We start from the raw sequence: 55,932 nt of genomic DNA, 5'->3' as shown, positions 1-55,932 counted from the left end.
GCCCTATAGGTAGGAAGGCCCGCCGCATGCGTGCAGGGCCGGAAAAGTCGCAACGGATCGTCACCTTGGACCGAACTGAAGCAGCCAAAATCATCGTCGCGGGAACCGGTCCGGCCGGCCTGCTTGCAGCGCTTTCCCTGGCCCAGCATGGTTTTGAGATCAGCTTGGCGGGTCCGGCCGCCAACCAGGACGACCGACGCACGACCGCCCTGATGGCACCGGCATTGAAATTCCTCCACGGTCTTGGCCTGTTGGCTGAACTCGAACCGCACTGTGCGCCGCTTCGCGCCATGCGCATCATCGACGCGACTAAGCGCCTCATCCGAAGCCCAACCGTGACCTTCCATGCATCCGAAATCGGCGAAGCGCATTTCGGTCTCAACATTCCCAACCGCCTGCTGAACGGAACGCTTGAACGGGCCGTCCTGGAGCATCCGGGCATCACCTGGCATCACGCACTGGTGGAGCGTTGGCAGATAGACACGAGCAATGTAACCGCCGTCTTGCCGGAGGGACTGGAAATTCCCGCCCGCCTGGCGGTTGCGGCGGATGGGAGGATGTCGCCGGCGCGGGCGGCAGCGGGCGTGTCCATCTCAACGCGCTCCTTCCCGCAGGCGGCGCTGATCCTGAGTTTCGGCCACAGCCGACCGCACGGCTTCATCTCGACGGAGTTCCACACCGAGACAGGTCCCTTTACCCAGGTTCCCCTGCCCGGCAGTCGGTCGAGCCTGGTCTGGGTCGTTGCACCGGATACCGCCGAAAAGCTGGCCGCGCTCGATGACGAAGCGCTGTCGCTGCGTGTCGAAGAACGTATGCAGTCGATGTTGGGGCGCGTTTCGGTCGAACCTGGTCGGCAAATCTACCCGCTTTCCGCCTCGCTCCCGACACGCTTCGCGCAAAACCGGATCGCGCTGGTCGGCGAGGCCGCCCACGTATTTCCACCGATTGGCGCGCAAGGCCTGAATCTCGGCATCAGGGATGTTCAGCAACTGATTGAAATTGCTACGCTTAACCGCGATGATCCGGGCTCGCGGCCGGCTCTTTCGGCCTATGATCTCAGGCGCCGCCCGGATATCCTCGCCCGCGCCGAGTCCGTCAGCCTGCTCAACCGTTCGCTATTGTCGAACCTGCTGCCGGCACAGATGCTGCGCAGCGCGGGGCTGGGCGCCCTGGGAAGCTTTGCACCCTTGCGAGCCTTTTTCATGCGCGAAGGCTTGCGGCCGGGCAGCGGCTTTTCTTCGCTGGCTTCTTCGTTACGGGAACAGATCCGGCGGTAATATTCCCGTCTTGATCATGTAGAGCAATCCCGACACCGTTGCGACGGAAATGCAGGTCGTCAAAAGCACGCTTGCCGAGGCGCGCTCCGTCCAGACGCCATATTGCTGCGCGATGACGAAAACGTTGGTGGCCGTCGGCAACGAGGCGAGCAACACCGCCGAAAAGAGCCAGATTTCGGAAAAGTTGCCGATCCAACTCAGCACGACATAACAGAGCAGCGGATGCAGCACCAGTTTGAGTACGGCAATCGGCGCAAGTTCCACCGGAACCCGCTTGAGCGGTCTCAGCGCCAGCGTCACGCCCATCGCAAATAGCGCGCATGGTGCGGCCGCACTCGAAAGATATTCCAGCAGCCTCTCTACCGGCAGCGGCGGCCGAAATTCGACATAGGCGGCGGCCACGCCCACCGCCGTGGCGATGATGAAGGGATGAAGCAGGATTTTCTCGGCAACCCTGAGCGCCAGTTGCGCCGGCGGCGTCTTCTCGCTGCCCGAAATTGCCATCATCATGGGCGCCACGGTGAAATGCAGGATGTTCTCGAAACAGAAGATCAGCGCTACCGGCACCGCCGCCTCCTGGCCGAACGCCAGCAAGGCGATGCCCGGCCCCATATAGCCGGTATTGCCATAGGCGGCAGCCAGTCCCTTGATCGTCGATTGCGCAATCTCGCCCCGCGACAGGGCGACGGAGCCGACAAACATCAGCGAGAAAATGACATAAGTCGCAAGCGCTGATCCAACGATGTAACGCCATTCCGTCAGTTTCTCGATCGGTGTCCTCGCCAGCAGTTGGAAGAACAGCGCTGGCAGCGCGACATAAATGATGAACGTGTTCATCCAGCCGAGTGCTTCGAGTGGCTGGCGCGTTATGCGAGCGACAAAAAACCCCAGAAAAATCAGTCCAAAGAAGGGGAGGACCAAACCGACGATTTCTGACATGATGTATGGGTATCCGGGGGTGTGGCTGCGATGACGCTAAGCGAGGTGAGACGTCGATAGGCTTGGGATTGAATTCTTCGCGTTGCTGCGTCAGATAGCGCCTCATGTTGAAGAGCGTGATTGAAATGAAAACAGCAAAATTCGCGATTGGCCAGGTCGTCCGCCATCGTCTGTTCCCGTTCCGGGGCGTCATTTTCGACGTCGATCCGCAATTCAGCAACACCGACGAATGGTATGAGGCAATCCCTGCCGAGGTCAGGCCGCAGAAGGATCAGCCCTTCTATCACCTGCTCGCCGAAAACGACGAGACCGAATATATCGCCTACGTCTCGGAGCAGAACCTTCTTGCCGATCAATCGGGCGAGCCGGTCAGGCATCCGCAACTGCGCGAGTTCTTCAACAAGACCGCCGATGGCCGCTATGAGCCCAAGGATCGGGCCCGGCATTAAATTGCCGCAAACGCACATCCGAAAACAAAACGGCGGGGAAAAACCCCGCCGTTTTGTTTGAAAACTGATCGCTATCAGTTCGCGGCCTTGGCCTTTTCCTGCTCTTCCTTGAGCTTCTTGGCGAAGTCCTCGTTGTTCTTGGTAACGAATTCCTGCAGTTTCTTCTGTCGATCCTCGAGGTCCGACTGCTGCAGCGGCTCGCCGTCGAAAGCTCCCGTGAAGCCCTGAAGCGAAACCTTGATCGGGTTGGGCTGGTTCTGGAAATTCACGGAAGTCAGCGTCAGCTCCGATCCCTTCTTGAAGGAGCCGACGAGCTGGTCGGTAAGTGGCGCCTCGGCGACGCAGCGATCCGGGAAGCAGATGACGTAATCCAGCTTCTGCGCCTTGCCGCCGTCAATCTGCAGGCCGATGCCGGGAGGCACGAGACGGCCGGTCGGAACGGTGACCTGGAACACCTTTCGGTTCACCTTGCCCTTCAGCTCGATCAGGCTGATGCCCGTGACGAGTTGGCCGGACGCAGCGGTCGATATGTTCTGCACATTGCAGATATCGACGTCTTCCTGCTTGGTGCAGGCCTTGAACCAGCCTTGCGGAAGCTGCGCTTGCTGCTGTTGCTGCGCGGCGGCCGGCAAATGACCAGCAGCGAGCACGCCGACCACGCCAGCGGCCATGACCGAAAGACGGGCGACGTCGGTTTTCAGGCTCGTCATCTTATCTCAATTCCTCTCGATTGATCCGGGACCAGGCCATTCAGCGCCATTTGTCGTCGTTTACCTGTTGGCAAATTACGGCGACAGAATGACTTTGACTGGGCTGTTACACCGCGCCGCCTCGCGAATCCAGTCCTCAATCCCGCGATTGTCGGCCAAGAACGCCTCAGGCTCACAATAGTGCCGTCGTGCTAGATTCAAATTCGAATCATCAAAGCCCGTTCTAATTGGAAATATGCCAGTCATGCGTCGCCTGTTTCTTTCGCTCTTTACCGCGGCCATGCTGCCGGCGAGCGGCCTGGCGGCCTTCGCCGAGCCCTCCCATGCAATTGCCATGCAGGGCGAACCGGCGCTGAAGCAGGGATTCACGCATTTTCCCTACGCGAATCCGGATGCGCCGAAGGGCGGCGAAGTCACCTACTGCGTGGTTGGCAGCTTCGACAATCTGAACCCGTTCATCATCAAAAGCCTGCGCACGACCGCGCGGGGCATGATCGACACCATCTACGGCAATCTGGTGTTCGAGCCTCTGATGCAGCGCAGTGCCGACGAAGCCTTTTCGCTCTACGGCCTGCTTGCCGAATCGCTCGACATCACGCCCGACCGCAAATCCGTCGAGTTCACGCTTGACCCCAAGGCGAAGTGGTCCGACGGGAAGCCGGTGACGGCGGATGATGTGCTGTTCACCTACGAGGTCTACGCTGAAAAGGGCCGCCCACCCTACAGCGACCGCATGAAGAAGGTTGCCAAGCTGGAAAAGACTGGCGAGCGCAGCGTCCGCTTCACCTTCAACGAGCATGCCGATCGCGAGTTTCCGCTGATCATCGCCATGACGCCGATCATCCCGAAACATGCGTTCGACAAGGAGACCTTCGACCAGACCACGCTGAAACCGCTGATCGGCAGCGGCCCCTACAAGGTGGCACAGGTGGTTCCCGGCCAGCGCATCGTCTTTCAGCGCAATCCTGACTATTGGGCCAAGGACATTCCCTCCAAGCGCGGCTTCGACAATTTCGACCGCATTACCATCGAATATTTCCTCAATGCCAATGCGCAGTTCGAAGCGTTCAAGAAAGGGCTCTGTGCCACCTACGCGGAAGCCGATCCGGTGAAGCGCGAGCGCAGCTTCGATTTCCCTGCCATGAAGAACGGCCAGGTGATTGCTGAGAGGTTCGAGACCGGCCTGCCCCCGGTCGTCAGCGGCTTCCTGTTCAATACCCGCCTGGCGAAATTCGGCGATCCTCGGGTGCGCCGCGCGCTTGCCATGCTCTATGACTTCGAGTGGGCCAACAAGAACATGTTCGGCGGGCAGTTCCAGCGAACGGCAAGCTACTGGCAGAACTCGGAGCTTTCGGCACTTGGCCGCCCGGCCAGCGAGGCCGAGCGCGCGCTGCTTGCGCCCTTCCCCGAAGCGGTGCTGCCGGAGGTGATGGACGGCACCTATCGTCCGCCCGAAACCGATGGATCGGGTCGTGACCGCAAAGTGCTCAAGACCGCGTTCGACCTGCTGAAAAGCGCCGGCTATACGCTGCGCGACGGCAAGCTCGTTGACCCTGAAGGCCAGCCGTTCGGCTTCGAAATTCTCACCGCCTCGCAAAGCGAAGAGCGGCTTGCCGCGATCTACCAGCGAACCCTTGCAAAAATCGGCATCACCGTGGTTATCCGTACGCTGGAGGCCGACCAGATCCAGATGCGCAAGCAGCGTTTCGATTTCGACGTGCTTATCGGCACGACCGGCTTCCAGGGAACATTGTCACCCGGCATCGAGCTGACATTCCGCTGGGGCTCTGAATCGGCAAATGTCGAAGGCTCCTTCAACCTCGCGGGCGTCGCCGATCCGGCCATCGACGCCATGATCGAGGCGATGCTGAACGCTCGCGACGAGGAGGCTTATGTAGCGGCGGTGCGTGCGCTGGACCGCCTCTTGATATCTCGCGCTTATATGGTGCCCACGCAGCACAATACCCAGCAACACCTCGCTTATTGGAGTTATCTGGCACATCCGGCAAAGACACCTATATTCGGATATCAACTTCCCACCTGGTGGCGAAAGCCAGACTGACCACCACAGAAGGATCTTCCGATGACCGACGAACGGCAAGCAATAACCATCGACGTCGTCTCGGACGTTGTTTGTCCTTGGTGCTTCATCGGCCAGAAGCGGTTGGACAAGGCAATTGACGCCGTGCCCGAGGTGGATGTGGCGGTTCGCTGGCGACCGTTTCAACTTGATCCGACCATCCCGGCGGGTGGCATGGATCGCAAGCAGTACATGTTGTCAAAGTTCGGCAGCGAGGAGCGTCTGCGCGAAATTCACTCCAGGATCGAACCACTCGGCGCCGCCGAGGGCATCTCCTTCGATTTCGGCGCGATCAAGGTATCGCCGAACACACTCGATGCACATCGGGTCGTTCGCTGGGCTGCAACCGCTGGAGAAGAAGTCCAGAACAAGCTGGCAAGACGACTGTTCAGCCTCTACTTCGAACAAGGCAAGAATGTCGGCGACCACGCCGTGCTAATCGAGGCTGCGCGTGAGGCAGGCATGGATGCGCCCGTGGTCGAAGCTCTGTTGCCCACAGACACTGACCGCGATGCCGTCGCGACTGAAGCCGCGACTGCATCGCGCATGGGCATAAGTGGCGTTCCCTGCTTCCTGCTGGAGGGCAAATACGCCGTCATGGGCGCGCAGGAAAGCGACACGCTGGCCGACGCGATCCGTCAGGTCGCGGCAGCCAAGGCACGCGGCGAATCGGAAACAACTGACTAGAGCCTTTCAAGGCCATACGGAAGCAGTTCTGTTTGTCCGATGGCGTGGCGATCCGTCAGGAGGGCGGTGCCGGCCGATGTGAGCCATCGGCCAAGTCCGACCGACGCCGCGGGCGCCCGCCAGCAGCAAACCCTGCTGGCCGGGAGAATTCGGGCCAAATCCATCGGTCTTCGGACTGGGCCGTACCGTCGGTACGACCGGCGCCGAAGCCCTCGAGCTTGCTCCCAATCCCCGCCGGCAGAACGCTTCCGGATAAACCCTGAAAGGCTCTAAGAAGGCGAGATTCTGGCCCGCATCCGCCGGAAGCTCTGAGTTCGAGGAACCCAACCGAAAAGCGTCGTTGCAGGCTGCTGGCCCGAACGTCAGCGTAGTCTAACGCACCTGATCGAGCAGCCGCTTGCACTCCAGAAGATCGAACAGCGCTTCCTGCAGCAGCGCCCGGTTATCTCTCGAAAGCTTGCTGTTGTCGGCTGCGACCGGCCCGTCGTCATCTGAGCGGCCGAGCCCGAAGAAGCGCCGGTTGGGCTTGGCTTTTGGTTCGCCGACCAGCATTTCGTCATCGACGCGTGGCTGCGCGGCTGAGGTCATCGGTGCCGCATCGGCCTGCTTGCGTTGTGCAATCGCCTCGACCGCCGACAGATCGCCATTGCCGATGGCTACCAGAAACTGGTTGCCGTTCTCGCGCAACAGCTTCTGCACGCCCTTTATCGTGTAGCCCTGATCATAGAGCATGTAGCGGATGCCTTTGATGAGTTCGACATCCTGCGGCCGGTAGTAACGCCTGCCGCCGCCTCGCTTCATCGGCTTGATCTGGGTGAAACGCGTTTCCCAGAAACGCAGGACATGCTGGGGCAGATCGAGTTCTTCGGCAACCTCGCTGATGGTTCGGAACGCGTCAGGGCTCTTGTCCATGGACATAACTCCCGTTTCGACAGCTCATTCGTCGCGAACAAATCGCAATGCTGCTCCCCGCCCCGCCATTGCCGCAATTCACACCATCAGTCCGCCCCTTTCCTTCGGAGAAGGAAACGACTGACCGGCAGCCCGGAACTGGTTCATTCGCTTGCTCAGCCGTCCGAGCGGAACCAAATGCACCGCGCCCAAGGCTTGAGCACGCCTGAACTGGTCGCCGATTCGTTTCTCATTTCAGCGGTTTACGTGTCGAAGTTCAAGACCGAAACGTGGATTGTGAAGGTCTTATCAAACGATCGCAACAGGCAATCTTGCCGAAGGAACAAAGAACCGGGAGAACGTTATTTTTCGGTCTTCGCCTTGCCGCTCTGATGCGCGCGCAGGATGCGGCTTTTCAGGACGTTGGATGCCTTGAACGTCATCACGCGGCGCGGCAGGATCGGCACTTCCTCGCCAGTCTTCGGATTGCGGCCGATGCGCTCGTTCTTGTCACGTACGTGGAACGTCGCGAAAGAGGAAAGTTTCACGGTCTCGCCACGAACGATCGCGTCGCAGATTTCGCTTAGTACGGATTCAACGAGTTCGGCGGATTCGGTGCGGGACAGGCCGACCTTTCGGTAAACAGCCTCGGCGAGGTCGGCGCGTGTAAGTGTCTTCCCTCCCATGCGTCGGCCAACTGTCCCCGAAAATCGAATTCAACAAGAGTAGTCCGACGTTAGAAAATTGGTCAGGCAAGGTCAAGGGCCTGAATCGTTTGCGCTTTCCGATCGGCCAAGGTTCGGGCAACACCGCCTGGACGGCTATTCACCAGCGCAGGATGACGGCGCCCCAGGTGAAACCACCTCCCATGGCTTCGAGCAGTACCAGATCGCCCTTCTTGATGCGACCGTCCGCCACCGCGACCGACAACGCCAGTGGCACGGAGGCGGCTGACGTGTTGCCATGCAGATCGACGGTTACCACGACCTTTTCCTCGGCAATTCCCAGCTTCTTTGCCGAAGCGTCGATGATGCGCTTATTGGCCTGATGGGGTACGAACCAGTCGATATCATCCGCACTGATGCCGGCTTGCGAGAACGTTGCCACGATCACGTCGGTGATCATGCCGACGGCATGTTTGAAGACCTCGCGGCCCTCCATGCGAAGCACGCCGACCTTTCCGGTGGTCGACGGCCCGCCATCGACGAAGAGTTTTTCCTTGTGCGTTCCGTCCGACCTCAGGCTCGAGGCCAGTATGCCGCGATCGGCGGTGGTGCCGTCGCCCTCGCCCGCCTCGATAACCAGTGCGCCGGCGCCGTCGCCAAACAGCACGCAGGTCGAACGGTCGTTCCAGTCGAGAATGCGCGAGAAGGTTTCCGAGCCGATCACCAGCACGCGCTTGGCAAGCCCGCCGCGAATATAAAGGTCGGCGGTGGTGACCGCATAGACGAAGCCGCTGCACACCGCCTGCATGTCAAAGGCGAAGCCGTGACGCATGCCGAGGCGCTGCTGTATCTCGACGGCAGTCGCCGGAAACGTGTTGTTGGGCGTGGAAGTGGCGAGCACGATCAGGTCGATGTCGTCGGGCGTCAGGCCGGCATCGGCAAGTGCGGCGCGCGCCGCGGCTTCTCCGAGCGATGCAGTGGTCTCGTCATCGGCGGCGATATGGCGCTGGCGAATGCCGGTTCGCTGGACGATCCACTCGTCCGACGTTTCCACCATGCCTTCGAAATCGGCATTCTTCATGATGCGGCGCGGCAGCGCGGAACCGATGCCACGCACAATCGATCTGATCATTGATTGTCCTATTCCTTGCCGTCGCCCGCAATCTCGGCCGACTGTGCGATCGGTTTCGGATGTCGGGCATGGAAAAGATCGAGATCCGCCTCGATCCGGTCCAGCAGCCGATTCCTGACCATGTCGTAACCCAATTCGATCGCGGCGGCGACTCCCTCCGCATCGGCGCCGCCGTGACTTTTCACCACAATGCCGTTCAGCCCGAGAAAAACACCGCCATTGGCGCGACGTACGTCCATCTTCTCGCGCAGCGTGGCGAAAGCCGCCTTGGCAAACAGGTAGCCGATCCTGGCCATCAATGTCCGGCTCATCGCGGCGCGCAGATAGCCGGCGATCTGGCGGACCGTGCCCTCGGCCGTCTTGAGCGCGATGTTGCCGGCAAATCCCTCGGTCACCACCACATCCACCACGCCCTTGCCGATGTCGTCACCCTCCACAAAGCCCTGGTAGTCCATCGCCATCCTGCCTGCTTCCCGCAGCAGTTGGCCGGCTTCCTTGACCTCCTCCTGGCCCTTGATTTCCTCGACGCCGACATTGAGGAGGCCGACCGTCGGCCGCTCGATGCCGAAAAGCGCGCGGGCCATGCCCGAACCCAGGATTGCGAAGTCGATCAATTGATGAGCGTCCGCGCCGATGGTGGCGCCGACGTCCAGCACTACGCTTTCCCCGCGCATCGTCGGCCAGATCGCTGCAATTGCCGGCCGGTCGATGGTCGCCATGGTGCGCAGGCAGAATTTCGACATCGCCATCAGCGCGCCGGTGTTGCCCGCCGAAATACAGGCATCGGCGTCACCGGCCTTCACCGCCTCGATAGCCTTCCACATGGACGACTTCCAGCGCCCGTGGCGCAGCGCCTGGCTCGGCTTGTCGTCCATCCGCACCGCTATCTCGCAATGAAAAAATTCCGAAACGGCGGCGAGCTTGGGATGTTTTGCGAGTTCCGGACGGACCGCGTCCTCGTGGCCGTAGATAAGAAAGCGAACGTCACTGCGACGGGTCGCCACCGCGACAAGTGCCGGAATGATCACCGATGGCCCGAAATCGCCACCCATGGCATCGATGGAGATTTTGATCACTCGGTACTTATCTCACGTTTTTCGAAAGGACCCCGACCTTCATCAAGGCTTGGCGAAAATAACGGTTTTGGGCCGACACACAACCGGATTTCACGCGCGCAGCCACAGTTTTCAGGATTTTCGCATCAGCTCGCGCAGCTTTTTTTGCAGGTCCCCATCGACCATTTGATCCGCCGGCTCGCCGGTCGTGGTGTCCAGCGAAACCCCCGGCTTGCGGGGGTAAGGGTCGATCGCCAAACCGAAAAACTCTTCGGCCAGAGCGCCGACATCGACGGTGTCGCCCTCAAACGTCTCCGGCGCATCCGGCCCTTCCGCGTCGAGTAAAATCTCGCCGCCACCCTCGAAGTCCGCACGGGCAAGTTTTGAGTTCTCGGGCACGAGCAAAACCGAAACATCTTCGCTGATGCGAACCTCGATCGGCTCTAGCGTGACCACGCAAGCCTGCACGATATCGGCCTCGACCTTGCCGGTCACCTTCACACCGTCCCGCCTCCAGGCGGTGACCAGCAGCTCCGCCCGATAGTTAGCAACCGCCTCCAATCCATGCTCCGCAGCAAGCGCGGCGCACTGGGCTTCATCCGCCTCCACGAGCACCGGCAAGCCTTTGGCCGGCAGACGGGCGACATTCACCACAAAGGAAACCGGGCTCGTTTCGGCGTGATGTGACATATCGGCCTCCTTTTCCGTCAGTCCGTGCTTATCTGCGGAAACTGCATCACGCCGCGCCGTATTGCTTCCGACGGCTGCTGGCGCAGCGCATTGTCCGCCTCCATGACATAAAGTGCCAGCGATTCGGCCTGCGGCCATGTCGGGCTGTCAGGTCGGATGTTGCGCGAAAGGGCCTCGGCAAGCGCGGGTCTGTCACTGCGCTCGAGCGCATCGGCATAGGCTGCCGTGCGGCCATAGAACATGCGCGCCAGCTTCTTCATGCGTTTGGGCACGCCCATGTCGCCGATGCCGAGATCACGCAGCGAATGCTCGACTTCGGCGAAGAAATCATCCGTCAGGATCTGGGCGATCTCGCGCAAGGCGCCGGCTTCGCCGCGAACGCGGTGCTGGAACAGAAACATGTGCAAGGACAGCATTTCGAAGCGTCCAAGCGGCGTGTCGGGCACTTCCCACTCGGAATAAAGCACCGGCTGCCGCGCCGCTGCCACTATTTCGGCATAGAGGGCCTCGGTTATCGCGCGATTGCCACTGCGGTCGCGGCCGAACAGACGCTGGAACATGAAAGGCGATCTCCTTCGGGACCGTTTGGCTGCGTGGCGTTGTTGCATCGGCGCGCAAGCTGGTTTACCGGTTTTGCGGCCCCGTGCAAGGTGGGAGCGCCATGGCTGACTTGAAGGAGTTGTTGTTGTATCCGCTGAATTTCAAGACCATTTTCTCGCCTTTGGTTATCGGGGCGGCCTCGGTGCTTGCGGCAACGGCGCTCTCGGGCTGCAATGCATCGAAGACGCTTGACGGGTTGACGCCCGGTGAAACCCTGACGCAAGGCTATGTCATCGACCAGGAGCAGATCGATCTCGTGCCCGTGGGGTCCAGCCGTGAACAGGTGCTCCTGGCACTCGGCACCCCGTCGACCACGGCCACCTTCGACAACGAGGTCTTCTATTATATATCGCAAACGCGCAAGCGGCCGGTGGCATTCGCCAATCCTCGTCTTGTCGATCAGCGCGTTCTCGCCGTCTATTTCGGCGAAGACGGTCGGGTGACCCAGATCGCCAATTACGGCAAGCAGGACGGCAAGGTGTTCGACTTCATCTCGCGCACCACGCCGACCGGCGGCAAGGACCAGACTTTCATCGGCCAGTTGATAGCCGGCGCCGGCGGCAGGCCGACCAGCCTTCCCGGCCTGCCAAGGCAATAGCTAGGCCTTTGCGTCGATCAAACGGTCATAGTCGGAGACGAGCAAGCGCAACGGCGCCTCGTCTTCGTCTACTTGCGAAAACCGCCCGATCGGATCGGCAAAGATGTTGTCGGTCAAATCGTCGTTGACGGTCGAAACCTCGCCGATCAGCACATCGCCGCCCTCCGCCCAGAATGCATGCCAGACGCCGGGCAGCAGCGTCACGCTCTCGCCCGGATCGAGTTTCAACAGCCCGCCCGCCGGCAGCTTGCGCACCACGCCGTCGGTCGGCACCTCCACCTCACGATGGCGATCGATACCGCCGTCTTCGGCCGGCATGAACAGCTCAAGGACAAGCCTGCCGCCGCCGCGATTGATAATGTCCTCGGCCTTCACGATGTGCCGGTGCATCGGCGAGAGCTGATTCCGGCGCGAGATCATGATTTTCTCGGCATAGAGCATGCCGCGCCCGCGCGTCAGGTCCTCGGCGCGGCCGTTGCGAACGGTGAACAGGAACAGGCCGAGTTCGTCATACTTGCCCTGCCCATAGTCGGTGACATCCCAGCCAAGCCGCGAAGCGATGATCCCGGCGGGGCGGCGCGCCTTCAATTCCTCAGGCGACCAGTAGGCAAAGGGCGGCATGACATAGCCGAACGAGCGAATGAAGGCGTCTCCCTCGCGAATGATCTCATTGATGCGGGAACGTTTCATGCTGCTTTTCCTTTGTCCTGCCCGCCACCGAAGCGGGACGCCGAGATTCTGTAGCGCGTGCTCCACCGTTCCCCGGACATAAACCGCCGGCCGAAAGACAATCCGGCCGGCGCATGGCTGGAAAGGTTTGCATCATCGAAATATCCGTCCACCGGCTCGACACCGATGCCTCGAAAGCGTTTCGACCACGGCGCCGCCTCGCGGCCGCAGTCGGAAAGCCAAAGGATCAGCGATGGGAAATCAACCGGATTCCAGTCAAGCCGCACCGAATGTCCTTCGTCGGTATAAGAAAGCACGACGCTGCCGGCCACCGCCTCCAACTGAACGATCTCTTCGCGAAGTTCGTCAGGCAGTTCCGAAAAGTCGGCCGCACCTCCGCGCGCGAGCGGCACTGCATCGAGGGAACGAAACTCGGCGCCAGGCTTGAGGCGCGAAACACCCACTTCGAACACCTTCGGAAATGTGAGGCCTCGTGAAAAAGCTCCCGGATCGAGCTGCAGACGGCCTTTGGCAGGGAGTTGGAATATGGGATGCAGGCCGAGCGGCAATTTGCATGCACGGCGCGCCTCTACGGCAAGTTCCATCTCGATCGCCGCCCTGCCCGGCACACCCGAAATGCGACGTTCCAGCCGCGCGATCGGATGCGTGGCAGGATAGTCGATCGCCAGGCTGATAATGCCGACGCCTTGGCTCGTGACGCGCCATTCATTGTCGGTGCAATAGCCGTGGTGATGCGGATCGATGGTGGTCGTGCCGAACGGCACGCAAGGCCACTCGCCGCCGAGCTGGCGCAGATGCGCCGGAACCTTTTTGTCCGCCGTCACCGCAGGGTCGCCGACCCACGGCGCCTCGGCAAGTGGGCGTATCGTGGAGCCGTCATCGAGCTCAAGCACAAGGTTGTGGAGGGCCGCGCCAGTTGGAAGGATATCAGCCTGGCCGCGATCCCAGCAGAGAGTCCAATGCAATGGCTGCCCGACCAAAAGGTCGCCGACAGCATATTGGGCATCGAGGCTTTGCACGCTCATCGTCTCAGACGATCCGCCGGCCGCTTTCGGGGTCGAAGAACACCGCCTTGTCGAGGTTGAAGGCAAGCCGGGCCTTGCTGCCTGCCACGACATTGGCATCGGCGCGCAGCCGCGCCGTGACCGGCTTCTTGCCAAGGCGTGTCACCGCGAAGGTGTCCGAGCCGGCAGGCTCGACCACTTCGATCAGGCATTCGGTTTCAAATATGTGCCTGGCATTGCGGTCGGCTCCCTCATGATCGGTCAGCGCCTCCGGACGGATACCAAAAATCACCTCGCGTCCGCCATGCGATGACAGCCTATCCGGCGCATTTGGAATTTTGACGATCAGCGGCTCCATCTCGTGCCGATCCGTCGAGACCAGAACGCCCGCACCGTTGTGCGTGACACTGACGGGAATAAGGTTCATCGCCGGCGAGCCCATGAAATCGGCAACGAACAGATTGGCCGGGTTGTTGTAGATTTCGGCCGGCGTGCCCGACTGCTGCAGTTCGCCATCCTTCAACACGGCAATTTTGGTCGCCAGCGTCATCGCTTCGATCTGGTCGTGCGTGACATAGACGATTGTCGTGCCCATGCGCTGGTGCAGCCGCTTGATCTCGGTACGCATGTCGACGCGAAGCTTGGCGTCGAGATTGGAAAGCGGCTCGTCGAACAGGAACACTTGCGGATCGCGCACCAGTGCCCGCCCGATCGCCACACGTTGGCGCTGCCCGCCGGAAAGCTGGCTTGGCTTGCGGTCGAGCAGGTGGCCGATCTGCAGCATGTCGGCCACCGAGGCGATCGCCTTGTCGCGCTCCGGCTTCGGCACGCCCCGTATTTCCATGCCGAAGGCGATGTTCCCGGCAACTGTCATGTTGGGATAGAGCGCGTAGGACTGGAACACCATCGCGATGTCGCGCTGCGAGGGATGCAAGCGGTCAATCGCCTTGCCGGCTATGCTGATGGAACCGCTGGTTATCTTCTCCAGCCCGGCAATGGAGTTGAGCAGGGTCGATTTTCCGCAACCGGAAGGCCCGACGAGCACCAGAAACCCGCCTTCCTCCACGTCAAGATCGATACCCTTCAGCACCCTCACATTGCCGAAGGTCTTTTCGAGATTGCGGATTTCGAGAAACGACATGCCTATCCTTTCACGGCGCCGGCCATCAACCCGCGAACGAAGTATCTGCCCGAAACGATGTAGACGACGAGGGTGGGCAGCGCCGCCAGGATCGCGCCGGCGAAATGAACATTGTATTCCTTCACGCCACTCGACGAAGACACCAGATTGTTGAGCGCCACCGTCATCGGCTGCGATTTGAAGTCGCCGAACGACACACCGAACAGGAAGTCATTCCAGATATTGGTGAACTGCCAGATCACGGTGACGACGATGATCGGCCCGGATGACGGCATGAGGATGCGCCAGAAAATCTGGAAGAAGCTTGCGCCATCGATCTGCGCTGCCTTCACCAGTTCGGTCGGAAAGGCTGCGTAATAGTTGCGGAAGAACAGGGTGGTGAAGCCCAACCCGTAGGCGACATGGACCAGCACCAGCCCCTGCGTGGTGCCCGCAATGCCAAGCAGGCCAAGGATACGCGCCGCCGGAATGAGTGCGATCTGGAACGGTATGAAGCAGGCAAGCAGCATCAGGCCGAACACGAGATTGTCGCCGCGAAAGCGCCATTTGGTCAGCACGAAACCGTTCAGCGCGCCAAGCAGTGTCGAGATCGCCACCGCCGGCACGGCCATCAGGATTGAATTGATGAAATAGGGCCGGAGCCCGGTTGCCTGGACGCCTACCCGAGCGGTCGACCACGCCGTGAGCCACGGCTCGAGCGTGAAGACCTTGGGCAAGGCCAGCATATTGCCTTCGCGGATTTCGGCGAGCGGCTTCACCGAATTGACGATCATCACATAGAGCGGCAGCAGGTAGTAGATCGCAAACAGGATCAGCACGAGATAGATCAGCCCGCGCGAAAGCCGGTTCACCTGCGTCACGTTTTCCGGTGACGGACGGCCCATCAGCGCGGCCCTCCCCTGAGCTCGGAATAGAGATAGGGGATGATGATCGAGAAGATCATGATCAGCATGATGACGGCGGACGACGCGCCGATGCCCATCGAATTGCGGGTGAAGGTGTAGGAATACATGAAGGTCGCCGGCAGTTCGGTTGCCTGTCCCGGCCCGCCTCCGGTCAAGGCGATGACGAGGTCATACGATTTGATGGCGAGGTGCGCCAGCACCACGAAAGCCGACAGGAATACCGGCCGCATCAGCGGTATGATGATGCGGCGATAGATGGTGAGCGTCGATGCGCCGTCGATCTGGGCAGCCTTGATGATCTCGTTGTCGACGCCGCGCAGGCCGGCCAGAAACATCGCCATGACAAAGCCGGACGACTGCCAGACGGCGGCCATCACCACAGTGTAAATCGCCAGGTTGCGATCCTTGATCCAGGTGAAGGAAAAACTCTCCCAACCCCACAGATGCATGGTGTTCTCAAGCCCGATTCCGGGATCGAGGAACCACTTCCAGGCAGTGCCTGTGACGATGAAGGACAGCGCCATCGGATAGAGATAGATCGGCCGCAGGAAGCCTTCGGCGCGGATTTTCTGGTCCAGCAGGATCGCCAGGAACAGCCCGAGCACCGAACAGATCGCGATGTAGAGCGTCCCGAAGATCGCAAGATTCGACAACGCCCGCCACCAATGCGGCAGCTTCCACAGCTTCGAATAGTTCTCGAGGCCAACGAAGCCGTAGGACGGCAGCATCTTGGAATCCGTCAGCGACAGATAGCCCGTATAGAGGATGAACGCGTAGACGAAGAGCAGCACCATGGCGAAGCTTGGCGCCAGCACCAGCTTCGGCACGATCGTCTGCAATCGATTGCGCGTCGGCATCGTGCGTCTCTCCGCAAGCCGTTTACCGCGAGAATTCGTGCGGAAAGCGGAGATATGCGAACGGGCTTCGCCATATCTCCGCGCCGGAAATGAGGGCGGCGCCGGGCCGCGCCGCACCCGGTTTACTGCGCGGCCGCGACCGCCGCCGCCAGCTCGCCCGGCGCGTCTTCGGTCGAAAGATCGCCGTTGAAGTGACGCGTGATGACGTCATACATCGCGTTCTTGATCGCCGCCGGCACCGAATGGCCGTGGGCCATCGAGCCGAACAATGTGCCTTTTTCATTGGCCTCGGCGAGGTCCGCGATGCCCTTCTTGCCGCAATCATCGAAGTCTGTGTCCGGCACGTCGGTGCGGGCCGGAACCGATCCCTTGACCACGTTGAAAGCCGACTGGAATTTCGGGTCCTCGATGGCCGAAGCCATCAGCAATTGCGCCTTCTTCTTGTCGTCCCCGACCTTGAACATCATGAACTGGTCGGAGTTGAAGGTCACCGAGCCTTGCGTGCCCGGAAAGCGGATGCAGACGAAGTCGGTGCCTGGCTTCTGGCCGGCCTTGAGGAATTCGCCCTTCGCCCAATCGCCCATGAATTGCAGGCCGGCCTTGCCCTCGATCACCATGGCCGACGCAAGGTTCCAGTCACGACCGGAGAAGTTGTCGTCCACATAGCTGCGCAGCTTCTCCATGCGGGTGAAGGCTTCCTTCATCTTGTCCCCACTCAGCGCCTCGGGATCGAGGTCGATCATCGAAGCCTTGTAGAAGTCGTTGCCAAGATGCAGCACCACCGCATCGAAGATGGTGGCATCCTGCCAGGCTTGCCCGCCATGGGCCACGGGCGTGATGCCGTTTTCCTTGAACTTGTCGAGCAGCGCGATCAGTTCGTCCCAGTTCTGAGGCTCCTTGCCTCCCGCCGCATCGAGCGCCTTCTTCGAAATCCAGACCCAGTTGGTGGAGTGGACGTTCACGGGTGCGGCGATCCACTTGCCGTCATGTTTCGCGAAATTCTGCAAGGCGGTCGGGATCACCTTGTCCCAGCCCTCGGCATCGGCGACTTCACCCAGATCGCCGACGACGCCCTGCTTGGCCCAGTCGGTGATGTCGAAGCCCAGCGCCTGCACGGCCGTGGGCGGATTGCCGGCGGTGACGCGCGCCCGCAGCGCCGTCATCGCCTGTTCGCCGCCGCCGCCTGCGACCGGCATGTCGGACCAGGTCACACCCTTCGATTCAAGATCCTTCTTCAGCACGTCAAGGGCGGCTGCTTCGCCACCGGAGGTCCACCAGTGCAAGACCTCGACATTGTCGGCAGCCCTGGCTGTCCCCAAGGTAAGCGCGACGAGTGCCACGCCTGCGGCAAGCTTCGTAATCGTACCAAAAGACATGAAATCCTCCCAAATTGCATGGCCACCGATGGCGCCAGCTTCAAATTTATAACGATATAAATCGGATGCGTGTCAAGGCCCTCCTCCAGTCTCCACGTTCATCAAATCCGGTTTATTACGCGGAATGAAAGCCGCTTTTCAGTCCTGCCTTCCCAATTTATAACGATGCAAATCGGGGCGGAATTAGACGCCGGCGCGAAAGGGATCATAGGCCGATGGACGGCATGGAACGAAACAGCAAGCGCGAGCCGGCCAGTGAAAACGCGAGCAAGCCTACATTGCGCACCATCGCCGACCTCACCGGCCTGGCTGTGACGACGGTTTCACGGGCACTTGGCGGCGCGCCGCAGATCGCACTGGAGACACGCCAGAAGGTCCAGCGCGTGGCGCAGGAGATCGGCTACCTGCCCGACCGCGCCGCCCAGCGCTTGCGCACCGGTCGCACCAATGTGATTACCCTGATCCTCGATCCGCATGACGAAATTCTCGGCTTCGGCACTTCCCTGGTGAACGGATTGACGGCCGCTCTGAGGAACACGCCGTATCACCTTGTCATCACGCCGCATTTCGCCAATGTGCCGAGCATCGACCCGGTGCGCTACATCATGCGCAACCGGATGGCGGATGGTATCGTCTTCTCTCGCACCGAGCCGTTCGACGAACGGGTGAAACTGCTGATCGAGCATGATTTTCCGTTCGTCTGCCATGGCCGCACCGAACTCGGCTCACCGCACGCTTACGTCGATTTCGACAATTTCCGCTTCGCCTACGAAGCAACGACGCGCCTGATCGCCGGCGGGCGGCAGCGTCTGGGCATCATCCTGCCGCCACGCCGCTTCACCTTCTTCCAGCACATCCAGTATGGCTTCATGAGCGCGGTGCGTGAGAACGGCATCGCTTTCGAGATCGCGGAAGATATCGACCTTGACAGTCCTGCCGCCGACATCAAGGCGCATATATATCAGCGAATGGGCGAGCCCAATCCTCCGGACGGCTTCGTCTGCAGCGGCGAAGTCTCGGCGCTTGCGGTAATGGCGGCGCTCAGCGACCGAGGCCTGACACCCGGCTTCGACGTCGGCATCGTCGCCAAGCAGACGTCCGGCCTGTTTAGCCTGGTGCGCCCGCAGGTCGACACGATCTACGAGGACATAGCCGATGCCGGACACCAGATGGGGCAGCTTCTGCTTGCCGCGATCGGGGGTCGCGCACCGGCCGGACTGCAAGTACTTCAACAGCCGGAACTCAACTTCATCGACAGGGCTTAGTTATGCCGATGCTTCTTGTGGAAAATCGTCACATGCTGCCAATAGCGGATGTCCGCGGAACGGCAGCGGGTTAGCATCGCGCCATGCGGCCATCCAGGGATATTTCGCGGCTCATTGAGATCATGGCAGCGCTTCGCGCGCCGGAAACCGGCTGTCCATGGGACATCGAGCAGAATTTCAAAACCATCGCTCCGTACACGATCGAGGAAGCCTATGAGGTTGCCGATGCGATCGGCCGCGACGACCTCGACGACCTGCGCCAGGAACTGGGCGACCTCCTGCTTCAGGTCGTCTATCATGCCCGCATGGCCGAGGAAGAAGGCGAGTTTTCATTCGGCGACGTGGTCGAGGCGATCACGACCAAGATGATCCGCCGCCATCCCCATGTGTTCGGTGATGACGAAGCGCGCGGCGCCGGCATGGCAAAGGGCATGTGGGAGGCGATCAAGTCCGAAGAAAAGGCCGAAAAGCGCAATGCGCGGCTGGCGCGAGGGCTGACGGCGGAAGACCATGGCAGCGGCTTCCTCGATGGTGTCCCTGTCGCGTTCCCGGCGCTTACCCGGGCGCTGAAATTGCAGGAAAAGGCGGCGCGGGTCGGCTTCGATTGGGGCGCGGCCGGGCCCATCCTCGACAAGATCGAGGAAGAGATCGCCGAGCTTCGCGAGGCTATGGCCAAGTCCGACGAGGCCTCGATCAAGGACGAGTTCGGCGACGTGCTTTTCGCTCTGGTGAATTTCGGCAGGCACCTGAAGATCGATGCGGAAGCAGCACTTTCCGGCACCAACGAAAAGTTCCGAGCCCGTTTCCACCACGTCGAAAGCGCGCTCACGGCTTCGGGGAGAAGCCTGGACGAAGCCAGCCTCGAGGAGATGGAAGCACTCTGGCAGCAGGCAAAGAGCGCGAAGTAGGCTGCCCTACCCCTTGTTGTTGCTCCGCAATCTGCTTTCGATCTCTTCGCGTGCCGCAGCCGTGGCCCTCATCGAGATGGAAACACTGCCGTCGTCATTATCGACACGTGCGGTGACGTCGCCATTGCGATAGAGCCAATCGGTCAGGCCAAGCTGGTTGGGCGCCAGCGTCACCGTTATCGGTTTCAGTTCGCCTGCAACACGCTCCTCGATCTTGGCCACGAGCGTGCCGATGCCGTCGCCCGTAAGTGCGGAGATCGCTACCGGCGCGCCGTTCTCACGAGCGACACTTTTTTCAACCAGGTGTTCGCGGTTGCCGTCGTCCAGCCGGTCGATTTTGTTCCAGACCTCGATGATGCGCTTCGTGTCGGCGGTATCGACGCCGAGATCGGCCAGAATGCGTTCCACATCTTCAGCCTGAGCGGCCGTATCGGGATCGGAAATATCGCGCACGTGAACGATCAGGTCGGCCTCTACCAGCTCTTCAAGCGTGGCGCGGAATGCGGCAATGAGATGCGTGGGCAGGTCCGAGATGAAACCCACCGTATCGGACAGGATCACCGAGGTTCCATGCGGCAGGCGCACACGCCGGAGCGTCGGATCGAGCGTGGCAAACAGCATGTCCTCGGCCAGCACTCCTGCCCCGGTCAGGCGGTTGAACAGCGTCGACTTTCCCGCATTGGTGTAGCCCACGATGGCGACCACCGGAAACGGCACCTTCTTGCGCTTTGCGCGATGCAGATCGCGTGTACGTCGTACCGTCTCCAGTTCACGCTTGAGCCTGGTGATCTTCTCCTGCAGCGCTCGGCGGTCGGATTCGATCTGGGTTTCGCCCGGACCACCGAGAAAGCCCGCGCCGCCACGCTGGCGCTCCAGGTGGGTCCAGCTTCGAACCAGCCGGCCCTTCTGATAATTGAGGTGGGCGAGATCGACCTGCAGCGTGCCTTCCTTGGTGCGGGCGCGCCGGCCAAAAATCTCCAGAATCAGCCCGGTGCGGTCCAGCACCTTGGCGTTGGTCGCCTTCTCCAGGTTGCGCTGCTGAACCGGCGTCAACGGATGATCGACGATCACCAGTTCAGCTTTGGAGTCGCGCACGATCTCGGCCAATTCCTCGACTTTGCCAGTGCCAAGCAGCGTTGCCGGGCGCGGATCGTTGACTGTTACGATCGATGTATCGACCGGATCGAGGTCGATTGCGCGGGTCAGGCCCACGGCTTCGTCAAGCCGCGCCTGAGGTGAGCGAATCATGCGTGCTCGATTCGGTTCACCGTCATTTTGCGGTGAACGCGCCAAGACCGGCACGATCACGACCGCGCTGGTTTGGACGGCATCGACCGGGCGCTCGGCGCTCGCCTCGCCCGGTTTGTCGCTGGAGCGGTTTTGCTCGGCCAATCAGGCGCCCTGGTTGGTGGTGGTTTCCTCACCATCGAACATCTGAACCGGCTGGCTCGGCATGATGGTGGAAATCGCGTGCTTGTAGACGAGCTGCGAATGTCCATCGCGCCGCAGCAGCACGCAAAAGTTGTCGAACGACGTCACGACGCCGGTGAGTTTCACGCCATTGATAAGGAAGATTGTAAGAGGGTTTTTGTTCTTTCGAACTGAATTCAGAAACAGATCTTGGAGGTTTTGCGTTCGTTCCGCCATTTTTCTTATCTTTCGTCGACCTCGATTTGCGGCCAATGCGCCAAAATTGCCGGCCCAAGTCAAGCCCGCAAACCACTTGCCACAAGCCACGGCAAGCGAAGGAGATGTATTGAAGCTGGTCCAACCAAAGCGGTATCAGGCCGGCGCTTGTTTCGCAACGCCAAAAAACTTACAACCAAAGTACGAAAGCGCACACCGCAGGGCTCGTATGCCGCGAAGGCGCCATTTCGATCAAAAGAACTCCAGACTGACGCGAAACATCTGTTCGACATGCTTCACCGCGTCGGCCAATGCGAAGATGACGACGCGATCCTTCGGACGCACCTTCAGCCCACCGCTTGGCATGATCACTTTCCCGTCCCGGTAGATGGCGCCGATGCGCATCCCTTCGGGCAGGTCCAGTTCACGAAGCTCGACGCCGACCAGAGGCGAAGTCTCGAGTGCCTCGGCTTCGATGATTTCGGCCGCTCCCCGCTCGATGGTGTGAACGGCGCGGATGCGTCCGCGCCGAACGTGCTGAAGCACGCGCGAAATCGTCACCGCGCCGGGATTCACATAGGCATCGAGGCCGAGGGACTTGGTCAGATCCTGATAGGCGGGATTGTTGATAAGCACCAAATTGGCTTTGCAGCCCAGCCGTTTAGCCATGACGCTGGACAGAATGTTGACCTGGTCATTGTTTGTCAGCGCTACCATCAGGTCGGCGTCCTGGATATCTGCCTCCTGCAGACGTTTCTGGTCCAGCGCGCTGCCGTTCAACACGACCGTCCGACGCAACTGGTCCGCAATGGCCACCGCTCGCTCCCGCGACGCCTCGACGATCTTCATCTTGATGCGATTTTGCCGCTGTTCGATGGTCTTGGCGACATAAAGGCCGATGTTGCCGCCGCCGGCGACGACTATACGGGTCGCTTCAGGTTCGTCATGACCGAAGAGCCCGAGCGTACGGCGAACCTGCTCCTTGGTGGTGACGACATAGGCTAGATCACCGGGTGCAAGCTGGTCGGCGGAACGCGGAATGAAGAGCTTGCCATCACGCACGATGCCCACCACCGTCGAAGGCAGGTCAGGAAAGAGCTCGCTCAGTTGCGATAGCCCCGTGTGGACGACCGGGCACTCTTCGAGACATTCGATCGCCACCATGGCGATCTTGTCATTGGCAAAGCGCACGACATCCGTCGCCCCAGGCAACGCGATTCGTCGCAGCACCATCTCCCCGACCTCCATCTCCGGCGAGATGATGACGTCGATCGGCAGATGTTCGCGGGAAAAAAGGTCCTGATAGTGTGGTTGCAGATAGGATTGCGCACGAATGCGGGCAATCTTCATCGGCACATTGAACAGCGCATGCGCGACCTCGCAAGCGACGATATTGACCTCGTCGTGGAGCGTCGCCGCAATGATCATGTCGGCGTTTTCAGCGCCTGCAGCCTCAAGAACGTCCGGATGGGAGCCGTGGCCGACAAAACCTCGCACGTCCAGAGCATCGCGGACCGAGTGGATGAGTTCGGGCGAGGTGTCGATGACTGAGACGTCGTTTTTCTCGACGGATAGGCGCTCGGCAATGCCGTAGCCGACTTGCCCGGCGCCGCAAATGATGACGCGCATTTAAATGCATGCCCGCAAAGTTGAATGAAACAAACTCAGACTCCGAGCGACTTGAGTTTCCGGTGAAGGGCCGAGCGCTCCATACCGATGAACTCGGCGGTGCGCGAGATATTCCCACCGAAGCGATTGATCTGCGCGATCAGATATTCCTTTTCGAACATTTCGCGGGCTTCGCGCAGCGGCAACGCCATGATGTGCTGGTCCGACTGGTTCGGTGCGCGCGGCATGACGTCGCCGATCTCGGCCGGCAAAAGATCGGCGGTTATCGGCGCGTCCACATCCTCGCCGCGCGCCAGGATCATCAGCCGTTCGATGTTGTTGCGCAACTGGCGCACGTTGCCCGGCCAATTGTGAGCCTGAAGCACAGCCATCGCATCGTCGCCGATGCGCCGCGGCTTGATGCCGGCCTGGCGCGCCACCTGCTTCATAAACCCGTCGACCAGATAAGGAATGTCCTCGCGCCGCTCAGCGAGGCCCGGCACAATCACCGGCACCACGGCAAGCCTGTGATAGAGGTCCTCGCGGAAGCGCCCTTCGGCGATCATCGCCTCCAGATTCTGCGCCGTGGACGAGATGATGCGAACATCGACTTTCACGCGCTTGGTGCCGCCGACGCGCTCGAACTGCTGCTCGACCAGAACGCGCAGGATCTTCGACTGCGTGTCGCGCGGCATGTCCGCAACTTCGTCCAGATAAAGGATGCCCCGATGGGCTTCTTCCAACGCCCCGACCTTGCGCTCGCCCCCGTTGGACTCGGTGCCGAAAAGCTCGATTTCCATCCGCTCCGGCGTGATCGTCGCTGCGTTTAGCGAGACGAACGGCCCAGCCTTTCGCGCCGAATGCGCATGGATGGCGCGGGCAACCTGTTCCTTGCCGGAGCCTGACGGGCCGATGATCATGATGCGGCTGTTTGTCGGTGCCACGCGCTCGATTGTCTGGCGCAGCTGGCTCATGGCCGACGACATGCCGATCAGGTCGAACGTCTCGCCGGAACGCATCTTCAGGTCGGAAACCTCGCGCCTGAGCTTGGATGTCTCAAGCGCGCGTTCGGCAATGAGGATCAGGCGATCGGCCTTGAACGGCTTTTCGATGAAATCATAGGCACCCCGCCGGATCGCCGACACCGCGGTCTCGATGTTGCCGTGGCCTGAAATCATGACGACCGGCAAGTTCGGGTGCATGACCTTGATCTCGTCGAGCACGGCCAGCCCATCGAGCCGCGAGCCTTGAAGCCAGATGTCCAAAAACACCAGGCGCGGTACGCGGTCCGCAATCGATGCCAGCGCGCTGTCCGCATCATGCGCCGTCCGGGTTTCGTGGCCCTCGTCGCTCAGAATTCCGGCGACAAGCTCGCGGATATCTTCTTCGTCATCGACGATGAGAATGTCAGACGCCATTATCGACCTTTTCAGTTTCACTTTCGTCAGTCGCCCTGCCCGGCTGCGCCGGATCGTCGGCGGCAGGCAGAACAAACGTAATCATGGCACCGCGCCCCTCGTGGAAGCCCGGCGGCGCATCATGGAGTTCCAGGCGCCCGCCGTGGTCTTCCACGATCTTTTTGACAATCGCGAGGCCGAGCCCGGTGCCTTTCTCGCGCGTGGTCATGTAGGGTTCGAGGAGCCGCTGGCGGTTGTCGCGCGGCAAGCCCCTGCCATTGTCCATTATGTCTATGCGGATCGCGCCATCCTCACGCTCCGCCCTTATGCGAATGACGCCCGCCGGCGGGCTCTGCCGATCGGCGCCCTCGATTGCCTCCGCCGCATTCTTGATGACGTTGCCGAAGGCTTGCGACATGAGCCGGCTGTCGACCGTGCCTTTCAGCGGTTCACTGCTGATGATGCGCTCGAACTTGATCTCCGGATGGCTGACTTCAACCAGAAAGGAGGCTTCCCGCAACGGTTCGCGAAGATCGACGGCCTTCATCTCCGGCTTCGGCATGCGCGCGAATGAAGAGAATTCATCGACCATTCGCCCGATATCCCCGACCTGCCGGATGATCGTGTTCGTGCACTGGTCGAAGACCTCGCGATCCTCGGTGATCACCTTGCCGTAGCGCCGCTTGATGCGTTCAGCCGAGAGCTGGATCGGCGTCAACGGGTTCTTGATTTCGTGGGCGATACGCCGGGCGACATCCGCCCATGCGGACATGCGCTGCGCCTGCATCAGGTCGGTGATGTCATCGACCGTAACGACATAGGATTTTTCGTCGTCCGTCTGGCCGCCGCCCTCGATCGTAACCTGCACGTTGAAGGTACGCTCGGTGCCTGCCCGGAAGAACGTCACCTGCTCGCGGTGCGCCGTCCGCTCGGAACTGCGGCAAATCTCGAATGCACGGCCGATATGCGGCAGCACGACAGACAGATTCTGCCCGACCGAAGCCTCTGCCGAAATGGCGAGCATCGTCTCGGCCGAGCGATTGACGATGGTGACGACGCCATAAGGGTCAACCCCGATGACGCCCGCTGTCACGCCCTCCAGAACCGCCTCGGAGAAACGCCGCCGTTCATCCGCAAGGTCCTTCGCCCTGAGGATTTCATTTCGCTGTGATTTCAGTTGCAGCAACATCTTGTTGAAGGTGTCGCCCAGCGAAGCGACATCGCCATCGGATGTGCGGACCGGCACGGACACGTCGAGATTGCCGGTAGCGACTTCGTCGGCTGCGCCGATCAATTGGCGAATCGGCCGCACCAGGCGGTCCGCCACGGCGATGCCGGTCCAGATGGCCGACAGCACGACGATCAGCGTCAGCGACAGGTAAGGCAGTGCGATGGCCACTTGCGATGCCCGCCGGTTGGCCTCCAGCCCGCGATATTCGTCCGTGTTGGCGCGCACGATCTCGCGCGCCTTGATCACTTCAGGATCGACGAGACGGATCGTGTAGAGATAAAGCCCTTCAATCTCGCGCAGCTTGATGATCGCACCGACGATGTTGCGCGTTCGCGGTTCGATCAACACCGGCTTGCCATCGGCGGCCGCCTCGACCGCGCCCGTCGGCGGTTCCGGCATGGCAAAGTCGGCAGGCGTTTGCGCCGTCATCACAAAGGAGCCATCAGCTCTGATCAAGGCCGCGTGGGCAAGCGCCCGACCGACCGCCTGTTGGCTGAGGAAATTCCTGAAACCGGTGCGATCGAGCCCGTAAAGAGTGCGGGCGTTGTCCAAATCGTAAGCCATGGAGAGGGTTGTGCCCTGCAGATTGCGGGCATTTTCCTGAACATAGGCGTCCGCTATGGACAGCGACGAGTTGACGATCGTCTTGGTTCTGATCTCGAACCATCGATCCAACCCGATATCGAGCGTGATCGACGCGATGACCGCGACCATGATCGCAGGAATGGCGGCCACCAGCGCAAACATGGTGACGATGCGCACATGAAGTCGCGATGCCGCTTTGCCGACGCGTCGCGCGCTGATGATGCGATGAACCTCGCGGCCAATCAGCGCAATAAGAAACAGGATGAATGCCGCATTGAGCCCGATCAGCACCAGGGTGGTCGTCTGGTTCGGGGTAAGCGGCGTGGCTCCGACGAGGATGGCGAACGAGACGGCGGCTGTGAGCAAAGCGCCGACAACGGCAATTACGCCAGGCAACGCCAGAAGCCGCCGCCCGTCATTCCTGCGCCGATCAGGAAAGATCGGACTTCTGGTTGTCGATGCTTGAGTCGCCATGCCGCCGCTGCGAGTCCATATGATGCGTTGAATCTATGCAACACATTGTGGCGATTATGCAACAAAGTGGCCGATAGGGAAGATATCCAGACCCAGATACCCTCAGCCCGATTTCGATGTTCGATAGATTGTGACGCCCAGTTCTCGAATCTTCTTGCGAAGCGTGTTCCTATTGAGCCCGAGAAGTTCGGCAGCCTTGATCTGGTTGCCGCGTGTGGCCGTCATTGCCGCCAGCACCAGCGGAAATTCCACCTCGTTCAGGATGCGCTGATAAAGGCCCGCAGGGGGCAGTTCCTCGCCAAACGACGCAAAATAGCCTTGCAGGAAATGCTCGACGGACTGACCTATGGAAAGATTATCCGGGATCGGACGATCACCTGGCGTCGCAGGCATTTCGGCGGCCTTCAACTCCGTCTCGATGACTTCGGCCGAAATTTCATCCTGCGCATAGAGTGCCGCCAATCGACGGACCAGGTTTTCCAGTTCGCGCACATTGCCGGGCCAGGGATAGCGCTTCATCAGCGCGAGGCCACCACTGGAAATCCGCTTGGGTTGTAAACCTTCCCTCTCAGCGCGCTTAAAGAAGTGCCGAACGAGATCAGGCACATCCTCCGAGCGCTCGCGAAGTGCTGGAAGCCGCAGGGGCACGACGTTCAATCGGTAGAAAAGGTCCTCCCGGAAGAGCCCCTGATTGATGAGCGCGCGCAGATCCTTGTTGGTGGCGGCGACGATCCGCACATCCGTCCGGATCGGAGTCCTGCCGCCGACGGTCGTGTATTCGCCCTGCTGGAGCACCCGCAGCAACCGGGTCTGCGCCTCCATCGGCATGTCGCCGATCTCGTCCAGGAACAAGGTGCCGCCCTCGGCCTGCTCGAAGCGGCCGCTGGAGCGGTTCTGGGCGCCGGTGAAAGCGCCCTTTTCATGCCCAAAAAGCTCCGACTCGATCAGATCGCGCGGGATCGCGGCCATGTTGATCGCCACGAAAGGCCCATTACGGCGGCGTCCATATTCATGCAGCGCCCGCGCCACCAGTTCCTTGCCGGTGCCGGATTCTCCCGAAATCATCACCGTCAGATCGGTCTGCATCATGCGGGCAAGCATACGGTAGATGTCCTGCATGGCGGGCGAGCGGCCGACGAGCGGCATGGATTCGGGCTGCTCGTCCGCCTGTCGCTCGATCTTCGGCTGTTTGGGCTCGGAAAGCGCGCGATTGACGATGCTCGACAGTTCGCCGAGATCGAAGGGCTTGGGCAGATATTCGTAGGCACCGGTTTCAGAGGCGCGGATGGCGGTCATGAAGGTGTTCTGCGCGCTCATGACGACTACGGGCAGTTCCGGTCGCGCCTTCTTGATGCGCGGCAGCATGTCGAATGCGTTCCCGTCAGGCATGACCACATCGGTGATGACCAGGTCGCCCTCGCCCGCCGCTACCCAGCGCCACAGCGTCGCAGCACTCGACGTGACCCTTACCTCATGACCAAACCGCGACAGAGCCTGATTGAGCACCGTGCGGATGGAAGCATCGTCATCGGCTACCAGAATGCGGCCCTGAGCGGTCATGCACGGTTTCCTTCGCTGATCGCATGAGCTTCGTCGCCCTCCTTCCACGCCGGCATGAGCACGCGAAAGGTGGTGCCGCGCGGCGTCGATTCACATTCGACGATGCCGCCATGTTCGCCGATGATCTTGGCGACCAAAGCAAGGCCGAGCCCCGAGCCGTTTTGCTTCGTCGTGATGAAAGGGTCGAACAGGATCGGCAGAATGTCTTCGGGAACGCCGGGGCCGTTGTCATGGACGCAGAATTCGAGCGGCAGGGAAATGCGGGCCTGCGAGCCTGGCACCGACACGCGCATGCCCGGGCGAAAGGCGGTGGAAAGCGTTATCTCGCCGGACGGGTCATTGCCGAGGGATTCGGCCGCGTTCTTCACCAGGTTCAGGAACACCTGGATGAGTTGATCCCGGTTGGCAAACACCGGAGGAAGCGATGGATCATAATCCTCCAGGATGCTGATCTTGCTTGCGAATCCGCGCCTGGATATCTCCTTCACGCGGTCGAGGACGACATGGATATTGACCGGATAGCGATCGATCGGACGCTCGTCGGAAAACACTTCCATTCTGTCGACCAGCGAGACGATGCGATCGGTCTCGTCGGTAATCAGACGTGTGAGCGCGCGATCCTCATCGGAAACTGCGGTTTCAAGAAGCTGGGCCGCGCCACGAATGCCGGACAGCGGGTTCTTGATTTCATGCGCCAGCATTGCCGCCAGACCTGTGACGGAACGGGCTGCGCCGCGGTGCGTCATCTGCCGGTCGATCTTGTCCGCCACCGACCGCTCCTGCAGCATGATAACCACCGAGCCCGGAAGTTCCGGCACTGGCGCCACGTAGATATCCACGATCTTCTCGATGCCGAGGCGCGGCGAGGAGATATCGACGCGGTACTCGTTGACTGGCGAAAGGCGTTCGCGCACCTGCTCGACCAAGGTAAGGATCGGGCTGCCGAAAGGCACGAAGCGCGCCAGCGTGTCGCGTGCCAGCGTTGCAGCACTGGTGCGAAAGAAATCCTCCGCATCGGCATTGGCATAGGTAATGAAATCGTCCGGCCCGACCATGATGACCGGCCGATGGATGGTGTTAAGCACAATCTGCGCGGCGTTGCCTGCCGTGGCCATCGTGGTCATGCGGCATCCCGCTCCGGCACTTCGTTGGCCGCAAACGCCTGCCGCAATGCGCTTGTGACTGCGGAGGGATCGAAAGAGGTCAATATGCAAGCGCGCAGTTGCGGAGAAACTCCGGCAAGGCGGTCGAGATACCAGCCAAGGTGCTTTCTTGCCTGCCGCAGCCCGCTTTCGCTGCCGTAAAGCGCCAGCATGTCCTCATAATGCGCAACCACATAGTCGGCGGTTTCCTGCGCCGTTCCGGGAGAATTGAAAGCCGAACGGCCGGCGGCCCACGCAGCGATTGCGCCGCTCGCCCATGGCGCGCCGTAGCTTGCGCGGCCAATCATCACCGCGTCCGCACCCGATTGCGCGAGTATGGAAGCCGCATCCTGCGGCGTTTCGATGTCGCCATTGGCCACGACAGGTATGGAAACCGCCTCCTTGACGCGGGCTATGGCACGCCAATCCGCCTTGCCCTTGTAGAACTGGCAGCGGGTACGACCGTGAACCGTCACCATCTTCACGCCTGCCTGTTCGGCGCGGCGCGCAAGCACCGGTGCATTAAGCGCGTTTTCATCCCAGCCAAGGCGCATCTTCACCGTTACCGGCACATCGACGGCACCGACGACGGCATCGATCAGCGACAGGGCATGGTCGAGATCGCGCATGAGCGCCGAACCGGCATATCCGCCGGTCACCTTCTTGGCCGGGCATCCCATATTGATGTCGATGATGTCGGCGCCCTCGCCCGCGGCGATGCGGGCGCCTTCGGCCATATGCGTTGCTTCGCGCCCGGCGAGCTGGACCATGTGAACCGGCAGGCCGGAATGACGGATGCGCAGCCCCGAAGCCACATGACCCTTCGCAAGCTCCCCACTCGCGACCATTTCCGACACGACCAGCCCTGCCCCATGTTCATAGGCCCGCTTACGAAACGGCTCATCGGTAACGCCCGACATTGGAGCCAGAAAGACGCGATTGCGGATGCTGACGCCGCCGACTTCCAGCGGTGTCGCCAAATCGCTGAATTGTATCATGCATCAAATCCAGGCAGGATTTTCACCTGCTCATTTTGTAGCCAGTTTATGTTTGTTGCGCAACGCACAAATCCGAAAGGGCTGGTTTTCATGCCCGGCTGCGACTATGCGTCTGCCATGGAAAAACAGGCATCGCAATTCGGCAAAGCGCCAGGACAATCGGTCGCCGTGGTGATCGTCGCAGCCGGTCGCGGCGAACGCGCCGGACAGGCCGACGGGCCAAAACAATACCGGCGCATCGGTAGCCGGGCGGTAATCGCCTGGACGCTTCAGGCGTTCCTCGATCATCCCCGGATCGGCGAGATCGTGGTCGCGATCCATCCGGACGATCATGAACTCTTTCGCGCGGCGGCTGGAGCACTTGCCGAGCGCGTCACCGTCGTTAATGGCGGCACGACAAGGCAGGAATCGACCCGACTGGCGTTGCTTGCGCTGCGCGACCATGCACCGATGTCGGTGCTGATCCACGACGCCGTGCGTCCCTTTATCGAAGCGTCAATGATCGACCGTGTGATCGATGGCATCGGCGCCGACCATGGCTCCCTGCCCGCACTGCCGGTATCCGACACGCTGAAACGCGAGGCCGACGACGGCACCATATTGGAAACCGTCACCCGCTCCGGCCTGCATGCGGCACAAACCCCGCAGGGCTTTGCCTATAATCCGATCCTGGCGGCTCACCAGCGCGCGCACGAGGAAGGCCGCGGCGACTTCACCGATGACGCAGCGATCGCCGAATGGGCGGATATTCCTGTGCGGATCGTGCTCGGCTCCCCCGACAACGTCAAACTTACCTGGGCAAGGGATATTGAAATGGCCGATCAGCGCCTTACGCCACGCGGCGCCGGCTTTCCCGATGTGCGCACCGGCAACGGCTATGACGTTCACTCGTTCGGGCCGGGCGACCATGTCACGCTTTGCGGCGTCGAAATCCCTCATGACAAACAACTCACCGGCCATTCCGACGCCGATGTCGGCCTGCATGCGCTGACCGACGCACTGCTTGCCACTTGCGGCGCAGGTGACATCGGCACACATTTCCCGCCTTCCGATCCGCAATGGAAAGGTGCCGCCTCGCGCATTTTCCTGGAACACGCAGCAAGCATCGTGCGTTCGCATGGCGGCAGGATCGCCAATGCCGACGTTACGCTGATCTGCGAGGCTCCCCGTATCGGGCCGCATCGCGCTGCGATGACGGACGCGTTGGCGAACATGCTGGGGATCGCCAGCGAACGGATTTCGGTCAAGGCGACGACCAATGAGCGGCTCGGCTTTGTCGGCCGGGAAGAAGGAATCGCGGCGATTGCGACCGCAAGCGTGGTCTATCCGGGGGAGTTGCCCGAATGAGCGAGATTGTGGAACTGGCCGACGGCTTCCTGAAAGCCTGCGCGCAACGTGAAATTCTGGCAGCGACCGCGGAGTCGTGCACCGGCGGCATGATCATCTCGGTCCTGACCGACATTCCCGGCTCCTCATCAGCCGTCGACCGCGGCTTCGTCACCTATTCGAACGAGTCGAAGATGGAGATGCTCGGGGTCTCCGCCGCCACACTTGAGACTCACGGCGCGGTCTCGCGCGAGACTGCGCTGGAGATGGCCACGGGCGCACTGGCGCATTCGCATGCCGGGATTGCCCTGGCAGTGACCGGAATTGCCGGGCCGGACGGCGGCTCGGAGGAAAAGCCGGTTGGCCTCGTCTGGTTCGGACTGGCAAAACGTGGCGAGGTGCCCGTTGCCGAACAGCACATCTTTCCCGACAACGGGCGCGACTTCATCCGTCGCGAGACGGTTCGCACCGCCTTGGCGATGGGAATCCGAGCGCTCGTTTAGCCTGGCGCCTTTCCAGGGCCGAATTTCTCGGTCGCGCGTTTTTCGAACGCCTCCACGAACATGCGGAAAGCGCGATCGAACATCGCACCCATCAGTGCGCCCAGAATCCGGCTCTTGAATTCGTAATCGATGAAGAAATGGATATCGCAGGTGCCGTCTTCAGTCGCGTCGAACCGCCATATGTTGCTGAGATAGCGGAAGGGGCCATCCAGATATTTCACGTCGATCGCGTGCTCGTCCGGCTTCAGATGAACCTGGCTGGTAAAGGTTTCCCGGATCGCCTTGTAGCCGACCGTCATGTCGGCGACGAGCACGGTACGACCTTCGCGCTCCTTGCGCGAACGAACGGTAAGTGCCTCACAAAGCGGTAGGAATTGCGGATATTCCTCCACGTCCGCCACCAGCGAAAACATCTGTTCCGGCGTATGGGAAACGTGGCGGATGGTCTCGAATTTCGGCATCAAACCAGCGCTTTGGCGGACTTCTTCAATAGTTGTTCGCGCGCGGCCCGCAAGCGGGCGAAATCCTCGCCGGCATGATGAGAAGAGCGGGTCAGCGGGCTTGAGGATACCATGAGGAAGCCCTTGCTGTAGGCGATCGTCTCGTAGGATTTGAACTCCTCGGGCGTCACGAAAGCCTTTACCGGGTGATGTTTCCTGGTCGGCTGCAGATATTGGCCAATGGTCATGAAGTCGACATCGGCGCTACGCAGATCGTCCATCAGCTGCAGGATTTCGTTACGCTCCTCACCGAGCCCGACCATGATTCCGGACTTGGTGAACATCGACGGATCGAGTTCCTTCACCCGCTGCAAGAGCCGCACCGAATGGAAATAGCGGGCGCCCGGCCGCACCGTAAGATAGTTCGAGGGCACGGTTTCCAGATTGTGGTTGAAGACATCGGGCTTTGCCGCGACCACTATCTCCAACGCGCCCTCCTTACGCAGGAAATCCGGCGTGAGAATCTCGATGGTGGTTTCGGGGGTCGCGGCACGAATGGCGCGGATCACTTCGGCGAAATGTTGCGCGCCGCCATCGTCCAGATCGTCGCGATCAACAGAGGTGATGACGACATGCGAAAGTCCCATCTGCTTGACCGCCTTGGCCACGCTTTCCGGCTCTTCAGGGTCAAGCGCATTCGGGCGGCCTGTCGCCACGTTGCAGAAAGCGCAGGCCCGGGTGCAGATCTCACCCATGATCATGAAGGTGGCGTGCTTCTTTTCCCAGCATTCGCCGATATTGGGGCAACCCGCCTCCTCGCACACGGTCACCAGCTTGTGCGAACGCACGATGTCGCGCGTTTCGGCATAGCCTTTTGAAACCGGCGCCTTGACGCGGATCCAGTCCGGCTTGCGCAGCACCTCGTGGTCAGGCCTGTGGGCCTTTTCTGGATGGCGTGGGCGCGGCTTGGTCGAAACGAGGTCGAGCACAGTGACCATATCGTAACCTATGGCTGACGGGCGGCCTGCGACCGGCCGAATATCCAGAGAATGAGAAGCGCTCCGGCAATCGCGACGACCAGATTGCCGAGGAAACCGTAATAATTGAAACCAATCAGGCCGGCGAGCGTCCCGCCGACGAAGGAGCCGGCGATGCCAACCAATATGTTGGTGAAGAAGCCATGATCCCGATTCATGGTCGTCTCGGCAACGTAGCCCGCCAGGAAACCGATCAGCAGCATGCCGAAGAAGCCGGTTCCCGGCATGCTCAGAATTCCATATTGAGGGTCCAAGGAAGCTCTCCTCGCTACCGTTTCACCAACACCCCATATAGGCCGCCATTCGGCACAGCAACAGGCTTCGCCGTTTCCCGCCTGCTTACGCGTTCAGCGCGCGTCCATAGGCATCGAGCACGCTTTCCTTCATCATTTCCGACAGCGTCGGATGTGGGAAGATCGTGTGCATCAGCTCTTCCTCCGTGGTTTCGAGGTTCATGGCGACGACGAAGCCCTGGATGAGTTCGGTCACCTCCGCGCCCACCATGTGAGCGCCGAGCAACTGGCCGGTCTTCTTGTCGAAAATCGTCTTGATGAAGCCCTGATCCTCGCCAAGTGCGATCGCCTTGCCGTTCGCCCCGAACTGGAATCGCCCGACCCGGATCTCCTTGCCTTCAGCCTTGGCCTTCGCTTCGGTCAGCCCGACCGATGCCACCTGCGGATTGCAATAGGTACAGCCGGGTATCTTCAGCTTGTCCAGGGCATGGACGCCCGGAACATTGGCGATCTTTTCGACGCAGATGACGCCCTCATGCTCTGCCTTGTGCGCCAGCATCGGCGGGCCGGCGACATCGCCGATGGCATAGATGCCGGGCACATTGGTCCGGCCATAACCATCCACCACGACGCAGCCGCGCTCGGTCTTCACGCCAAGCTGCTCAAGTCCGAGATTTTCGATATTGCCCTGTACGCCCACCGCCGAGATCATGCGGTCGGCGGTAATCTTCTCCACCTTGCCGTCCTTGAGCTCGACATGGGCGGTGATGGAGTTGGCGGCCTTCTCGACCTTGGTTACCTTCGCTTCGAGCAGGATCTTCATGCCCTGCTTTTCAAACTGCTTCTTGGCGAAGGCCGAAACTTCGGCATCCTCGACCGGCATGACCGCAGGCATGACCTCGACCACGGTCACATCGACGCCCATGGTGCGGTAGAAACTCGCGAACTCGATGCCGATCGCCCCCGATCCCACCACCAGGAGCGACTTCGGCAGCTCCTTCGGCACCATGGCCTCGAAATAGGTCCAGATCAGCTTGCCGTCGGGTTCGATGCCGGGCAGCGCGCGCGGTCGCGCTCCGGTGGCGAGAATGATGTGCTTGGCCGTGTAGGTACCCTCGCCCTTGGTGTTCTTTGGTGCCGGATGCTGTGGCTCCATCGGCTTCTTCGATGATTTGGAAACGACGATCTCGCCAGGTTTGGTGAGCTTTGCCTCGCCCCAGATCACGTCGACCTTGTTCTTTTTCATCAGGAAGCCGACGCCGCTGTTGAGCCGCCCCGAGACGCCGCGGGAACGCTCGACCACGGCCTTAACATCCGCCGTAACGGTGCCCTCGATCTTCAGGCCATAGTTTTTCGCATGCTCGGCATAGTGCATGATCTCGGCCGAACGCAGCAGCGCCTTGGTCGGGATGCAGCCCCAGTTGAGGCAGATGCCGCCCAGATGTTCGCGCTCGACAATCGCGGTCTTGAAGCCGAGTTGGGCTGCGCGCACGGCGGTAACGTAGCCGCCGGGACCGGACCCGATGATGATGATGTCGTAAGAGTCAGCCATCAGACCAGCATTCCCAACGGATTCTCGATATGGCGCTTGAAGGCGGCGAGGAGCTCGGCGCCGAGCGCACCATCTACCGCGCGGTGATCAGTGGACAGCGTCACCGACATGATGGTGGCAATCTTGATCTCGCCGCCCTTCACCACCGCCCGTTCCTCACCCGCTCCGACGGCAAGAATGGTGGCGTGCGGCGGATTGATGACCGCGGAAAAATCCTTGATGCCGAACATGCCGAGATTGGAGACCGCTGTCGTGCCGCCCTGATATTCCTCGGGCTTCAGCTTGCGGCTCCTGGCGCGCGCCGCCATGTCCTTCATCTCGTTGGAGATAACCGACAGGGGTTTTTCGTCAGCCTTGCGCACCACCGGCGTGATCAATCCGCCGGGGATGGATACGGCAACGCCGACATCCGCGTGCTTGTGGTGGACCATATTCGCCTCGGTCCACGAGACATTTGCGTCCGGGACGTCACGCAGCGCCAACGCCATCGCCTTGATGACCAGATCGTTGACCGACAGCTTGTAGGCCGGAACGTCACCCTTGTCGATCTTCCTCACCGGCGCGGCATCATTGAGCTGTTTGCGCAACGCAAGCAGCGCATCAATTTCGCAATCGAGCGTGAGATAGAAATGCGGAATGGTGCTCTTGGCCTCGACCAGACGCCGCGCAATCGTCTTGCGCATATTGTCGTGCGGCACCAATTCGTAGGAGCCCTCGGCAAACAGCTTCAGCACCTGATCGTCCGCCATCGGCTTCGGCGCGGGAGCCACGGCTTCGGACGCCTGTTTCGCCACAGGCGCCGCCGCCTTGGCACCGCCTCCAGCAATCGCCGCCTCAACATCGGCCTTGACGACGCGCCCACGCGGGCCGCTGCCGGCAACCGACGTAAAGTCGATGCCGGCATTCTTGGCGATACGGCGAGCCAGCGGCGAGGCAAAGATGCGATTTGCCCCCTCACCCGGTTCGCTGCGCGAACCACCCTCTCCCCGCTGGGGCGAGGAGGTCCCGGCACCGTTGGCGCCTGAAGCGGCTTGCGTGGAGGCAGGCGCGCTCTTCTCCCCATGGCCCGAAGGACCAGATGAGGGGGCGGGTTCGGGCTTTGCCGTCTCCGCCTTTGCGGCGGCACCGTCACCGCCCTTGGCAGCGACGCTCGCGTCCTCGCCTTCGCCGGCGAGAATGGCGATCAGCGCATTGACCTTCACGCCTTCGGTGCCGGCAGGTACCACTAGTTTGGCAACCGTGCCTTCATCGACGGCTTCGACCTCCATGGTCGCCTTGTCGGTTTCGATCTCGGCAATCACGTCGCCCGGCGAAATCTTGTCGCCTTCCTTGACCAGCCACTTGGCGAGATTGCCCTCCTCCATTGTCGGAGAGAGGGCCGGCATGGTGATGTTTATCGGCATTGCTTCCCCCTCAGCCGCGATAGGTAACAGCTTTGACCGCCTCGACGACCTCGGCAACGTTCGGCAACGCCAGCTTTTCGAGATTGGCCGCATAGGGCATCGGCACGTCCTTGCCGGCAATCGTGATGACGGGCGCGTCGAGATGATCGAAAGCGCGCTGCGAAACCTGGTTGGCGATAAAGTCGCCGACGGAACTTTGCGGGAAGCCTTCTTCCACCACCACCAGCCGGTTGGTCTTCTTCACCGACGCTATGATGGTGTCGAAGTCCAGCGGACGGATCGTCCGGAGATCGATTATTTCCGCATCGATGCCCATCTCGCGCAGTTCGGCCTCCGCCTTGACCACATAGCTCATGCCGATGCCGAAGGAGACGATCGTCACGTCCTTGCCGGGCTTATGGATACGTGCCTTGCCGATCGGCAGCACGAAATCGTCAAGCTTCGGCACGTCGAAGGACTGGCCATAGAGGATTTCATTCTCAAGGAAGATCACCGGATTGGGATCGCGGATTGCAGCCTTTAGGAGGCCCTTGGCGTCGGCCGCCGTGTAGGGCATGACAACCTTGAGGCCGGGTATATGGCCGTACCACGCCGCATAACACTGCGAGTGCTGGGCCGCGACGCGCGCGGCCGCACCGTTCGGCCCGCGAAATACAACCGGCGCACCCATCTGGCCGCCGGACATATAGAGCGTTTTGGCAGCCGAATTGACGATCTGGTCGATCGCCTGCATGGCGAAGTTGAAGGTCATGAACTCGACGATCGGCTTCAGTCCGGCCATTGCCGCACCGACGCCGACGCCGGCAAAGCCGTGCTCGGTGATCGGCGTATCGACCACGCGCCGATCGCCAAACTCCTGCAGTAGCCCTTGCGTGATCTTGTAGGCACCCTGATATTCGGCGACTTCCTCGCCCATGACGAAGACGTCGGGGTCGCGACGCATCTCTTCTGCCATTGCATCGCGCAATGCCTCGCGAACCGTCGTCGACACCATCTCAGTGCCGGCCGGAATATCTGGATCGGCGGCGACTTCAACCTTTGGGGCCGCCGCAACGGGCGCCGCAGCCTCGCTCTTGGCCGCCGCGGGTGCAGCCTCGGCTGCCGGCGCCGAGCCATCGGCCTTCACCTCTTCCTCGCCTACGGCTTCTCCGGCAGCGTCGACGTCTTCACCCTCGGCCGCCAGCATCCCGATCACCGCATTGACCTTGACGCCTTCCGTACCGGCAGGCACCACTATGCGGGCCAGCGTGCCCTCATCGACGGCCTCGACCTCCATGGTCGCCTTGTCTGTTTCAATCTCAGCCAGAACATCGCCGGCAACGACCCTGTCGCCCTCGTTCTTCAACCATTTGGAAAGATTGCCCTCTTCCATCGTCGGAGAAAGCGCGGGCATGAGAATTTCGATCGGCATATCCCTGCCCCTCCTTCAATGCGTAACGTCGGTCCAGAGCTCGGAAGCATCCGGCTCGGGATCTGCCTGCGCGAATTCCGCCGCGTCGGCAACGATATCGCGCACCGACTTGTCGATCGCCTTCAACTCGTCCTCGTCGGCCCATTTCTTATCAAGGAGCCGCGCCTTGACCTGCTCGATCGGGTCATGCTCCGCGCGCATCTTCTGCACTTCTTCCTTGGAGCGATATTTCGCCGGATCCGACATCGAATGGCCGCGATAGCGGTAGGTCTGCATTTCCAGGATGATCGGCCCCTTGCCCGCCCGGCACCATTCGGTCGCCAGGTCGCCGGCCGACTTCACCGCCCGCACGTCCATGCCATCCACCTGGATGCCAGGAATGCGAAACGAAGCGCCGCGCTGCGAGAAATCGGTTTCGGCCGAGGAGCGGGTCACCGACGTGCCCATGGCATACCGGTTGTTTTCGATGACATAGACGACGGGAAGCTTCCACAGCGAGGCCATGTTGAAGCTCTCATAGACCTGGCCCTGATTGGCCGCGCCATCGCCGAAATAGGTCAGGCAGACATTCTTGTTGCCACGATAGCGGTTGGCGAAAGCCAGCCCCGTGCCGAGCGACACCTGCGCGCCGACGATGCCATGACCGCCATAGAAGTTCTTCTCCTTGGAGAACATGTGCATGGAGCCGCCCTTGCCTTTGGAATAGCCGTTGCGGCGGCCCGTCAGCTCGGCCATCACCCCGCGAGGCGACATGTCCATCGCCAGCATATGGCCATGGTCGCGATAGGCGGTGATCATCTGGTCGCCTTCGATCAGCGCCATCTTCATGCCCGATACCACCGCTTCCTGGCCGATATAGAGGTGGCAGAAACCGCCGATGAAGCCCATGCCGTAGAGCTGGCCGGCCTTTTCCTCGAAACGACGGATCAGAAGCATCTCGCGGTAGGCGGCGAGTTCGTGTTCCTTGGTGAATTCTGCTGGTTTGGGCGCGACGGGGCCCAGATTGGATTTCGCGTCTGCTCTGGATCGCGCAGACGCCTTCTTGGCGGCGACGGCCATACATCACTCCCTGGTAATGTCTCTTCCCGGACATCGAAGGGAGCGGCTCCCTTCGGATTGAAGGAAGCTAGCATGCAATCAAGCGTTCCGCCATGCGGAAAAACGCATGGCACGTATGCATCTAAACGCTTAAATTCATTAAGAATATGGTCGATTAACTGATATTGAGTTAATTCGACAAATCCGGCGAGCGGATAATGGTGATCTCATCGGGATGCGACAGATTAAGCGCCTTGCGCGCCTGTTCGTCAAGCATGTCCTTCTCAAGCGTACCATCGTGCAGCAACTGTACGCGACGCTCCAGATCGACCCGCTGCGCCTTTATCGCGTCGAGCTTCGCCTGCAATTCCGCGGTCCGGTCCTGCAACTGATACTTGGAATAGATGCCGAATTCGCCGTGGTAGGCGTGGAAGCCGAAATAGGAAAGGAACAGCACCGTCAGCGCCGGCACGATCAGCCGACCTGTATTTCTCTCTTTGTGCTGACGTGTCCACATGTGCGCATCCTCTGCACATGTTCTGGCGCAATCTTGCTTAATGGACGGTTACGAGGGTCGCAAGTTTTGTCGAAACGCCGCCTGCCGCGCATGAAAAAAGGGCGGTTGCCCGCCCTTCCTTGTCGATCAGAGAAGCTGAAAACCTCAGGCCTTGAGGATTGACCGCCCCGCATAGCGGGCCTGCTTGCCGAGTTCCTCTTCGATGCGGATGAGTTGGTTGTACTTCGCCAGCCGGTCGGAACGCGCCAGCGAGCCGGTCTTGATCTGCCCGCAATTGGTGGCGACGGCGAGGTCGGCGATCGTCGTGTCCTCGGTCTCTCCCGAGCGATGCGACATCACGGCCGTGTAGCGCGCCTTATGCGCGGTTTCCACTGCTTCCAGCGTCTCGGTCAGCGAACCGATCTGGTTGACCTTTACGAGGATCGAGTTCCCGACCCCCATGCGGATGCCGTCGCGCAGGCGTGCCGTGTTGGTGACGAACAGATCGTCCCCGACGAGCTGGACCTTGTCGCCGCACAGATCGGTCAGGGCTTTCCAGCCGTCCCAGTCGTCCTCGGCCATGCCGTCTTCGATGGAGATGATCGGATAATCGGCCGCAAGCTTCGCCAGATACTTTGCCTGGCTCTTCGGATCGCGGCTCTTCCTCTCGCCTTCATAGACATAGGCACCGTCCTTGAAGAATTCGGTTGCCGCGCAGTCAAGGCCGATCGAAACGTCTTCGCCAGGCTTGTAGCCGGCCTTTTCAATCGATCCCATGATGAAGTCGAGGGCGGCCTGCGCGCTCTTGAGATTGGGAGCAAAGCCACCTTCATCGCCGACATTGGTGTTGTGGCCGGCGTCTTTCAGGCCCTTCTTCAGGGTGTGGAAGATTTCGGAGCCCCAGCGCACCGCATCCCGCAAGGTCGGCGCGCCGACCGGGATGATCATGAATTCCTGGAAATCTATCGGGTTGTCGGCATGCGCGCCGCCATTGATGATGTTCATCATCGGCACGGGCAGGAGACGGGCGTTCGGGCCGCCGAGATAACGATAGAGCGGCAGGCCGGAAGCGTGGGCGGCTGCCCTGGCGGCAGCCAGCGAGACGCCAAGAATGGCGTTCGCGCCGAGCCGGCTCTTGTTGGCGCTGCCGTCGAGGTCGATCATCGTCGCATCGATTTCGGCCTGGTGTTCGGCTTCCAGCCCGCAGATCGCGTCGGAGATCTCGCCATTCACTGCTTCGACAGCGCGCTCGACGCCCTTGCCGAGATAACGAGTGCCGCCGTCGCGCAATTCCACGGCCTCATGAGCGCCCGTGGAAGCGCCGGACGGAACCGCCGCACGGCCCATCGAACCGTCCTCGAGAACCACATCCACCTCGACGGTCGGATTGCCACGACTATCCAGAATTTCCCGGCCGACAATGTCGATGATGGCTGTCATTGAAAGGTTCCCTCCTGGCAAAATCACCGTGCACGTCTTAGCGAAAGCCGACGAAAACGCAATGCGTCGGCGCCCTGATCAGACGCTTTTAGCGATCCTGTCGAAGGCCACCAGCCGTTCGAGTAGGGCCGGCATATCCTTCAGCGCGACCATGTTCGGCCCGTCGGAGGGGGCATGGTCCGGGTCCTGGTGAGTCTCGATGAAAAGCCCCGCCACGCCCACCGCGACGGCTGCCCGGGCAAGCGTCTCGACAAAGCGCCGCTCGCCTCCCGACGAGCCACCCTGCCCGCCCGGTTGCTGCACGGAATGGGTCGCATCGAAAATCACCGGCGCACCCAGCTCGGCCATGATCGGCAGCGCGCGCATGTCGGATACCAGCGTATTATAGCCGAAGGATGCGCCGCGCTCGGTGACCAGCACATTCGAATTGCCGGAGCCGGTCACCTTGGCCACGACGTTCTTCATGTCCCATGGCGCGAGGAATTGGCCCTTCTTGACGTTCACGATCTTGCCGGTCTTTGCGGCGGCGATCAGCAGGTCGGTCTGGCGCGACAGGAAGGCCGGAATCTGTAGGATATCGACGACCGGCGCAACGATCGCGCATTGTTCTTCCGTGTGCACGTCGGTGAGCACCGGAAGCGACAGCTCCTTGCGCAATGCCTCGAATACCGGCAGCGCCGCGTCGAGACCGGCGCCGCGCTTGCCGGTCAGCGAAGTGCGATTGGCCTTGTCATAGCTGGATTTGTAGACGAGGCCGATGCCGAGCTTCTCGGTCAACTCCTTCAACGCGCCGGCCATGTCGAATGCATGCTGGCGCGATTCGAGTTGGCACGGCCCGGCAATCAGCGAAAATGCGGCTGTGTTGCTGAAAACAACATTGCCGACTGTCACTGTCGAATTTGGTGCGGTCATCGGATTTCCTCGAAGGCAAAAACGGCGCCCTGCCCCTTGGCAGTTGGGACGACGAGACGGTTATTGCGCGTCTCATAGACAACGGACCCGGCTTTGAAGAGCCGTTCGGTCGCGGCTCGATCATTGACGGCAAAAATAATCGCAGACAGTCGAAAACCGACCGCCTGCGGAGCGTCCACCCCGAAATCCTGCCTGAACGCGGCGGGATTGATCAAGGATATGGTCGCGTTGGACAGCGGGAAATCGATGCGGGCGTCATCGGCGGAGCGACCTTGCCCGCCAGTCATTTTCTCGAAGAAATCGCGAAACGCCGTCGGCTCGTTGCCGCAGGCAGCCACCGCCGCGATATGACTGACGCCATTGGCATGGGCCTGGAGCGCTGAGCGGTCGACCTTCGGTGCATTGACCCGCTCGCAGGTGAAGAAGAATGCGTCCGGCGCTTGGGCGTCGGCCGAGAATGCCAGCCGGAACGACGCGGTGTCGGCCCTGCCGGACGTGTCGACGAAAGGCCTTGAAAAATCGAGCCTGGCTCCAGCCGATATTCCGGCACGAACAAAGGCGTCATGGTCCTGGTCGGCGTTTTCTGTCCCGAATACCAGCGCCGAAAGCCCTTCATCGCCGTTGCGCGCACGAAACTGTCGGTCACGGCTGACAAACTCATTGCCGTCCGCAATGGCAAGCGCCGCCCGCTCCTTATCTGCGACGGCAAGCGGCTCGATAAAGGTGCCGCCAGAAAAATAGATGCAGGCGTTTTCCGTGCCAAAGGGATGCACGCCGACGGGCGCGACCGTAAATCCCAATCCGCTCAGCCGCGCTCGCGCCGTCACCAGATTGGCTGTCGGCAGGACCAGATGGTCAAGGTTGCGGAGCTTTGCAGGGCTGATGCTCATCTCGGTGCCATGTGCCCGAAAAAGCCGCTCCGTTCAAGCATACTGCAAAATGCGCGTTGAAAGCGCCGCTATACGAGCCGGCTTTGCTCGACCGCGGCACCGATGAAGCTGGCAAACAGCGGATGCGGATCAAGCGGACGGCTTTTCAACTCCGGGTGATATTGGACGCCGATGAACCACGGGTGATCGCGATACTCGACTGTCTCCGGCAGCACGCCGTCCGGCGACATGCCGGCAAACACCAGGCCGCACTCCTCCAGCCGCGCCTTATAGTCGATATTGACCTCGTAACGATGCCGATGCCGTTCGAAAATGGCGGTGTCGCCGTAGATTTCGGCAATCTTGCTGCCCTCACCAAGCCGTGCCTCATAGGCTCCGAGCCGCATCGTGCCGCCGAGATCGCCCGCTTCGCGACGCTTTTCCAGCATGTTGCCCTTCAACCATTCGGTCATAAGGCCGACGACCGGTTCCTTGGTGGGACCGAACTCGGAAGACGACGCATCATCGATTCCGGCAAGCGATCGCGCCGCTTCGATGCAGGCCATCTGCATGCCGAAGCAGATGCCGAAGTAAGGCACCTTTCGCTCGCGGGCGAATCTCGCCGCAAGGATCTTGCCCTCCGAGCCGCGCTCGCCGAAGCCACCGGGCACAAGAATGCCGTGCACCTTCTCCAGAAACGGCGCCGGATCTTCCTTTTCAAACACTTCCGACTCGATCCAGTCGAGCTTGACGCGCACCCTGTTGGCCAGGCCGCCATGCGAAAGCGCCTCGATCAGCGATTTGTAGGCGTCCTTGAGGCCGGTATATTTGCCGACCACGGCAATCGTGACTTCGCCCTCTGGGTTGTGGATGCGACGTGACACATCCTGCCAGGATTCCAGCCGCGGCTTCGGAGCCGGATCGATGCCGAAAGCCGCAAGCACTTCCGAATCCAGCCCTTCCTTGTGGTAGGCCATCGGCACATCATAGATGTGGCCAACGTCGAGCGCCTGAATGACCGCGGATTCACGCACATTGCAGAACAGCGAAAGCTTTCTGCGCTCTTCCGCCGGGATGGAGCGATCGGCGCGCACCAGCAGGATGTCGGGCGCGATGCCGATCGAGCGCAGTTCCTTGACGGAATGCTGCGTCGGCTTGGTCTTGAGCTCCCCGGCAGCCGGAATGTACGGCATCAGCGTCAGATGAACATAGACCGCATTGTTGCGCGGCAGATCGTTGCCGAGCTGACGAATCGCCTCGAGGAACGGCATTGCCTCGATATCGCCGACCGTGCCGCCGATCTCGCAAAGCACGAAGTCGAAGTCGTCATTGCCGCCAAGAATGAAGTTCTTGATCTCGTCGGTGACGTGCGGAATGACCTGAACCGTCGCGCCGAGATAGTCGCCACGACGCTCCCGCTCGATGATGTTCTTGTAGATGCGGCCGGTGGTGATGCTGTCCTGCTGATTGGCAGAGCGGCCGGTAAACCGCTCATAGTGACCAAGATCGAGGTCGGTCTCGGCACCGTCATCGGTCACGAAGACTTCGCCATGCTGATAGGGCGACATCGTGCCGGGGTCGACATTGAGATAAGGATCGAGCTTGCGAATGCGCACGCGATAGCCGCGCGCCTGCAGGAGAGCCCCAAGAGCCGCCGCAGCGATGCCTTTTCCAAGTGAGGAAACCACGCCGCCAGTGATGAATACATATCGCGCCATGGGAGTCATCGCATATCGTTATGGGATTGATTCCGCCAGTGGAAAATCTCTGGCAAGGACGTTTTCCTATCAAAGATTGCCATCGGGCATCCGCGCCAAGGTGTCTTGTCCGGAACGAAGTCGCTGGAATTCAAACGAAATACCGCTTGCACGAACGTTGCCACAGGTCATCAGCACAGCAATCGCTCAGGAACGCAACGGCACAAAAACTTTGCGGATCAATATGAAAGAAGCGCACTCGAACGCCGCAACCTCCGTCGGGCTACAATGTTGTCGACTGCCAACCGGCCCGGCACCACGGCCATTGCGCCGTTATTGCGCTCCGCGCGCGACACGTTCGATTTCTTCCCGCACCAGACGCTCCACAAGGGTCGGCAGGTTATTGTCCAGCCAATCCTGGAGCATCGGCCGCATCATTTCCGCTGCCATGTCGTCAAACGTCTTGCGGCTTCGCGCCGCGAAGGCCTCCGACAATTCGCCGAACGCCGCCGCGACCTGACGGCCGGCATGTTCCGACAAAATCGCAGGCCTGGGACTTTCTGCGCCACCAGAAGACGGCGTCTCGGTGCGGCTTTCATTGACGGCGAAATTGCTGTCAACGGTCGGCGCGGCAGGCTCCGGAGTGGGTTCAGGCTGATCTGCAGCCGCCTGCTCTATCGACAGATCGCCAAGCGCTGCTTCGAGCTGATCGTCATAGGCAGATTCAACCACGCCCGAAGCGGCCGGCGCAGGCTCCTTCTCGGCTGGAATATTCCAAACTGGCACGGCGAACGTGGAGCTTTCGACTGAAGCCTTTGGTGCAACGTCCGGCTGCGCCTCCACTCCGGTTGTGGCCTGCGCGTCATGTCCCAGATGCGCCTCTTTCACGTCGGGTTGCGGTTCATCGGCAATCCGCGCCTGCACTTCAGCCAGGTTAACGGGCTTCCCGGCATCGTTTTGCGCTGCCCGCAACTCGGCACGAAACGCGTCCACTTCGATTACCGCATTGTCGAGACGGGATTCGCTACCCTCGCCGGCCGCGCCGAGCTCGCCTTCCTTGCGAGCAGTATCGCTATCTTCGATTATTCTGCGAATGGAAGCGAGTATTTCTTCCATCGAAGGTTCGCGCTGTGCGCTGCTTGCCTGTGCCGTCGTCACGTTCGCCACCCTGAGAGCCGGAATTCGCGGTCCGAACGGATGAAGCCATTCGAATCAATGCTCTAGCGTAACGGACGTATCGGCGTTCGAGAATCCCCAAAGTCGCAGCGCGGCCGATTTCAACAGATTACGGTGAAGCACCTTCACAGAAGGAGCCGAGCAATATTTGAACGGCGCATGACCTGCAAAATCATTCGCGACTGTTGGATGCATTCATGCGTTCGGGGACACTCCTGGCGACTGTCCGAGCATCAGGCCCGCGCCGACTGGTAAAAATTGATGACCGGCACCCAGGCCGGATCATCCGCAATTTGACGGTGGCGACATCAGCGGCCGTCGGGCGTACGCAAGCCGATCCACTTGTCCTTGACCGCCTCATAATGTTCTTCCGGCCGATACTCGGTCACCTGAAGCCCGAGTCGGGTGGCGGAGAGCTGGCCGATCGCCGAAAGGATTGCGTAGCTCGCAACGACCACTTCACGTTCGGCATTCGCCAGGTTGATTTGCGCATCGATGACGTCGCTTTGCGCGTTGAGCACGTCGAGGGTCGTGCGCTGGCCGACATTGCGCTCCTCGATGACACCGTTCAAAGCCAGCTCTGCAGCCGAGATCGCCGATCGGTTGGCGGTAACGCTTTCCCGCGCCGCGATGTACGAGGTCCATGCCGAGGTCACCGCCGCCCGCACCAGATCGCGCCTCACATCGACCTCGATCCGAGCCTGGCTGAGCGATTCCTTGGACTGACGCACCTGCGCCGAGGCGCGGCCGCCCTGGTAGATCGGCACGGTGAGCGTGGCGCCGATGGTTGCCGCCGTGTTCGCGGTGCTGTCCCCCCCCGGCAATCCGGTGATCGGGTCAAACCCGCCGCGGGTTTCACGATAGTTGCGCGACACGCCGGCTGAAGCGGAAATCTGCGGCAACAACGCGCCTTCAGCCGCATTGACCGCGAAACCGGCTGCATCCACCAGATGCTGGGTCGCAAGGATGGCCGGATGTCCTGCCGCAGCCAGCGCGAAGGCCTGGTCCAGACTCGCAGGCAGCAGCTTCGCCACCGGCGAGGCACCTCTGAGATTGCCCGGATCGTCGCCGATGATCTGGCGATAGATCGCAGCGCTCGACGAAGCCTGGGCACGCGCCGCAGCCAACTGAGCCTCCGCCAGCGAGCGCGCCGCATCTGCCTGCGCAACGTCGGTGCGGGTGCCTTCACCGACATCGAAGCGCGAGCGCGCGGCGCGGCCCTGCTCATTCAGGAATTGCAGGTTGCGTTCGCGCAGCGTCGCGATCTGCCGATCACGGATGACATCCATATAGGCGGTGGCCGCGTTGAGCAGGATGTTCATTTCGGTGTTGCGCAGACTTTCGTTGGCGGCGAACACCTGCGATTCAGCGGCGGCAACGTTGTTTTTCGTCTGAAAGCCGTCGAACAGGGTCTGTCTTATCTCCACCCCGAAATTTCCGGTGGTAAGCCGGGTGCCGGCTTGGGAGGTATAGTTGATGCTCGACGAACCGACCACGATCGGACGATATCCGGACTTGGCGATCGCCACGCCCTCGTCAGTGACGCGCACGCCGGCACGCCCGGAGTTCAGTTCGGAATTGTTCTGGTATGCCTTGGCAAGTGCCCCAAGGATGGTTTCGGCGGAGACGGTTGCAGTCGACAGTGCTGTGGCCGACATAAGAATGGCGGCAAAAAAACTCTTGCGTACAAGCGACACTGCTAATCCCTCATTCGTTTGCCGGAAGCCGTATGACATCGCTCGGCGTTTCGCATTGCCTGAAGCAGCCACACAGGTCCCCGCCGCCCCTCGGAAACTCGACGAGGAATCGGCAACGATAGTCCAGGCGGCAAATGAACACGATGGCTCCGCCGTCGCAAGACTTTCGTGTTTAGAATTCGAAGCTTCGGACGCGTTCGAACCCCGGCAGTGGCCGAATTGCCGCATTAAACGCGCTCCGGCCGCTTACAATGCCAGTAGTTTTTAGAAACAGTCGGGCAACACCGGCATTGCCGTGACCTTCGACCGCGACGAGCCGCCCGCCCTCTTTAAGTTGTTCGAACAGGCCTTCCGGGAGTTCTTCGACCGCACCCTCCAGCAAAATAACGTCATAAGGCGCTTCCGCCGGATAACCTTCCCGCAAGGAGCCGGTGACGACCGCGACATTGTCGCAACCGAGTTCCGACAGCGTCGAGCTTGCCCTTTCGGCCAAGGCCGGATCGCTTTCCAGCGCTATCACCGAACTTGCGAGCCTCGACAACACCGCGGCCGAATAGCCGGTGCCGCAGCCGATATCGAGCACGAAATCGGTGGGCCGGATCTCGGCCAGTTGCACCAGCTTGGCAAAGGGCGAAGGCTGCATCAGGTAACGCGCCGGCCCGCTACCGCTCGCCCCGGCGATCTCGATATGGTCGTCGATATAGGCAAGCGCACGATGCCTGAAGCCTACGAAAGCTTCGCGCGGCACGGAGAGCATCGCCTCCAGCAGGGCGGCATCGGTCACGTCCGTGGTGCGGACCTGACCGTCGACCATCTTCGCGCGCTGTTCGGAGAAATCAGTATCCATAGCCAGGGCAATCCGCCTCAATCCGAGAAACGTGCCAGCCATTCCGGGCAGACACGCCAGCCGGCCTGATTCCGGCGGTTCGTGTGGCAGGTTGGAGGCCTCGCCCGGAATCGAACCGGGGTGCAAGGATTTGCAGTCCTCTGCGTAACCACTCCGCCACGAGGCCTCACCGCTGCCGCAGTACGAGGCGGTTCAATAAGTTGGGCGAGGTTGTTCGTCAAGCGACGACTGGCATTCTGAAAAACAATCCCCTGCGCATTCTGAAAAGATGTTCCCGGAATACCCCTTCCCAAACGACAAATGCCCGGCTGGCGGAAAAGGTTAGTCATTCTGCCGCACCATCGAATGCGGGTCCGTCAGGTTCTTGTCGCGCCGTCTCGCCGCTCTGCATTTCGAGCAATGGAACAGCGGCAGAAGGTCATCGTGCATGCATCCGTGATCCATGCCGACACGCTTGGCGAGTTGGACCAAATTGATCCGAGCGTGGCGATTGCACGTGTGGCATCTCACCGATATCCCATCACCCAAAGCCAGTGTCTTGCTGATCGTGTCGACCTTGAGCGGATATGTGATTTCGGGCAAACGCATGAGAACGAATTAGGAACATGACAGCTGTCAGTCAAGGCGCTATCAGAGGCCATGACCAGCGAATCTGAAGTCGGAATGCCGCCTCACCCATGTTGCCATGATGGCTGCAAGACCTATGCACCGTTCGGCTACAACACGCGCTATGGCACGCTCTGGTTCTGCCATGAGCACAAAGACGAAGGCGAGGCCCAGCGCATACAGCCAGGCTTCCACGGCCGCACCTGATCGGAACATTCCGCCCGCCCGCCGATTGTTAGGCGATGAGCAGCACCGAAGCAGAAATCCGAGCCGAGATCGCCATCGCGATGCGGAAGCTTGGCATGCCGGCGAACAAGATCGCTTTGTCGGAATGGGCGCCAGCTCAAGAGATCAGTGACGAAGTTCGCAGGTGGGGCGCACCGGTCCAACTCAAGGCTCTCATCGGCAGTTGGGGCCGGGGAATTGCTTCACGGCCTAAGGCGCTTCAATCAGGCGGGCTCTATCTTCGATGAGGACTTGCAATGACCGACGACAAGAGCAAACGCGGCGGGCGTGACCGCGACCGGGTGGCCGGGGATCAGAACTATGAAGTCCAGTACCTGGCTGAGCAGACCGGCATCAGTCAGGACCAGGCGCGCGAGCTGATCAGGAAGCACGGCAACGACCGCACTAAGCTGATGGAAGAAGCGCGGAAGCTCGCATGACCAAACTCTCTGATCTCGGCCCTCCCTTCGGTCGAATGGCAACCACGGTCGAGGATGAGAGCGAATATTTCTACCAGTGCCCCACATGCGGGCAGACCGTTGACCGCCGCGATCTCAGGCAAGTCTTTTATCACGACGAGGACGGCCACGAGCCACTGGAGATGGAAGACAACGTCGTTTGTCTAGAGGTCGAAAAACGAAAAAGGCCCGCCCCGGAGTGAGGCGGCCAGCTCCAGCAGCGGGCAGTTAGCTGACCACTCCACGTAATGCCCACGCCCTTGCCTTTAGCGGGATCGATCCATCGTGTGTGCGGGTGAGGCTTTGAGAGATCCTTTCCTTTAATCGCTCCCGGTGGTCGCGATCGAGGCTCATGCAGTAGCCCGGCGCCGGCCCTGCGCCGAGCGTGAATGGCTGCCAGAAATCGTCAAAGTCCTTGAATACCGTCGGCACCTCTATCGCAGTGCAATCCACGGAAGTCAGGCCGTTGGATGTTGCCAGGCCGATGAGCGCTTCGCGGGTGCAGAAGGGAAACCGCCGATCCTCGGCAAGATCCCGTGCATTTGGATCGAGCGCGATCGCGGCCCTCCAAAAGGCGCGCATGAACTCCATTCCACCACCTGGATAGTCCCAAACATAGAAAGCGACCGTCGCGCCACGACGTGCCACGCGCTTCATTTCGGTCAGCGCTTTTTCTTTGTCTGGCACGAAGTTGAGGACCAGTCCTGACACGATCATGTCCTTGGCATGGCTGGCCACGGGCAAGGCTTGCGCATCGCCAACGAGGAACTGCGCGCGCTCGTCCGCAACGTTCGTGCGGGCTTGCTGGAGAAAGCCAGCGGAGGGCTCCACGCCGGTGAAGCTTGCCGGGTTGCAGCGCGCCATGATTGTTCCCGAAAGCGCACCGGTGCCGCAGCCGATTTCGAGCCAGTCCAGATGATCGGAGGGATTCAGCCAGTCGAGGAAGCGCGGCGCGACCTTCCGGCTCCAGCGTCCCATGTAGATGTCATAGTTGGCGCCAGCGTGCCACGCATCGTGGCGGGCCTGCTGAGACATTTTCTTGGTCCTCACGGCAGCCGCCAGCCAGCATACGCGCCTTCGAAAGGCAGAGCCACTGCAATGGCCGTTGCGAGGGCGGCTAATCGAAGATTTCATCGGCGCGCGTTCTGCTCTTTCTGACGTCGTACTCTTCGGCGCATCCAAACATAGCCGCATCCCGCGATGATGACGATCGGCAACCCGGTTCCAGCCACAGGGCTCGGAACGGCTAGGCTATTTGAAGGTCCGTTACCAAAACCAAGACCGGGCGTGTCGCCTCGATCTGGCGGCTGCGCGGCGCTGAGGCTGAGTGGTGCCAGCGAAAGCAGAGTGATGACGGCGGTGCAGAGAAGTTGCTTTATGTGGGACATCATAGGCGCTCCCGATCGTCCCCCAACCCAGTTTGCCAGCAAAGGCAGGCTCCGGAAAGTCAGCCATAGCAGCTAAACCGTTCATGCTAGGCCGTTGCGTGGCCATAGTTGAGTGGGTGAGCGACCGGCCGGTTGTTTCGGCCGATATTCAGGTAGGAACGTAACCGCGGACGTAACGTCGGCTGTGGATAAGATTCGATTTGCCAAAAGAAAACGGGCAGAATAGCCGGATGAAGGAGAGCGGCTACCTCGACGGAAAGCTCGAATGTAAGACCTGCGGCACCATCACTATGGTCATTCCGGAAGGTGCGGGTGAATCTACGCTCATTCAATGCAGCAAATGCGGCGGCCTGCTTGGGACTTGGGGAGAACTCCAGGACGAGTTCATGCGCGAGGCACGAAATATCGACGTTCTTGAGCTGAAAGGCGGCAGAATCAGGAAAACCAAAGCCGGCTTTCGGGGGCCTCGCAAACGCGCATAGCAGCTTAGGATACTAGCGCGAATAAAAAGCTGCTGGCTCGTTGCCGGCAACGCTGGGTGCCGCGCGTCTGCGAACCTGCTGGAGTTTCCGAAACTAGGCTTGAACCGCAAGCGTCGCCCTTCAGCGGTTTATTGATCAACTGGTAAATATTCCGATGTAGCCAATCTGTTTGATTATATGTTACATTTTCTAGTGGGGGCAGTATTGCGAGGGATGAATAATGAACCACGCAGATGCCAGCTCATTAGATAAGGCTACGTTCCCTACTTTGGCGATTGCAGCAAATATTGTGTCTGCCTACGTATCGAACAATCCAATCCCTGCGACCGAACTTCCGGCGCTGATTGACCGCGTGAATGCCGCTTTGGTTAACTTGTCCGAGCCTGCTCCTGTTCGCCTGGTGGATGAACCACGCACGCCGGCTATTTCGATAAAGAGGTCGGTTACACGAAGCCACATCTTCTGCCTGGAGGATGGAAAGAAGTTCAAGTCTCTGAAGCGGCACTTGATGGTCCATCACAATATGTCCCCCGAGGAATATCGTGAGAGATGGGATCTGCCGTCCGACTACCCGGTCGTAGCCCCGGAGTATGCGGCCAGCAGGTCGGCGATGGCGAAAGCAATGGGGCTCGGTCGCAAGCGGGCGGCGAAGTCGTCGACATCGCGTGACAGGAAGAGCGATTAAGCGTTTTCGCTAGTTTGGCTGGCACAGGGAAAAAGCCCGCCGCCTCGCGCGAGAGAAACGACGGGCCATTAAGGACGCGCGCCGGGAATGTGAGAACGCGCCAACGGGTATGATCAAACCGGTCAGGCTTGCATCTGTTCCTTCAGTTCAGGCGATAGATTTCCCAGTTTAACACCGCAGCAAAGCTAACCCATGCGAGGTAGGGCCACAGCAGCCCACTGGCGATGCGATCCACCTGCCAGAAGGTTAGAATCGTCGCAGCAATAGCGATCCACAGCAACGCTATGACAACCAGCGCGCCATATGGACTGCGTTGGGAAAAGAACACCCAGGACCATGCCGCATTGAGAACGAGCTGAACCAGGAACAGGACGATGGCAGCGGTGCGCACGCCGGGGGTTTGCAAAATGCGGAAAAAAGCCGCCGCCATGAGGATATAAAGCGTTGTCCAAGCCGGTGCGAAAACCCAGTTCGGCGGATTGAAGGCCGGCTTTGCCAAATGAGCGTACCAGGTGGGGATGTTCGGCAAGGTAACGAGATTGCCGATAATCGCAGTCGCCACTACCGGCACGACTGCCGCGAGCACGTTAATCAGACTTGTCCAAGATAAAGCGCCCATGGGCATCCTAAAGAACACATCATGCCTGCAAGTCTGGACGATGGAAAGCTCGCATGCGGCAACACCCGAAAGCCCGCCGTCTCTGGAAGGAGGAAGGAGACGACGGGCCGAGCGGTATCCACGTGAGGGATGTAACATGGACGGTATCAAACACAGGAGCGCGAGGTTTGTTCCTTCGGGTTGCCGCGTTCAACGAGTGGTTGGAAGCCCCGCTTTCCTGCAGGCGCATACGCCGGAGGAAGACGCGGAGGTCGAGGAAGCGGCGTGAGTATGGCCATCTAGAGGTGGAACAATCTTGGCGAGACAGGGTTCGGGGAGCCCGCGCGAATGGCGTGCGGACTGGAACCGGAGAACTCATATGAAGATCAAGATCGTCAGCATCGTTGCCGCGACGCTATTGCTGACAGGCGGTGTTTCATTCGCACAAACAGACAGCATTATGGATGACAAAACGGTGATGGGCCCGTTCTTCACGGACGAGACGATGGCGACGCTCCGCACGGATGAAGAAGTCCAAGCCGAGTTGGCCAAAATGTCACCTGAGAATCGGCAGAAATTCATTGAAGAGTGCAAGAAGCCCGCTGAACACGAGCAAATGTACAACGAGCTCTGCAAAAAGATCAGCCCGCAGTGACCAGAGCCAGTTGGGCTCATCTAAACGCGAAAAGGCCCGCCGCCTCGGTTAGAAGCGACGGGCCAAAGTCGGGGTACATGGGAGTGATCAAACGGTCGAAACGCGGCTTTTGTTCCCTGTCCATCGCCAAAATTCAGTAGTGTAGAAAAACGAAAAGACCCGCCGCTCCGGGAGGTTGGGAGACGGCGGGCAGCTGGGGGAACCTCGCACACAGGGAACGAGGGCTGGGGAACTTGGTGAACTGTCGACGGCGACCTTTGTTCCTTGCCAATCGTCAGCAACGGGTATTGCCCAACGAAAAATAGCCCGCCCCGGAGCGAACCGAGACGGGCCGATTGTTTGCAGAAAGTGCAAAGAAGTCGGAGTAGATCAGCATCTCCACGGAATTCGGAAGGTGCGGAAGACAGCCTCGAGCTTTGGTACAGCGTCAGGCTTCATTGTGTCGCTCCTTTCATTGCCGGATACCGCCGGCTCGGAACTCACGATGCGTTGCGCCTTTCGGGCCTATCATCGAATAGTCGATCGATTCGCTGGTTTGTGCCATCCACTGCTGTCTTGACGCCGTTGAGCGCCGCCATGATCTGGTCTGTCGTCTCGCGGTGCCCGGCCTTGGAGATGTAGGTCTCGGCGACATGGGTCTTGTAGGAAGACAGTTCCTCGCGGGCGAGTGAAGCTGTCGCAATGGCTGTATCAGCCCTGGCCATGGCTGAATCCGATTTATGGTAGGCAGACTCCTTCGCCTCCATCACCTTGCTCTCGACGCGCCACCACGCACCGGAAACAGCGCCAAGGATGAGGATGATGAACCCAACTAGGCTGAACAGTTCGGTCTCAGTCATTTCTGGCTCCACTTCGCCGCAACGTCTTTGATGGTGTGGCCGCCGAGGTAGAGCCCAAGGTAGGCACCCGTCAGCGTCATCAGCGTGCCGGCATCAACGATGTCGATCGAGGCGCCGGTGATCGCATTGGCGAGCGGCACGGCAACGATGAGCCAGAGCCAGAAGAAGCCGATGAGGTACATCCACGCCGGCCGCCACGCCCAAGTCCATGTCTGTTCCTTGGCCATCTCGGCGAGCTGCAGTTCGTTCGAAAGACGTTGGCTCTCGACATAGGCAAGGACAAGATCGGCCGCGACCGGCTCTGCCGCGATGATCGCCTCCTGCACGGCAGCGGGATCGGCCTCGGCAACGGTTGGAAATATCATCGGCAGGAACGCCGAGCTTGCCGGCCACCGTATCGATCACCTCCCCCGCCAGCCTGCCGCCGTCGCCGAGTTTGTCGGCCAGGATTTTCTTGATGAACGGCACGGCAAGGCCCGCCGCCGCGTCGAGGATCACCGCTGCTATGGCGCTCATGGCTTAGCTCCCAAAGATGATGAAGAGAACGACCGCCACGACGATCAGAGCGAAGGCGGCGAGGATCGAACCAGATGCAGGCTGCTTGCCGCCTGCGGGCTTCGCTGGCGGGCTTGGCGGAGGTGGGGGCTGTGGTGGTGTCGGCGGAGGCGCGGGCTTGCTGGCCAGTGCCCTCACCCTGTCCAGCAGAGCCTCGACCGTCTCAGGCTTCACCAGCGACTTGTTCAAGCCGTCGCCGGCGTAGAACGACTGCCCGCGCTTGACGGTTCTCGATCCGCCCTTGGTGGCCGCCAGCACTGGCAGTGAAGCCCATTCCATCGCAAGCCGCCTGCCGAACTCAGTGTGACTGATCTGGCCCGCCATAAACCCTTCGTAGCCTCGGCGCTTCAGGAGGTGAAAGGCGAGCCGGTCTTGGAGATCGGCATCGAAGATCTGATTGCCGCGTAGCCCGAGCTCGCGCGACAGATCGATCAGCGTTGCCTTCATGAACTGATACCGGCCGGCCGCGCTCGAGCCATGGTTCTTCGACCATCCAGGCTGCGCATCGACCACGTCGCCCAACGTCATTGAAGTCAGTGGCTTCGCAAGCTTGTGCTGCTTGTTGGCGTAGATGGTGCCGTAACCCTGTGGAGCCTCGATATCTCCAATGAAGTCGAGCAGCATCGCCGCTCCGGCCGGAACGGTTCTGTCCATGACATAGTCCTTTTGATTTAGTTGTAATGACTTACAGGTTCGCGCTATGATTGCGCGCTGCCTCCGTCCAGGTAGCAGGGCCTGATCGCATGACCCTATAGAGTGCCACGGCGGTCAGGCCCGCTTTGCACACGACATCGCCGGTCGGGCTGGTACGTCCGCATAAGTGG

57 protein-coding genes and 1 tRNA gene are annotated in these 55,932 nt (G+C 60.6%); 15 read left to right on the top strand and 43 right to left on the bottom strand.

The window, feature by feature from the left end:
- Positions 1-65: 65 nt before the first annotated feature.
- A complete protein-coding gene (locus ACLKMW_RS03945; protein WP_415723190.1) occupies positions 66-1,277 on the top strand; it encodes a UbiH/UbiF family hydroxylase in 1,212 nt (403 codons plus the stop codon).
- Here the strand turns inward: ACLKMW_RS03945 and ACLKMW_RS03940 are convergent.
- Complete coding sequence (locus ACLKMW_RS03940) at positions 1,254-2,216, bottom strand: AEC family transporter (protein WP_415723068.1); 963 nt, start codon at positions 2,214-2,216, stop codon at positions 1,254-1,256. The genes ACLKMW_RS03945 and ACLKMW_RS03940 overlap by 24 nt on opposite strands.
- A 125-nt stretch (positions 2,217-2,341) precedes the next feature.
- Here ACLKMW_RS03940 and hspQ point away from each other — a divergent pair, with 125 nt between their 5' ends.
- On the top strand, positions 2,342-2,665 hold the full coding sequence (gene hspQ, locus ACLKMW_RS03935) for a heat shock protein HspQ (protein ID WP_415723067.1): 324 nt from the start codon (positions 2,342-2,344) through the stop codon (positions 2,663-2,665).
- 74 nt (positions 2,666-2,739) lie between these two features.
- Here hspQ and ACLKMW_RS03930 read toward each other — a convergent pair whose 3' ends face one another.
- Positions 2,740-3,375 (bottom strand): invasion associated locus B family protein, encoded by a 636-nt coding sequence (locus ACLKMW_RS03930; RefSeq protein ID WP_415723066.1) that lies wholly within the window; start codon positions 3,373-3,375, stop codon positions 2,740-2,742.
- A gap of 244 nt (positions 3,376-3,619) precedes the next feature.
- On the opposite strand from ACLKMW_RS03930, the gene ACLKMW_RS03925 reads away from it, so the two are divergent.
- Together ACLKMW_RS03925 and ACLKMW_RS03920 are read left to right on the top strand one after the other, a co-directional pair.
- The gene (locus ACLKMW_RS03925; RefSeq protein ID WP_415723065.1) at positions 3,620-5,437 is read left to right on the top strand and encodes an extracellular solute-binding protein; all 1,818 of its coding nucleotides are present in this window, start codon (positions 3,620-3,622) and stop codon (positions 5,435-5,437) included.
- A gap of 21 nt (positions 5,438-5,458) precedes the next feature.
- A complete protein-coding gene (locus ACLKMW_RS03920) occupies positions 5,459-6,142 on the top strand; it encodes a DsbA family oxidoreductase (protein WP_415723064.1) in 684 nt (227 codons plus the stop codon).
- A gap of 372 nt (positions 6,143-6,514) precedes the next feature.
- Here ACLKMW_RS03920 and ACLKMW_RS03915 read toward each other — a convergent pair whose 3' ends face one another.
- From ACLKMW_RS03915 to ACLKMW_RS03890, 6 genes are all read right to left on the bottom strand, one after another.
- Positions 6,515-7,054 (bottom strand): MerR family transcriptional regulator, encoded by a 540-nt coding sequence (locus ACLKMW_RS03915; protein ID WP_415723063.1) that lies wholly within the window; start codon positions 7,052-7,054, stop codon positions 6,515-6,517.
- Between the two features lie 341 nt (positions 7,055-7,395).
- The gene (locus tag ACLKMW_RS03910; protein WP_415723062.1) at positions 7,396-7,719 is read right to left on the bottom strand and encodes an integration host factor subunit alpha; all 324 of its coding nucleotides are present in this window, start codon (positions 7,717-7,719) and stop codon (positions 7,396-7,398) included.
- Positions 7,720-7,858: 139 nt separating this feature from the next.
- Positions 7,859-8,830, bottom strand: a complete 972-nt coding sequence (locus tag ACLKMW_RS03905; RefSeq protein WP_415723061.1) for a beta-ketoacyl-ACP synthase III — start codon at positions 8,828-8,830, stop codon at positions 7,859-7,861.
- An 8-nt stretch (positions 8,831-8,838) separates the two neighbouring features.
- Positions 8,839-9,906, bottom strand: a complete 1,068-nt coding sequence (gene plsX / locus ACLKMW_RS03900) for a phosphate acyltransferase PlsX (protein WP_415723060.1) — start codon at positions 9,904-9,906, stop codon at positions 8,839-8,841.
- A 111-nt stretch (positions 9,907-10,017) separates the two neighbouring features.
- Positions 10,018-10,575, bottom strand: a complete 558-nt coding sequence (locus ACLKMW_RS03895; protein ID WP_415723059.1) for a YceD family protein — start codon at positions 10,573-10,575, stop codon at positions 10,018-10,020.
- A 17-nt stretch (positions 10,576-10,592) separates the two neighbouring features.
- Positions 10,593-11,135 (bottom strand): ubiquinol-cytochrome C chaperone family protein, encoded by a 543-nt coding sequence (locus ACLKMW_RS03890; RefSeq protein WP_415723058.1) that lies wholly within the window; start codon positions 11,133-11,135, stop codon positions 10,593-10,595.
- A gap of 101 nt (positions 11,136-11,236) precedes the next feature.
- Here ACLKMW_RS03890 and ACLKMW_RS03885 point away from each other — a divergent pair, with 101 nt between their 5' ends.
- Positions 11,237-11,773, top strand: a complete 537-nt coding sequence (locus tag ACLKMW_RS03885) for an outer membrane protein assembly factor BamE (RefSeq protein ID WP_415723057.1) — start codon at positions 11,237-11,239, stop codon at positions 11,771-11,773.
- Here ACLKMW_RS03885 and ACLKMW_RS03880 read toward each other — a convergent pair whose 3' ends face one another.
- The 6 genes from ACLKMW_RS03880 to ACLKMW_RS03855 form a co-directional block, all read right to left on the bottom strand.
- The gene (locus tag ACLKMW_RS03880; RefSeq protein WP_415723056.1) at positions 11,774-12,463 is read right to left on the bottom strand and encodes a D-lyxose/D-mannose family sugar isomerase; all 690 of its coding nucleotides are present in this window, start codon (positions 12,461-12,463) and stop codon (positions 11,774-11,776) included.
- A complete protein-coding gene (locus tag ACLKMW_RS03875; RefSeq protein WP_415723055.1) occupies positions 12,460-13,488 on the bottom strand; it encodes a hypothetical protein in 1,029 nt (342 codons plus the stop codon). Before ACLKMW_RS03875 ends, ACLKMW_RS03880 begins: the two co-directional genes overlap by 4 nt.
- Before the next feature lie 4 nt (positions 13,489-13,492).
- On the bottom strand, positions 13,493-14,608 hold the full coding sequence (locus ACLKMW_RS03870; RefSeq protein WP_415723054.1) for an ABC transporter ATP-binding protein: 1,116 nt from the start codon (positions 14,606-14,608) through the stop codon (positions 13,493-13,495).
- Positions 14,609-14,610: 2 nt separating this feature from the next.
- Entirely contained in the window at positions 14,611-15,492 is an 882-nt protein-coding gene (locus ACLKMW_RS03865; protein WP_415723053.1) for a carbohydrate ABC transporter permease, read from the bottom strand.
- Positions 15,492-16,370, bottom strand: a complete 879-nt coding sequence (locus ACLKMW_RS03860; protein ID WP_415723052.1) for a carbohydrate ABC transporter permease — start codon at positions 16,368-16,370, stop codon at positions 15,492-15,494. Before ACLKMW_RS03860 ends, ACLKMW_RS03865 begins: the two co-directional genes overlap by 1 nt.
- Before the next feature lie 122 nt (positions 16,371-16,492).
- Positions 16,493-17,746, bottom strand: coding sequence for an ABC transporter substrate-binding protein (locus ACLKMW_RS03855; RefSeq protein ID WP_415723051.1), 1,254 nt, complete (start codon positions 17,744-17,746; stop codon positions 16,493-16,495).
- A gap of 215 nt (positions 17,747-17,961) precedes the next feature.
- Between ACLKMW_RS03855 and ACLKMW_RS03850 the strand changes: the two genes are divergently transcribed.
- Positions 17,962-19,011 (top strand): LacI family transcriptional regulator, encoded by a 1,050-nt coding sequence (locus ACLKMW_RS03850; RefSeq protein WP_415723050.1) that lies wholly within the window; start codon positions 17,962-17,964, stop codon positions 19,009-19,011.
- Between the two features lie 83 nt (positions 19,012-19,094).
- Positions 19,095-19,919, top strand: a complete 825-nt coding sequence (gene mazG / locus ACLKMW_RS03845) for a nucleoside triphosphate pyrophosphohydrolase (protein WP_415723049.1) — start codon at positions 19,095-19,097, stop codon at positions 19,917-19,919.
- Positions 19,920-19,925: 6 nt separating this feature from the next.
- On the opposite strand, the gene hflX is transcribed toward mazG, so the two are convergent.
- From hflX to dusB, 8 genes are all read right to left on the bottom strand, one after another.
- Positions 19,926-21,227 (bottom strand): GTPase HflX, encoded by a 1,302-nt coding sequence (gene hflX / locus ACLKMW_RS03840; RefSeq protein WP_415723189.1) that lies wholly within the window; start codon positions 21,225-21,227, stop codon positions 19,926-19,928.
- 84 nt (positions 21,228-21,311) lie between these two features.
- Entirely contained in the window at positions 21,312-21,566 is a 255-nt protein-coding gene (gene hfq / locus ACLKMW_RS03835; protein ID WP_415723048.1) for an RNA chaperone Hfq, read from the bottom strand.
- A 231-nt stretch (positions 21,567-21,797) separates the two neighbouring features.
- A complete protein-coding gene (gene trkA, locus ACLKMW_RS03830; protein WP_415723047.1) occupies positions 21,798-23,174 on the bottom strand; it encodes a Trk system potassium transporter TrkA in 1,377 nt (458 codons plus the stop codon).
- A 35-nt stretch (positions 23,175-23,209) separates the two neighbouring features.
- Positions 23,210-24,571, bottom strand: a complete 1,362-nt coding sequence (gene ntrX / locus ACLKMW_RS03825; protein WP_415723046.1) for a nitrogen assimilation response regulator NtrX — start codon at positions 24,569-24,571, stop codon at positions 23,210-23,212.
- A complete protein-coding gene (locus tag ACLKMW_RS03820) occupies positions 24,561-26,840 on the bottom strand; it encodes a sensor histidine kinase NtrY-like (RefSeq protein WP_415723045.1) in 2,280 nt (759 codons plus the stop codon). The genes ntrX and ACLKMW_RS03820 overlap by 11 nt, the downstream gene beginning before the upstream one ends.
- Before the next feature lie 102 nt (positions 26,841-26,942).
- Positions 26,943-28,400 carry a nitrogen regulation protein NR(I) gene (gene ntrC / locus ACLKMW_RS03815; protein WP_415723044.1) on the bottom strand — a complete coding sequence of 486 codons (1,458 nt, stop codon included), beginning with the start codon at positions 28,398-28,400 and terminating at the stop codon, positions 26,943-26,945.
- Complete coding sequence (locus ACLKMW_RS03810) at positions 28,397-29,524, bottom strand: two-component system sensor histidine kinase NtrB (protein ID WP_415723043.1); 1,128 nt, start codon at positions 29,522-29,524, stop codon at positions 28,397-28,399. Before ACLKMW_RS03810 ends, ntrC begins: the two co-directional genes overlap by 4 nt.
- Positions 29,521-30,540 carry a tRNA dihydrouridine synthase DusB gene (gene dusB / locus ACLKMW_RS03805; RefSeq protein WP_415723042.1) on the bottom strand — a complete coding sequence of 340 codons (1,020 nt, stop codon included), beginning with the start codon at positions 30,538-30,540 and terminating at the stop codon, positions 29,521-29,523. The genes ACLKMW_RS03810 and dusB overlap by 4 nt, the downstream gene beginning before the upstream one ends.
- 117 nt (positions 30,541-30,657) lie before the next feature.
- Between dusB and ACLKMW_RS03800 the strand changes: the two genes are divergently transcribed.
- Together ACLKMW_RS03800 and ACLKMW_RS03795 are read left to right on the top strand one after the other, a co-directional pair.
- Positions 30,658-31,887 (top strand): bifunctional 2-C-methyl-D-erythritol 4-phosphate cytidylyltransferase/2-C-methyl-D-erythritol 2,4-cyclodiphosphate synthase, encoded by a 1,230-nt coding sequence (locus ACLKMW_RS03800; protein WP_415723041.1) that lies wholly within the window; start codon positions 30,658-30,660, stop codon positions 31,885-31,887.
- A complete protein-coding gene (locus ACLKMW_RS03795) occupies positions 31,884-32,369 on the top strand; it encodes a CinA family protein (RefSeq protein WP_415723040.1) in 486 nt (161 codons plus the stop codon). Before ACLKMW_RS03800 ends, ACLKMW_RS03795 begins: the two co-directional genes overlap by 4 nt.
- On the opposite strand, the gene ACLKMW_RS03790 is transcribed toward ACLKMW_RS03795, so the two are convergent.
- The 16 genes from ACLKMW_RS03790 to ACLKMW_RS03715 form a co-directional block, all read right to left on the bottom strand.
- Complete coding sequence (locus tag ACLKMW_RS03790) at positions 32,366-32,830, bottom strand: type II toxin-antitoxin system RatA family toxin (RefSeq protein ID WP_415723039.1); 465 nt, start codon at positions 32,828-32,830, stop codon at positions 32,366-32,368. The two genes, ACLKMW_RS03795 and ACLKMW_RS03790, sit on opposite strands and share 4 nt — an antisense overlap.
- Positions 32,830-33,807, bottom strand: a complete 978-nt coding sequence (gene lipA, locus ACLKMW_RS03785; protein WP_415723038.1) for a lipoyl synthase — start codon at positions 33,805-33,807, stop codon at positions 32,830-32,832. Before lipA ends, ACLKMW_RS03790 begins: the two co-directional genes overlap by 1 nt.
- 8 nt (positions 33,808-33,815) lie before the next feature.
- Positions 33,816-34,073: a GlsB/YeaQ/YmgE family stress response membrane protein gene (locus ACLKMW_RS03780; protein ID WP_415723188.1), complete on the bottom strand. Its 258-nt coding sequence runs from the start codon at positions 34,071-34,073 to the stop codon at positions 33,816-33,818.
- A gap of 112 nt (positions 34,074-34,185) precedes the next feature.
- Entirely contained in the window at positions 34,186-35,631 is a 1,446-nt protein-coding gene (gene lpdA / locus ACLKMW_RS03775) for a dihydrolipoyl dehydrogenase (protein ID WP_415723037.1), read from the bottom strand.
- On the bottom strand, positions 35,631-37,034 hold the full coding sequence (locus ACLKMW_RS03770) for a pyruvate dehydrogenase complex dihydrolipoamide acetyltransferase (protein ID WP_415723036.1): 1,404 nt from the start codon (positions 37,032-37,034) through the stop codon (positions 35,631-35,633). The genes lpdA and ACLKMW_RS03770 overlap by 1 nt, the downstream gene beginning before the upstream one ends.
- A 10-nt stretch (positions 37,035-37,044) precedes the next feature.
- On the bottom strand, positions 37,045-38,445 hold the full coding sequence (locus ACLKMW_RS03765; RefSeq protein ID WP_415723035.1) for a pyruvate dehydrogenase complex E1 component subunit beta: 1,401 nt from the start codon (positions 38,443-38,445) through the stop codon (positions 37,045-37,047).
- Between the two features lie 15 nt (positions 38,446-38,460).
- A complete protein-coding gene (gene pdhA, locus ACLKMW_RS03760; RefSeq protein WP_415723034.1) occupies positions 38,461-39,504 on the bottom strand; it encodes a pyruvate dehydrogenase (acetyl-transferring) E1 component subunit alpha in 1,044 nt (347 codons plus the stop codon).
- A gap of 169 nt (positions 39,505-39,673) precedes the next feature.
- Positions 39,674-40,000, bottom strand: coding sequence for an FtsB family cell division protein (locus tag ACLKMW_RS03755; RefSeq protein ID WP_415723033.1), 327 nt, complete (start codon positions 39,998-40,000; stop codon positions 39,674-39,676).
- 144 nt (positions 40,001-40,144) lie between these two features.
- Positions 40,145-41,419 carry a phosphopyruvate hydratase gene (gene eno, locus ACLKMW_RS03750; RefSeq protein WP_415723032.1) on the bottom strand — a complete coding sequence of 425 codons (1,275 nt, stop codon included), beginning with the start codon at positions 41,417-41,419 and terminating at the stop codon, positions 40,145-40,147.
- 78 nt (positions 41,420-41,497) lie between these two features.
- Complete coding sequence (gene kdsA, locus ACLKMW_RS03745; RefSeq protein ID WP_415723031.1) at positions 41,498-42,331, bottom strand: 3-deoxy-8-phosphooctulonate synthase; 834 nt, start codon at positions 42,329-42,331, stop codon at positions 41,498-41,500.
- The gene (locus ACLKMW_RS03740; protein WP_415723030.1) at positions 42,328-43,221 is read right to left on the bottom strand and encodes a VOC family protein; all 894 of its coding nucleotides are present in this window, start codon (positions 43,219-43,221) and stop codon (positions 42,328-42,330) included. Before ACLKMW_RS03740 ends, kdsA begins: the two co-directional genes overlap by 4 nt.
- Before the next feature lie 68 nt (positions 43,222-43,289).
- A complete protein-coding gene (locus tag ACLKMW_RS03735; protein ID WP_415723029.1) occupies positions 43,290-44,918 on the bottom strand; it encodes a CTP synthase in 1,629 nt (542 codons plus the stop codon).
- A 312-nt stretch (positions 44,919-45,230) separates the two neighbouring features.
- The gene (locus ACLKMW_RS03730; protein WP_415723187.1) at positions 45,231-46,013 is read right to left on the bottom strand and encodes a PopZ family protein; all 783 of its coding nucleotides are present in this window, start codon (positions 46,011-46,013) and stop codon (positions 45,231-45,233) included.
- Between the two features lie 368 nt (positions 46,014-46,381).
- A complete protein-coding gene (locus tag ACLKMW_RS03725; RefSeq protein ID WP_415723028.1) occupies positions 46,382-47,770 on the bottom strand; it encodes a TolC family outer membrane protein in 1,389 nt (462 codons plus the stop codon).
- Between the two features lie 172 nt (positions 47,771-47,942).
- Positions 47,943-48,617 carry a protein-L-isoaspartate O-methyltransferase family protein gene (locus ACLKMW_RS03720; RefSeq protein WP_415723027.1) on the bottom strand — a complete coding sequence of 225 codons (675 nt, stop codon included), beginning with the start codon at positions 48,615-48,617 and terminating at the stop codon, positions 47,943-47,945.
- A 92-nt stretch (positions 48,618-48,709) separates the two neighbouring features.
- Positions 48,710-48,783 (bottom strand) — tRNA-Cys (locus tag ACLKMW_RS03715).
- Between the two features lie 473 nt (positions 48,784-49,256).
- On the opposite strand from ACLKMW_RS03715, the gene ACLKMW_RS03710 reads away from it, so the two are divergent.
- The 3 genes from ACLKMW_RS03710 (at position 49,257) to ACLKMW_RS03700 (ending at position 50,109) form a co-directional block, all read left to right on the top strand.
- The gene (locus ACLKMW_RS03710; protein WP_415723026.1) at positions 49,257-49,430 is read left to right on the top strand and encodes a hypothetical protein; all 174 of its coding nucleotides are present in this window, start codon (positions 49,257-49,259) and stop codon (positions 49,428-49,430) included.
- Positions 49,431-49,705: 275 nt separating this feature from the next.
- Complete coding sequence (locus ACLKMW_RS03705) at positions 49,706-49,888, top strand: DUF3606 domain-containing protein (RefSeq protein ID WP_415723025.1); 183 nt, start codon at positions 49,706-49,708, stop codon at positions 49,886-49,888.
- Positions 49,885-50,109, top strand: coding sequence for a hypothetical protein (locus ACLKMW_RS03700; RefSeq protein WP_415723024.1), 225 nt, complete (start codon positions 49,885-49,887; stop codon positions 50,107-50,109). The genes ACLKMW_RS03705 and ACLKMW_RS03700 overlap by 4 nt, the downstream gene beginning before the upstream one ends.
- A gap of 25 nt (positions 50,110-50,134) precedes the next feature.
- Here ACLKMW_RS03700 and ACLKMW_RS03695 read toward each other — a convergent pair whose 3' ends face one another.
- Positions 50,135-51,088 carry a class I SAM-dependent methyltransferase gene (locus ACLKMW_RS03695; protein WP_415723023.1) on the bottom strand — a complete coding sequence of 318 codons (954 nt, stop codon included), beginning with the start codon at positions 51,086-51,088 and terminating at the stop codon, positions 50,135-50,137.
- A 436-nt stretch (positions 51,089-51,524) separates the two neighbouring features.
- Here ACLKMW_RS03695 and ACLKMW_RS03690 point away from each other — a divergent pair, with 436 nt between their 5' ends.
- Positions 51,525-51,776, top strand: coding sequence for a hypothetical protein (locus ACLKMW_RS03690; RefSeq protein WP_415723022.1), 252 nt, complete (start codon positions 51,525-51,527; stop codon positions 51,774-51,776).
- Between the two features lie 220 nt (positions 51,777-51,996).
- Positions 51,997-52,461, top strand: coding sequence for a Ros/MucR family transcriptional regulator (locus ACLKMW_RS03685; RefSeq protein WP_415723021.1), 465 nt, complete (start codon positions 51,997-51,999; stop codon positions 52,459-52,461).
- Positions 52,462-52,603: 142 nt separating this feature from the next.
- Here the strand turns inward: ACLKMW_RS03685 and ACLKMW_RS03680 are convergent, their stop codons facing one another.
- The gene (locus tag ACLKMW_RS03680; protein ID WP_415723020.1) at positions 52,604-53,080 is read right to left on the bottom strand and encodes a TspO/MBR family protein; all 477 of its coding nucleotides are present in this window, start codon (positions 53,078-53,080) and stop codon (positions 52,604-52,606) included.
- Between the two features lie 358 nt (positions 53,081-53,438).
- On the opposite strand from ACLKMW_RS03680, the gene ACLKMW_RS03675 reads away from it, so the two are divergent.
- The gene (locus ACLKMW_RS03675) at positions 53,439-53,714 is read left to right on the top strand and encodes a hypothetical protein (protein ID WP_415723019.1); all 276 of its coding nucleotides are present in this window, start codon (positions 53,439-53,441) and stop codon (positions 53,712-53,714) included.
- A 479-nt stretch (positions 53,715-54,193) separates the two neighbouring features.
- On the opposite strand, the gene ACLKMW_RS03670 is transcribed toward ACLKMW_RS03675, so the two are convergent.
- From ACLKMW_RS03670 to ACLKMW_RS03660, 3 genes are all read right to left on the bottom strand, one after another.
- Entirely contained in the window at positions 54,194-54,553 is a 360-nt protein-coding gene (locus ACLKMW_RS03670) for a hypothetical protein (RefSeq protein ID WP_415723018.1), read from the bottom strand.
- Positions 54,550-54,918, bottom strand: coding sequence for a 3TM-type holin (locus ACLKMW_RS03665; RefSeq protein WP_415723017.1), 369 nt, complete (start codon positions 54,916-54,918; stop codon positions 54,550-54,552). Before ACLKMW_RS03665 ends, ACLKMW_RS03670 begins: the two co-directional genes overlap by 4 nt.
- 154 nt (positions 54,919-55,072) lie before the next feature.
- Positions 55,073-55,762: a lysozyme family protein gene (locus ACLKMW_RS03660; RefSeq protein ID WP_415723016.1), complete on the bottom strand. Its 690-nt coding sequence runs from the start codon at positions 55,760-55,762 to the stop codon at positions 55,073-55,075.
- Between the last annotated feature and the right edge of the window lie 170 nt (positions 55,763-55,932).

The organism is Borborobacter xinjiangensis, assembly GCF_047739745.1.
Lineage (GTDB): Bacteria > Pseudomonadota > Alphaproteobacteria > Rhizobiales > Rhizobiaceae > Pseudaminobacter.
The sequence above is the reverse complement of the archived record's forward strand: the minus strand, read 5'-3'. Positions and strand labels throughout refer to the sequence as shown.

Coding starts and splice junctions, on each gene's coding strand:
- ACLKMW_RS03780 (WP_415723188.1), bottom strand. CDS start 34,073: ATGCCGGGAACCGGCTTCTTCGGCATGCTGCTGATCGGTTTCCTGGCG.
- ACLKMW_RS03665 (WP_415723017.1), bottom strand. CDS start 54,918: ATGATATTTCCAACCGTTGCCGAGGCCGATCCCGCTGCCGTGCAGGAG.
- hspQ (WP_415723067.1), top strand. CDS start 2,342: ATGAAAACAGCAAAATTCGCGATTGGCCAGGTCGTCCGCCATCGTCTG.
- ACLKMW_RS03675 (WP_415723019.1), top strand. CDS start 53,439: ATGAAGATCAAGATCGTCAGCATCGTTGCCGCGACGCTATTGCTGACA.
- lipA (WP_415723038.1), bottom strand. CDS start 33,807: ATGGTCACTGTGCTCGACCTCGTTTCGACCAAGCCGCGCCCACGCCAT.
- ACLKMW_RS03690 (WP_415723022.1), top strand. CDS start 51,525: ATGAAGGAGAGCGGCTACCTCGACGGAAAGCTCGAATGTAAGACCTGC.
- ACLKMW_RS03910 (WP_415723062.1), bottom strand. CDS start 7,719: ATGGGAGGGAAGACACTTACACGCGCCGACCTCGCCGAGGCTGTTTAC.
- ACLKMW_RS03925 (WP_415723065.1), top strand. CDS start 3,620: ATGCGTCGCCTGTTTCTTTCGCTCTTTACCGCGGCCATGCTGCCGGCG.
- ACLKMW_RS03905 (WP_415723061.1), bottom strand. CDS start 8,830: ATGATCAGATCGATTGTGCGTGGCATCGGTTCCGCGCTGCCGCGCCGC.
- ACLKMW_RS03880 (WP_415723056.1), bottom strand. CDS start 12,463: ATGAAACGTTCCCGCATCAATGAGATCATTCGCGAGGGAGACGCCTTC.
- eno (WP_415723032.1), bottom strand. CDS start 41,419: ATGACAGCCATCATCGACATTGTCGGCCGGGAAATTCTGGATAGTCGT.
- ACLKMW_RS03890 (WP_415723058.1), bottom strand. CDS start 11,135: ATGTTCCAGCGTCTGTTCGGCCGCGACCGCAGTGGCAATCGCGCGATA.
- ACLKMW_RS03915 (WP_415723063.1), bottom strand. CDS start 7,054: ATGGACAAGAGCCCTGACGCGTTCCGAACCATCAGCGAGGTTGCCGAA.
- ACLKMW_RS03865 (WP_415723053.1), bottom strand. CDS start 15,492: ATGGGCCGTCCGTCACCGGAAAACGTGACGCAGGTGAACCGGCTTTCG.
- ACLKMW_RS03810 (WP_415723043.1), bottom strand. CDS start 29,524: ATGACCACGATGGCCACGGCAGGCAACGCCGCGCAGATTGTGCTTAAC.
- ACLKMW_RS03850 (WP_415723050.1), top strand. CDS start 17,962: ATGGACGGCATGGAACGAAACAGCAAGCGCGAGCCGGCCAGTGAAAAC.
- ACLKMW_RS03765 (WP_415723035.1), bottom strand. CDS start 38,445: ATGCCGATCGAAATTCTCATGCCCGCGCTTTCTCCGACGATGGAAGAG.
- ACLKMW_RS03710 (WP_415723026.1), top strand. CDS start 49,257: ATGACCAGCGAATCTGAAGTCGGAATGCCGCCTCACCCATGTTGCCAT.
- ntrX (WP_415723046.1), bottom strand. CDS start 24,571: ATGGCGTCTGACATTCTCATCGTCGATGACGAAGAAGATATCCGCGAG.
- ACLKMW_RS03920 (WP_415723064.1), top strand. CDS start 5,459: ATGACCGACGAACGGCAAGCAATAACCATCGACGTCGTCTCGGACGTT.
- ACLKMW_RS03885 (WP_415723057.1), top strand. CDS start 11,237: ATGGCTGACTTGAAGGAGTTGTTGTTGTATCCGCTGAATTTCAAGACC.
- dusB (WP_415723042.1), bottom strand. CDS start 30,540: ATGATACAATTCAGCGATTTGGCGACACCGCTGGAAGTCGGCGGCGTC.
- ACLKMW_RS03735 (WP_415723029.1), bottom strand. CDS start 44,918: ATGGCGCGATATGTATTCATCACTGGCGGCGTGGTTTCCTCACTTGGA.
- ACLKMW_RS03940 (WP_415723068.1), bottom strand. CDS start 2,216: ATGTCAGAAATCGTCGGTTTGGTCCTCCCCTTCTTTGGACTGATTTTT.
- ACLKMW_RS03895 (WP_415723059.1), bottom strand. CDS start 10,575: ATGTCACATCACGCCGAAACGAGCCCGGTTTCCTTTGTGGTGAATGTC.
- ACLKMW_RS03770 (WP_415723036.1), bottom strand. CDS start 37,034: ATGCCGATAAACATCACCATGCCGGCCCTCTCTCCGACAATGGAGGAG.
- ACLKMW_RS03660 (WP_415723016.1), bottom strand. CDS start 55,762: ATGGACAGAACCGTTCCGGCCGGAGCGGCGATGCTGCTCGACTTCATT.
- ACLKMW_RS03705 (WP_415723025.1), top strand. CDS start 49,706: ATGACCGACGACAAGAGCAAACGCGGCGGGCGTGACCGCGACCGGGTG.
- pdhA (WP_415723034.1), bottom strand. CDS start 39,504: ATGGCCGTCGCCGCCAAGAAGGCGTCTGCGCGATCCAGAGCAGACGCG.
- ACLKMW_RS03930 (WP_415723066.1), bottom strand. CDS start 3,375: ATGACGAGCCTGAAAACCGACGTCGCCCGTCTTTCGGTCATGGCCGCT.
- ACLKMW_RS03800 (WP_415723041.1), top strand. CDS start 30,658: ATGGAAAAACAGGCATCGCAATTCGGCAAAGCGCCAGGACAATCGGTC.
- ACLKMW_RS03670 (WP_415723018.1), bottom strand. CDS start 54,553: ATGACTGAGACCGAACTGTTCAGCCTAGTTGGGTTCATCATCCTCATC.
- ACLKMW_RS03860 (WP_415723052.1), bottom strand. CDS start 16,370: ATGCCGACGCGCAATCGATTGCAGACGATCGTGCCGAAGCTGGTGCTG.
- ACLKMW_RS03730 (WP_415723187.1), bottom strand. CDS start 46,013: ATGGAAGAAATACTCGCTTCCATTCGCAGAATAATCGAAGATAGCGAT.
- ACLKMW_RS03720 (WP_415723027.1), bottom strand. CDS start 48,617: ATGGATACTGATTTCTCCGAACAGCGCGCGAAGATGGTCGACGGTCAG.
- mazG (WP_415723049.1), top strand. CDS start 19,095: ATGCGGCCATCCAGGGATATTTCGCGGCTCATTGAGATCATGGCAGCG.
- ACLKMW_RS03755 (WP_415723033.1), bottom strand. CDS start 40,000: ATGTGGACACGTCAGCACAAAGAGAGAAATACAGGTCGGCTGATCGTG.
- ACLKMW_RS03795 (WP_415723040.1), top strand. CDS start 31,884: ATGAGCGAGATTGTGGAACTGGCCGACGGCTTCCTGAAAGCCTGCGCG.
- ACLKMW_RS03790 (WP_415723039.1), bottom strand. CDS start 32,830: ATGCCGAAATTCGAGACCATCCGCCACGTTTCCCATACGCCGGAACAG.
- ACLKMW_RS03680 (WP_415723020.1), bottom strand. CDS start 53,080: ATGGGCGCTTTATCTTGGACAAGTCTGATTAACGTGCTCGCGGCAGTC.
- ACLKMW_RS03870 (WP_415723054.1), bottom strand. CDS start 14,608: ATGTCGTTTCTCGAAATCCGCAATCTCGAAAAGACCTTCGGCAATGTG.
- ACLKMW_RS03740 (WP_415723030.1), bottom strand. CDS start 43,221: ATGAGCATCAGCCCTGCAAAGCTCCGCAACCTTGACCATCTGGTCCTG.
- ACLKMW_RS03820 (WP_415723045.1), bottom strand. CDS start 26,840: ATGGCGACTCAAGCATCGACAACCAGAAGTCCGATCTTTCCTGATCGG.
- hfq (WP_415723048.1), bottom strand. CDS start 21,566: ATGGCGGAACGAACGCAAAACCTCCAAGATCTGTTTCTGAATTCAGTT.
- ACLKMW_RS03875 (WP_415723055.1), bottom strand. CDS start 13,488: ATGAGCGTGCAAAGCCTCGATGCCCAATATGCTGTCGGCGACCTTTTG.
- ACLKMW_RS03700 (WP_415723024.1), top strand. CDS start 49,885: ATGACCAAACTCTCTGATCTCGGCCCTCCCTTCGGTCGAATGGCAACC.
- lpdA (WP_415723037.1), bottom strand. CDS start 35,631: ATGGCTGACTCTTACGACATCATCATCATCGGGTCCGGTCCCGGCGGC.
- trkA (WP_415723047.1), bottom strand. CDS start 23,174: ATGCGCGTCATCATTTGCGGCGCCGGGCAAGTCGGCTACGGCATTGCC.
- ACLKMW_RS03855 (WP_415723051.1), bottom strand. CDS start 17,746: ATGTCTTTTGGTACGATTACGAAGCTTGCCGCAGGCGTGGCACTCGTC.
- ntrC (WP_415723044.1), bottom strand. CDS start 28,400: ATGACCGCTCAGGGCCGCATTCTGGTAGCCGATGACGATGCTTCCATC.
- ACLKMW_RS03685 (WP_415723021.1), top strand. CDS start 51,997: ATGAACCACGCAGATGCCAGCTCATTAGATAAGGCTACGTTCCCTACT.
- kdsA (WP_415723031.1), bottom strand. CDS start 42,331: ATGACCGCACCAAATTCGACAGTGACAGTCGGCAATGTTGTTTTCAGC.